The organism is Desulfobaculum bizertense DSM 18034 (genome assembly GCF_900167065.1).
Taxonomy (GTDB): Bacteria; Desulfobacterota; Desulfovibrionia; order Desulfovibrionales; family Desulfovibrionaceae; genus Desulfobaculum; species Desulfobaculum bizertense.
In genome coordinates this window covers 229,327-286,997 of the sequence record NZ_FUYA01000001.1, presented here as the reverse complement: position 1 = coordinate 286,997, position 57,671 = coordinate 229,327, and the positions used below count along the sequence as shown (strand labels likewise).

53 protein-coding genes and 1 tRNA gene (2 of these 54 only partly in view) are annotated in these 57,671 nt (G+C 53.0%); 34 read left to right on the top strand and 20 right to left on the bottom strand.

The window, feature by feature from the left end; all coding sequences use genetic code 11:
• From B5D23_RS01335 to B5D23_RS01315, 6 genes are all read right to left on the bottom strand, one after another.
• Positions 1-246 carry the 5' portion of a terminase small subunit gene (locus B5D23_RS01335; protein WP_078683588.1) on the bottom strand. It extends 189 nt beyond the left edge of the window, so 246 of the gene's 435 nt are visible here — the first part of the coding sequence; it begins with the start codon at positions 244-246; its stop codon lies beyond the left edge, outside the window.
• A gap of 257 nt (positions 247-503) precedes the next feature.
• Complete coding sequence (locus B5D23_RS01330; RefSeq protein WP_078683587.1) at positions 504-707, bottom strand: hypothetical protein; 204 nt, start codon at positions 705-707, stop codon at positions 504-506.
• The gene (locus tag B5D23_RS01325) at positions 685-1,215 is read right to left on the bottom strand and encodes a hypothetical protein (protein WP_078683586.1); all 531 of its coding nucleotides are present in this window, start codon (positions 1,213-1,215) and stop codon (positions 685-687) included. The genes B5D23_RS01330 and B5D23_RS01325 overlap by 23 nt, the downstream gene beginning before the upstream one ends.
• A 9-nt stretch (positions 1,216-1,224) precedes the next feature.
• On the bottom strand, positions 1,225-1,398 hold the full coding sequence (locus B5D23_RS14980; protein WP_159445868.1) for a hypothetical protein: 174 nt from the start codon (positions 1,396-1,398) through the stop codon (positions 1,225-1,227).
• On the bottom strand, positions 1,395-1,838 hold the full coding sequence (locus B5D23_RS01320) for a DUF5675 family protein (RefSeq protein ID WP_078683585.1): 444 nt from the start codon (positions 1,836-1,838) through the stop codon (positions 1,395-1,397). The genes B5D23_RS14980 and B5D23_RS01320 overlap by 4 nt, the downstream gene beginning before the upstream one ends.
• A gap of 21 nt (positions 1,839-1,859) precedes the next feature.
• Positions 1,860-2,339, bottom strand: a complete 480-nt coding sequence (locus B5D23_RS01315) for a hypothetical protein (protein ID WP_078683584.1) — start codon at positions 2,337-2,339, stop codon at positions 1,860-1,862.
• A gap of 109 nt (positions 2,340-2,448) precedes the next feature.
• Between B5D23_RS01315 and B5D23_RS01310 the strand changes: the two genes are divergently transcribed.
• Both B5D23_RS01310 and B5D23_RS01300 read left to right on the top strand, forming a co-directional pair.
• Positions 2,449-2,697, top strand: coding sequence for a hypothetical protein (locus B5D23_RS01310; protein WP_078683583.1), 249 nt, complete (start codon positions 2,449-2,451; stop codon positions 2,695-2,697).
• A gap of 1,092 nt (positions 2,698-3,789) precedes the next feature.
• Positions 3,790-6,165, top strand: coding sequence for a putative bifunctional diguanylate cyclase/phosphodiesterase (locus B5D23_RS01300; RefSeq protein WP_078683580.1), 2,376 nt, complete (start codon positions 3,790-3,792; stop codon positions 6,163-6,165).
• Here the strand turns inward: B5D23_RS01300 and B5D23_RS01295 are convergent.
• Positions 6,162-6,542: a winged helix-turn-helix transcriptional regulator gene (locus B5D23_RS01295; protein ID WP_078683579.1), complete on the bottom strand. Its 381-nt coding sequence runs from the start codon at positions 6,540-6,542 to the stop codon at positions 6,162-6,164. The genes B5D23_RS01300 and B5D23_RS01295 overlap by 4 nt on opposite strands.
• Positions 6,543-6,659: 117 nt before the next feature.
• Between B5D23_RS01295 and B5D23_RS01290 the strand changes: the two genes are divergently transcribed.
• Entirely contained in the window at positions 6,660-7,661 is a 1,002-nt protein-coding gene (locus B5D23_RS01290) for a zinc-binding alcohol dehydrogenase family protein (protein ID WP_078683578.1), read from the top strand.
• Positions 7,662-7,780: 119 nt separating this feature from the next.
• Here the strand turns inward: B5D23_RS01290 and B5D23_RS01285 are convergent.
• Positions 7,781-7,871 (bottom strand) — tRNA-Ser (locus B5D23_RS01285).
• A gap of 460 nt (positions 7,872-8,331) precedes the next feature.
• Between B5D23_RS01285 and B5D23_RS01280 the strand changes: the two genes are divergently transcribed.
• From B5D23_RS01280 to divK (B5D23_RS01215), 14 genes are all read left to right on the top strand, one after another.
• Entirely contained in the window at positions 8,332-9,141 is an 810-nt protein-coding gene (locus B5D23_RS01280; RefSeq protein WP_078683577.1) for an AMIN domain-containing protein, read from the top strand.
• A gap of 43 nt (positions 9,142-9,184) precedes the next feature.
• On the top strand, positions 9,185-9,523 hold the full coding sequence (locus tag B5D23_RS01275; protein ID WP_159445867.1) for a FeoA family protein: 339 nt from the start codon (positions 9,185-9,187) through the stop codon (positions 9,521-9,523).
• A gap of 174 nt (positions 9,524-9,697) precedes the next feature.
• Positions 9,698-9,937 carry a FeoA family protein gene (locus B5D23_RS01270; protein ID WP_078683575.1) on the top strand — a complete coding sequence of 80 codons (240 nt, stop codon included), beginning with the start codon at positions 9,698-9,700 and terminating at the stop codon, positions 9,935-9,937.
• Positions 9,938-9,940: 3 nt separating this feature from the next.
• Positions 9,941-12,130, top strand: coding sequence for a ferrous iron transport protein B (gene feoB / locus B5D23_RS01265; protein ID WP_078683574.1), 2,190 nt, complete (start codon positions 9,941-9,943; stop codon positions 12,128-12,130).
• 123 nt (positions 12,131-12,253) lie between these two features.
• Positions 12,254-14,545, top strand: a complete 2,292-nt coding sequence (locus tag B5D23_RS01260) for a PAS domain-containing protein (RefSeq protein WP_078683573.1) — start codon at positions 12,254-12,256, stop codon at positions 14,543-14,545.
• Between the two features lie 936 nt (positions 14,546-15,481).
• On the top strand, positions 15,482-17,098 hold the full coding sequence (hmcA, locus tag B5D23_RS01250) for a sulfate respiration complex hexadecaheme cytochrome HmcA (RefSeq protein ID WP_078683571.1): 1,617 nt from the start codon (positions 15,482-15,484) through the stop codon (positions 17,096-17,098).
• 33 nt (positions 17,099-17,131) lie between these two features.
• Positions 17,132-18,205 (top strand): sulfate respiration complex iron-sulfur protein HmcB, encoded by a 1,074-nt coding sequence (gene hmcB / locus B5D23_RS01245; RefSeq protein WP_078683887.1) that lies wholly within the window; start codon positions 17,132-17,134, stop codon positions 18,203-18,205.
• Positions 18,206-19,375 (top strand): sulfate respiration complex protein HmcC, encoded by a 1,170-nt coding sequence (hmcC, locus tag B5D23_RS01240; RefSeq protein WP_078683570.1) that lies wholly within the window; start codon positions 18,206-18,208, stop codon positions 19,373-19,375.
• Positions 19,376-19,392: 17 nt separating this feature from the next.
• Positions 19,393-19,536 (top strand): sulfate respiration complex protein HmcD, encoded by a 144-nt coding sequence (gene hmcD, locus B5D23_RS15115; RefSeq protein WP_200803610.1) that lies wholly within the window; start codon positions 19,393-19,395, stop codon positions 19,534-19,536.
• Between the two features lie 54 nt (positions 19,537-19,590).
• Positions 19,591-20,268 carry a sulfate respiration complex protein HmcE gene (gene hmcE, locus B5D23_RS01235; RefSeq protein ID WP_078683569.1) on the top strand — a complete coding sequence of 226 codons (678 nt, stop codon included), beginning with the start codon at positions 19,591-19,593 and terminating at the stop codon, positions 20,266-20,268.
• A gap of 26 nt (positions 20,269-20,294) precedes the next feature.
• Positions 20,295-21,683 (top strand): sulfate respiration complex iron-sulfur protein HmcF, encoded by a 1,389-nt coding sequence (gene hmcF / locus B5D23_RS01230; RefSeq protein ID WP_078683568.1) that lies wholly within the window; start codon positions 20,295-20,297, stop codon positions 21,681-21,683.
• 54 nt (positions 21,684-21,737) lie between these two features.
• Positions 21,738-22,658, top strand: coding sequence for a universal stress protein (locus B5D23_RS01225; RefSeq protein WP_078683567.1), 921 nt, complete (start codon positions 21,738-21,740; stop codon positions 22,656-22,658).
• A 53-nt stretch (positions 22,659-22,711) separates the two neighbouring features.
• Positions 22,712-23,068 (top strand): DVU0259 family response regulator domain-containing protein, encoded by a 357-nt coding sequence (divK, locus tag B5D23_RS01220; protein WP_078683566.1) that lies wholly within the window; start codon positions 22,712-22,714, stop codon positions 23,066-23,068.
• Between the two features lie 66 nt (positions 23,069-23,134).
• On the top strand, positions 23,135-23,503 hold the full coding sequence (gene divK / locus B5D23_RS01215) for a DVU0259 family response regulator domain-containing protein (protein WP_078683565.1): 369 nt from the start codon (positions 23,135-23,137) through the stop codon (positions 23,501-23,503).
• 138 nt (positions 23,504-23,641) lie between these two features.
• On the opposite strand, the gene B5D23_RS14975 is transcribed toward divK (B5D23_RS01215), so the two are convergent.
• Complete coding sequence (locus B5D23_RS14975) at positions 23,642-23,812, bottom strand: hypothetical protein (RefSeq protein WP_159445866.1); 171 nt, start codon at positions 23,810-23,812, stop codon at positions 23,642-23,644.
• 299 nt (positions 23,813-24,111) lie between these two features.
• Between B5D23_RS14975 and B5D23_RS01210 the strand changes: the two genes are divergently transcribed.
• On the top strand, positions 24,112-26,067 hold the full coding sequence (locus B5D23_RS01210) for a hybrid sensor histidine kinase/response regulator (RefSeq protein ID WP_348980880.1): 1,956 nt from the start codon (positions 24,112-24,114) through the stop codon (positions 26,065-26,067).
• A 50-nt stretch (positions 26,068-26,117) separates the two neighbouring features.
• Here the strand turns inward: B5D23_RS01210 and B5D23_RS01205 are convergent, their stop codons facing one another.
• A complete protein-coding gene (locus tag B5D23_RS01205; protein ID WP_078683564.1) occupies positions 26,118-26,579 on the bottom strand; it encodes a Fur family transcriptional regulator in 462 nt (153 codons plus the stop codon).
• A gap of 167 nt (positions 26,580-26,746) precedes the next feature.
• Positions 26,747-29,635, bottom strand: a complete 2,889-nt coding sequence (locus B5D23_RS01200; RefSeq protein WP_078683563.1) for an insulinase family protein — start codon at positions 29,633-29,635, stop codon at positions 26,747-26,749.
• Between the two features lie 83 nt (positions 29,636-29,718).
• On the opposite strand from B5D23_RS01200, the gene B5D23_RS01195 reads away from it, so the two are divergent.
• A complete protein-coding gene (locus B5D23_RS01195; RefSeq protein ID WP_078683885.1) occupies positions 29,719-30,498 on the top strand; it encodes an SDR family NAD(P)-dependent oxidoreductase in 780 nt (259 codons plus the stop codon).
• A gap of 85 nt (positions 30,499-30,583) precedes the next feature.
• Here B5D23_RS01195 and B5D23_RS01190 read toward each other — a convergent pair whose 3' ends face one another.
• Complete coding sequence (locus B5D23_RS01190; RefSeq protein ID WP_078683562.1) at positions 30,584-31,786, bottom strand: VgrG-related protein; 1,203 nt, start codon at positions 31,784-31,786, stop codon at positions 30,584-30,586.
• Positions 31,787-31,948: 162 nt separating this feature from the next.
• Here B5D23_RS01190 and B5D23_RS01185 point away from each other — a divergent pair, with 162 nt between their 5' ends.
• The 5 genes from B5D23_RS01185 (at position 31,949) to B5D23_RS01165 (ending at position 36,473) form a co-directional block, all read left to right on the top strand.
• Complete coding sequence (locus tag B5D23_RS01185) at positions 31,949-32,500, top strand: HD domain-containing protein (RefSeq protein ID WP_078683561.1); 552 nt, start codon at positions 31,949-31,951, stop codon at positions 32,498-32,500.
• A 35-nt stretch (positions 32,501-32,535) separates the two neighbouring features.
• The gene (locus tag B5D23_RS01180) at positions 32,536-33,882 is read left to right on the top strand and encodes a YhjD/YihY/BrkB family envelope integrity protein (protein WP_078683560.1); all 1,347 of its coding nucleotides are present in this window, start codon (positions 32,536-32,538) and stop codon (positions 33,880-33,882) included.
• Positions 33,882-34,169, top strand: coding sequence for a cysteine-rich small domain-containing protein (locus B5D23_RS01175; RefSeq protein ID WP_078683559.1), 288 nt, complete (start codon positions 33,882-33,884; stop codon positions 34,167-34,169). The genes B5D23_RS01180 and B5D23_RS01175 overlap by 1 nt, the downstream gene beginning before the upstream one ends.
• A gap of 124 nt (positions 34,170-34,293) precedes the next feature.
• Positions 34,294-35,298 carry a radical SAM protein gene (locus B5D23_RS01170; protein ID WP_078683558.1) on the top strand — a complete coding sequence of 335 codons (1,005 nt, stop codon included), beginning with the start codon at positions 34,294-34,296 and terminating at the stop codon, positions 35,296-35,298.
• Between the two features lie 29 nt (positions 35,299-35,327).
• Positions 35,328-36,473, top strand: coding sequence for a flagellar basal body-associated FliL family protein (locus tag B5D23_RS01165; protein ID WP_078683557.1), 1,146 nt, complete (start codon positions 35,328-35,330; stop codon positions 36,471-36,473).
• 210 nt (positions 36,474-36,683) lie between these two features.
• Here the strand turns inward: B5D23_RS01165 and B5D23_RS01160 are convergent, their stop codons facing one another.
• The 4 genes from B5D23_RS01160 to hflK form a co-directional block, all read right to left on the bottom strand.
• Positions 36,684-37,637 carry a hypothetical protein gene (locus tag B5D23_RS01160; RefSeq protein ID WP_078683556.1) on the bottom strand — a complete coding sequence of 318 codons (954 nt, stop codon included), beginning with the start codon at positions 37,635-37,637 and terminating at the stop codon, positions 36,684-36,686.
• A gap of 306 nt (positions 37,638-37,943) precedes the next feature.
• Positions 37,944-38,666, bottom strand: a complete 723-nt coding sequence (locus tag B5D23_RS01155; protein WP_078683555.1) for a LexA family transcriptional regulator — start codon at positions 38,664-38,666, stop codon at positions 37,944-37,946.
• 742 nt (positions 38,667-39,408) lie between these two features.
• Positions 39,409-40,260, bottom strand: a complete 852-nt coding sequence (gene hflC / locus B5D23_RS01145) for a protease modulator HflC (protein ID WP_078683553.1) — start codon at positions 40,258-40,260, stop codon at positions 39,409-39,411.
• 2 nt (positions 40,261-40,262) lie between these two features.
• Complete coding sequence (hflK, locus tag B5D23_RS01140; protein WP_078683884.1) at positions 40,263-41,336, bottom strand: FtsH protease activity modulator HflK; 1,074 nt, start codon at positions 41,334-41,336, stop codon at positions 40,263-40,265.
• A 201-nt stretch (positions 41,337-41,537) separates the two neighbouring features.
• On the opposite strand from hflK, the gene B5D23_RS01135 reads away from it, so the two are divergent.
• The 8 genes from B5D23_RS01135 to rnhA all read left to right on the top strand — a co-directional run bounded on the left by B5D23_RS01135 (position 41,538) and on the right by rnhA (position 49,384).
• Positions 41,538-42,905, top strand: coding sequence for a phosphomannomutase/phosphoglucomutase (locus B5D23_RS01135; protein WP_078683552.1), 1,368 nt, complete (start codon positions 41,538-41,540; stop codon positions 42,903-42,905).
• A 69-nt stretch (positions 42,906-42,974) separates the two neighbouring features.
• Positions 42,975-43,409, top strand: a complete 435-nt coding sequence (locus tag B5D23_RS01130; protein ID WP_078683551.1) for a 4Fe-4S binding protein — start codon at positions 42,975-42,977, stop codon at positions 43,407-43,409.
• Positions 43,406-45,154: an aldehyde ferredoxin oxidoreductase N-terminal domain-containing protein gene (locus B5D23_RS01125; protein ID WP_078683550.1), complete on the top strand. Its 1,749-nt coding sequence runs from the start codon at positions 43,406-43,408 to the stop codon at positions 45,152-45,154. The genes B5D23_RS01130 and B5D23_RS01125 overlap by 4 nt, the downstream gene beginning before the upstream one ends.
• A 4-nt stretch (positions 45,155-45,158) precedes the next feature.
• Positions 45,159-46,421 carry an efflux RND transporter periplasmic adaptor subunit gene (locus B5D23_RS01120; RefSeq protein WP_078683549.1) on the top strand — a complete coding sequence of 421 codons (1,263 nt, stop codon included), beginning with the start codon at positions 45,159-45,161 and terminating at the stop codon, positions 46,419-46,421.
• The gene (locus B5D23_RS01115; RefSeq protein ID WP_078683548.1) at positions 46,421-47,101 is read left to right on the top strand and encodes an ABC transporter ATP-binding protein; all 681 of its coding nucleotides are present in this window, start codon (positions 46,421-46,423) and stop codon (positions 47,099-47,101) included. Before B5D23_RS01120 ends, B5D23_RS01115 begins: the two co-directional genes overlap by 1 nt.
• Positions 47,052-48,323: an ABC transporter permease gene (locus B5D23_RS01110; RefSeq protein ID WP_233813592.1), complete on the top strand. Its 1,272-nt coding sequence runs from the start codon at positions 47,052-47,054 to the stop codon at positions 48,321-48,323. The genes B5D23_RS01115 and B5D23_RS01110 overlap by 50 nt, the downstream gene beginning before the upstream one ends.
• Before the next feature lie 87 nt (positions 48,324-48,410).
• Complete coding sequence (locus B5D23_RS01105) at positions 48,411-48,920, top strand: hypothetical protein (RefSeq protein ID WP_078683546.1); 510 nt, start codon at positions 48,411-48,413, stop codon at positions 48,918-48,920.
• A complete protein-coding gene (gene rnhA, locus B5D23_RS01100) occupies positions 48,917-49,384 on the top strand; it encodes a ribonuclease HI (RefSeq protein WP_078683545.1) in 468 nt (155 codons plus the stop codon). The genes B5D23_RS01105 and rnhA overlap by 4 nt, the downstream gene beginning before the upstream one ends.
• A gap of 579 nt (positions 49,385-49,963) precedes the next feature.
• On the opposite strand, the gene B5D23_RS01095 is transcribed toward rnhA, so the two are convergent.
• Entirely contained in the window at positions 49,964-51,934 is a 1,971-nt protein-coding gene (locus B5D23_RS01095) for a methyl-accepting chemotaxis protein (RefSeq protein ID WP_078683544.1), read from the bottom strand.
• A gap of 472 nt (positions 51,935-52,406) precedes the next feature.
• Positions 52,407-53,471 carry a phosphotransacetylase family protein gene (locus B5D23_RS01090; RefSeq protein ID WP_078683543.1) on the bottom strand — a complete coding sequence of 355 codons (1,065 nt, stop codon included), beginning with the start codon at positions 53,469-53,471 and terminating at the stop codon, positions 52,407-52,409.
• 708 nt (positions 53,472-54,179) lie between these two features.
• Between B5D23_RS01090 and B5D23_RS01085 the strand changes: the two genes are divergently transcribed.
• Together B5D23_RS01085 and B5D23_RS01080 are read left to right on the top strand one after the other, a co-directional pair.
• On the top strand, positions 54,180-54,887 hold the full coding sequence (locus tag B5D23_RS01085; protein WP_078683542.1) for a lysophospholipid acyltransferase family protein: 708 nt from the start codon (positions 54,180-54,182) through the stop codon (positions 54,885-54,887).
• A complete protein-coding gene (locus tag B5D23_RS01080; RefSeq protein ID WP_078683541.1) occupies positions 54,877-56,535 on the top strand; it encodes a ribonuclease J in 1,659 nt (552 codons plus the stop codon). Before B5D23_RS01085 ends, B5D23_RS01080 begins: the two co-directional genes overlap by 11 nt.
• A 61-nt stretch (positions 56,536-56,596) precedes the next feature.
• Here B5D23_RS01080 and B5D23_RS01075 read toward each other — a convergent pair whose 3' ends face one another.
• Both B5D23_RS01075 and B5D23_RS01070 read right to left on the bottom strand, forming a co-directional pair.
• On the bottom strand, positions 56,597-57,019 hold the full coding sequence (locus tag B5D23_RS01075; RefSeq protein ID WP_078683540.1) for a hypothetical protein: 423 nt from the start codon (positions 57,017-57,019) through the stop codon (positions 56,597-56,599).
• A gap of 18 nt (positions 57,020-57,037) precedes the next feature.
• Positions 57,038-57,671: the 3' portion of a UbiA family prenyltransferase gene (locus B5D23_RS01070; protein WP_078683539.1), read on the bottom strand. 191 nt of this gene lie beyond the right edge of the window; the window shows 634 of its 825 coding nt (coding positions 192-825); its start codon lies off the right edge, out of view; its stop codon occupies positions 57,038-57,040.

Here is a 57,671-nt window from a genome sequence, read left to right as displayed (position 1 = left end):
AACATCCTTGAGCCGGGCTATCACCCACTGGCGGGTCACGGCGTCATGGGCTGTGCTGTCATCCTGAAATGCAGCAACAGCTTTTTGAATCCGCTCATCCGCAAGCCACCGTTTTCCTGTCTGTTTTGCTGTTTTTTCGCTGTAGCCAGCGCGCAGGGCGGCTTCTTCCGCATCACCACTCACCGCATACTCTGCGGCAAATCGCTCCTGACGTGGCGTCATGCGCAAACCGTCCTTCTGAATCATCCCCAAATCCTCCGGTCAGAAAACACTATTCCCACGCTTCCCCCCTCTTGCCTTTTGCGCAAAAATGATTAACTCTAAAGGTGCCTGGAACATTGGCGAGATGAACTGATCTCGAGAATGAACACGACGAATACGCGATGTTTCCACCGAGCAGGCTCGGCCTGCCGGGGAGAGTACGCAGGGACGCAAGTCCCATTAAACAAAAATGCGTTCTTGTATTCCGTGCATCCGCGATGAACCGGGCTTTTTTTGTGCCCTCAGCACAGCGCCGAGTACACAGCTCGCACGAGCAGCCCAAGGGTTGCAGCCAGCACCCCGTACACAATCCGCTCCAGATTTTTCAGTTTTTCAGCATGCTCACGGCAATGCTGTTTTCCTTTAAGCTCCCCAATATCCTGCATGATGCGGCTTACCCGCTCATCAATCCGAGCCAAGAGTTCAGCCTGACTTGTTTCCTGCATGGTCCCTCCCCATGCGAAGGCGCACTGCCCCCTTGTCAAAAACCGAGCGGCCCAAAAAATAGTAGCCATAGACGCCAAACCCCAGATCGGTAAGCACAGACAGCTTTTGCGCCGGAATATCCGGCCCGAACACACCCCCAATCAGGGCAACGGTAAAAAGCAGAACACAAAGCGGACGGACATTTTTTGAGAGCCATGAGTCACTCTGCATGTCTGCTTCATGCCGCCGACTCAGCTCCCGCTCCATCTCCAGAGACAAACGAAGCTGCTCGCCCTGCCACTCCAGAAGCCGCGTTTGCTGCTCCTGCTCAAGGCTCCGCAACTGCAACAAAAGTTCTGGATTCCTGAGAGCCGAAGATACGGACTCCGGGCTTGGGTCACAGCCGACACAGGACGCCACCAGACTCCCTGCTGCCGAAGCAATGGCTCCAGCAGGCCCGCCAAGCACGGCACCCAAAACCGGGGCCACTCCTGCGACAATCTTTCCAATGTCTTTCCAGTCTGCCATCTGTCTTCCTCAGGGTTTGACGCTTTCCCGAAGCGGCTGCTCCAGCGACCGGGTTTCCACCCGCTCCACGCTCTGGAACATCCGCAGACACTCCGTGCAGCACCGAAAACGCAACACAGAACCATCCCGACGCTGGCGGGTGCGCATCACGTGGCTTTTGCCACCGCAAAAAGGACAAATCATGATGCAGCCTCCAGCTCTTCCCACAGGTTCACAATGCGAAGCGTCATCTGTCCGCAGTCTTTGAGCGCGGCGTCCAGTGCTCGCAAGGCATCACGGGACATCAACACGGCCCGCCGCCCAGACAAAATGCCAAGCCGAAGCCCCGGCAAAATGCAGCCCTGTGTATCCTGCGCAGTGTTCCCTGGATGAATGAGAATTTCCGTTCGATCCGGCACACCAGAAAGCGCAAAGCACTTTCCAAAACGTGGCGAAACATGTGCGGTCATGGCGTAGGTCCCTTCTGGAATGCAGGAAATAAGCACCCGGTTTTCACGCCAGCCCGGTTCCAGCGTCAGACAAAGAATCCGGCCATTTTTGCGCAAGACCCCAAAGCAGCCATCCGCGCCATTCTCCACCCGCAAAAGCTCCAGCACTGGCCGGGGTTCTGTATGAGTGTGCATCTCTCCTCCCCTCTTTTCTGTCTAAAAACCCAAGACGGGATCAGCACCCAATGCGCTTCCTTCCATCTGTCCGCTGGCCCACGGGCAGGTCCGCAGCCCAAAGTTCGCACTCTTGTGGAGCATCCGGGCAATGCTTTCCCGTTCCATGCGGTTCAGGCTCTGCCGCGATTCCCACAGATTCTGGTACCGAGCATTCAGCTGCTCCACGCAGGTGCAGACATCCCGAAACCACGCCCGGTTCACCCCAGAAAACGGTTTACCCAGAGCACGCAGGAGCTGACGAACAGAGATCTCTTTCTTCTTCCCCGCGGCACGTAGCGTGTAGAGAGGGCCGTGAATTCCATGCTCCCCAAAGTCTGGGCAGAGCCATGGACAGGGATTTTGGAGCATTGAATCCGCTCTGACCCGAACAAAACCCTGCCCGTTCACAAGGAAAAACTGCCGCATCCCCCGGACAGGGATTGGAACAAAAACACTGTGCTCAACATCCTGAGGATTCATGACTCTCCCCCTCCCTCTGCGCCTCTGAGCGCCAAGGATTTTCAGGTGAAACAAGCCTAGGTATTTTTAGCCTATTGCTTTGTAAAAAAAATCCTGTGAAAATCACGGCATGGAAGAAGCCACCCATTTTGTACATGCCTTTATGCAGGCCATTGAAGAAGCCCGACTTTCACAGGGCCGTAGCCATTCTGATATTGCACGAGCTGCATTCCCAGAACACAGAGATCCAGTTGGAGCGTATCGCAAGATTCGCAATTCAGGACAAAATCTGCGCATGGAAGATGCAGTTCGCCTTGCACGAGCTGTCCATGTGGATTTCCCTGCTTTGTGCTGGACAGCTCAGCAGTCTTTAAAATAGTTCGCCTTCTCTTTTCCTTTCTTGCATCAGGCACCCCCGCAAGTGAGACACCGCAAGGGTCTCACCTTCTTTTTCCGTACCCTCATATTCAAAAATTCTTTCATATCTTTATCGCGTAGCCTCTCTACGCTCTTTCTTTATGTGTGCAATTCATCAGCAATGCAATAGAGATGAATACTGCACACAATCCTCTAGCTCTTTAATCCACTCTTCTATATTCATGGAAGCACAACAAAAATAGAAAAACCATCTGCAATGCACTGTAGTAAAAATACGATAAATCTAAAATCGTATGAGACTGCATTTTGAAACACAAATATCTGTATTTACTACAAAATTTCAATATCTTACTGGACTGCATATCCTGTATAGTATATCCATTTTTTCCAGAGGAAGCATATCGAATGTTCGATGACACTTTGCTCTTACATATCGTCACCTGAACACCTACTGGAGGGACTATGTCGTATAACATTATGCAGAATGCTGCCCAGCCGGATCCTATATCCGAACTCTTTCGCGCTGCTTCCGCACTCCGATTCATCGAAGATGCTCTTAACTCGGCAGACTGTCTGCCTGCTCCAAGCCCAGAAGGACTCTCCTGTCTTTCCGGCCTCTTGGCACAGCAGCTGTCGACTCTTGCAACAGAGCTTTGGGAAACCGAAGACGCGCGACCTTTCTTCACTCCACCCTGCCCGCGACGATCACGACACAAGGCGTATGCTCGAATGCGCACCTGTAGAACTCGGCGCAGGCCCCTCGCGCACAGATCCGTCCCACCGCATCAATAAGCTCGTCCCCTTTGTGAGCCACGCTTTGACAGATAGGCCAATATCGCCTATTTGTCAAGGCGGTTTCACGAATTCGACCGCCCAGTCGGGTCTTTCTCCCGTCAATCACCCACTCGATATTTTTCTCTTTTTCTCGCAGGTTCTGCTACAGGCCAATATTCTACAATCACTCTTCTTTTGACTTTGAGAAAAAAAATCTTCGCCTTTCTCGGCTCACACACCGCGAGTCATGACACAGAGTGCTCCACATGTGCTATACTCGTAGCTCACCGTCATTGCCGCTTTTGGCTGGAGGGATTTCGTGATTCGGTTCTACGTTTACCGTACCCAAAACTTTGGGAAAACATTCGAAGCCCTTGGAGAGGGCGACTCGGAGATGTTTTATTCATCGCCCGTCCACATCCAGACACACGGCGGGCACCCTCAGCGCACGCTCTCCTTCCTGCACTGCCTCAAGCGGAGCTGGACCCAGCATCACCCACAAGACATCACGCTCTCCCTGCTCGGAAAAGAACTCTGCGGGCACCTCACCCCGCTTCCCCTCGACATGGTGCTTTTCTCCTGCTGGGACACGAACAAGCAGGACCTTAATCTCAATACAGACAACGCCTGCTCCATACTCAAGGACATACTTACAAACATTCCTATCCCCGGCCTTCTGCTTGGCAAAGACGGCACCTGCCTTTGCGGCAATCCAACCCTCTACAAAGAGTTTGGAATTCCCAAAGACGTCCACCTTCCAACCAAGCTCTTTAAAATTTACTCAGCGTCCCCTCAAAGCTACGAACGACTCCAAAAGGAAATTTCCGAAGCGAGTCCATACCGCTCGCACATTTTTTACTGGAAAACATCCAACATGCTACCGGGTGGACACACGGAGCTAGGGCTTCACCTTCATGCCCCATTCCAGGATCAGGACTTTGTCATCGCCCTTATTTCTGACACGCTTATTTCACCAGAAAAACAGCGTCTTCAGCTCTATGAACAGATTTTTAACAGTGCCATGGAAGGCATCGCCATCTTCCGGCATGACGGCCTCATTCAGGCTGCAAACCCCGCCTTCTGCGATCTGGTCGGCCTCCCCCGAGAACATGTCCTCGGTCTCCCTATCCATTCATTTTGCAGCAACAAACACCATGCGCAGGACTACGCAAAAATCATCCACGCCCTGCGCCGAAAAAGCACATGGTTTGGAGAACTCCAGGGCGCCCACAGCTGCGGCGAAGAATTCCCTCTTCAACTCAGCGTCTCAAAACTTCCGCTCAAGCTGGAGCATCATCAGATTTATCTCGCACTGTTGCACGACGTCACCAGCATCAAACAAAAAGAACACAAAATTGAAGAGCAGGCCTTTTATGACGCACTAACAGGCCTGCCAAACCGTCGATACCTCACCGAGACCCTCAGCTCGACAATCCAGTGCGCCCAGAAAAAAGGGCAGGAACTTGCCCTCTTCTTCATGGATCTCGACAACTTCAAGACGATCAATGACAGCCTTGGACATCCCACAGGAGACCGGCTCCTCCAGAACGTCGCGCAGCGCATGAAGGAAAGACTTCCCATAACGACTCACGTCTTCCGGCAGGGTGGCGATGAATTTATTGTGCTTGTTGAAAACGGAACAGGAAAGGATGACGCCCGAAAGATTTCACACCAGATACTGAAATCCTTTGAAGCGCCCTTTGAAATTGAGGGGCGAAGGCTCTACATAACCCCAAGCATTGGAATTAGCTTTTTTCCACATGACGCGCACAACTCTGCGGAGCTGATCCGCAATGCAGACCTCGCCATGTATCACGCAAAAAGCTGCGGGAAAAACACCTATCGTTTTTATTCACGGAAGCTGAACACCCGGGCGCAAAAACGCCTTGAGATCGAAAACGCCCTGCGTTCCGCAAACGTCGAAAAAGATTTTTACGTCCTGTACCAGCCAATACACGACGCCAAAACGCAGCGAATTTCTGGCTTTGAAGCCCTTATTCGCTGGAATCAGGAAGGCTCAGTCCCTATTGGGCCGGACCAGTTCATTCCTGTTGCCGAAGAAACCGGAATTATTTTTGCGCTTTCAGAGTTTGTTCTCCGGACCGCCTGCCGCGAAACCCAGTACCTGCTCAAGGAAGGACTTGGTCCACTTCGTGTTGCCGTTAATCTCTCTGCGCAACAGCTCTACCAAAAAGACTTTGCGGACCGCGTGCAACGAATGCTCCGGGAAACAGGCCTTCCTCCTGCGGCTCTTGAGCTGGAGCTCACAGAATCCACACTTATTCCAAACATCCGACAAACAGCCCGCGTTTTACAGCAGCTCAACAAAGAGGGAATCAGAATTGCCATTGACGACTTTGGCACTGGCTACTCCTCGCTCAACTACCTGCACAGGCTCCCTATCCAGACGCTCAAAATCGACAAAAGCTTTATTCAGGACGCGCCAGACTCAAAACTTGCAGGAAACCTTGTGGCAACCATGTCCATGCTTGCCCAGAATCTGGGCAAACGCATTGTGGCCGAAGGCGTAGAAAATCTAGAGCAGTTTGAGTTTGCTCTTGAGAAGCACTGTGATGAAATTCAGGGCTTTTACTTCAACTCACCGGTCAACCACGAGACCCTGTACAAACTCCTCAAGGAAGACAGAATACAGCACGGAGCCATGTCTCAGCTTCCGCCAGCACCCACATGCTAGCCTGCTGAGCAGTCTTCCTCTTTGCTTTTTTTCACATCCTGAGCAGGACCGTAGGTCTCTCCCCATTCCTTGAGCGCCAAAAGAACAGGTATCAGGGTTTTCCCCTTGTCACTCAGCGCATATTCCACACGTGGCGGCACAACAGGAAAAACTTCCCGCGTGACAAGGCCGTCCCGAATCATTTCCTTGAGCTGCCGGGTCATCACCGGACGGGTCACTGTATTCACGGCCTGCAAAAGTTCTCCAAACCGCAAAGGCTTTTGGGCATCCATCAAGTGATACAGCAAAATTCCTTTCCACTTTCCACCAATCATTTGCAATGTTGCTTCAACCGGACAGCCATGATGACAGCAAAAGCGCGTATGTTTCTTCTTCATGGTTTCCTTTTTGTTCCTGTGCTTCTTAAATGTTCGGTATTGCAAAGCGGTCAAGCCCTGCTACTGTAGAGACTCCATAACAGGATTTTTCACTGCACGACGATACAGGAGGTCATAATGAAAGTCATTATTTCTCAGGCAGGAAGCGCAGCAACGTCTCCTGATGCATTCCGGACAGAAAAGAGTGCACAGCCAAAGGCACAGGGGCGGGACCTGCTCATCAAAATTGCAGCAACAGGCATGAACCCCGTCGACACAAAAGTTCGGACCCGCATGGAGCAGGATACTGTTCTGGGCTGGGATGCAGTAGGGAGCGTCGAGGAAACAGGCTCCGAGGTCAGCAATTTTTCCGTTGGCGACCGAGTCTTTTATGCTGGAGACCTGACCCGCCCCGGAACCAACAGCGAATACCAGCTCGTCGACGAGCGTCTTGTTGCGCTGGCCCCCAAGACGCTGGATGATGCCCACGCAGCCGCAATGCCCCTGACCTCAATTACCGCATGGGAAGCACTGTTTACGCGCCTGCAATTCACCCCGGCCAAGGGTGCAAACGCGGGGAAATCCATACTCATCATTGGTGGCGCAGGCGGTGTTGGCTCCATTGCGACTCAGCTTGCACACTGGGCAGGACTCACTGTCTTCTCAACCGCATCCCGTCCAGATACCATAGACTGGGTCAAGGGACGTGGTGCGGACTTCATTCTGAATCACCGTCACAACCTTGCGAAGGAACTCCGTGCCACGGGTACAGAGCATGTGGATGCCATTTTCTGCACCACACAGATGGAACGCCACTGGAACGCTATGGCAGAATGCATTGCCCCACAGGGGAAAATCGCATTTATCGACGACCCGGAGAATCCACTGGACCTCACCGTTTTTAAGCCCAAAAGCGTAAGCCTTCACTGGGAATTCATGTACACACGCTCCATGTTCCAGACTGCAGACATGCACAAACAGGGCGAGCTACTGAGTAACGTGGCGCAGCTTTTGGACGAAAAAAAACTGCGCTCAACCTGCCGCCTGACCTATTCCGGACTGAATGCAGAAAACATTCGCAAAATGCACATTGAGCAGGAATCCGGAAAAATGATTGGAAAACAGGTACTTGTTTTCTAGGACGTCTTCCTCATACAACGACAAACGCCCCCATCCGCAATGCAGATGGGGGCGTCTTTTTTTCATAAGGGCAAAACACAAAAAAGGCCTACGACAATGTCGTAAGCCTTTATATTCTGTGGCGGAGAGGGAGAGATTCGAACTCTCGATAGGGTTCCCCCTATACACCCTTAGCAGGGGTGCGCCTTCAGCCAGCTCGGCCACCTCTCCAAGGTTTTAATAAACCATATTTTTCCCTGCATGTCGCTTCCGACGTGCGGGATGTAAGCAATAGAGTTTTTCGCGCCTCTTTGTCAAGCATGGATTTTTATTTTTTTCATTTTTTTCCCATGCTCCAGCTTCATTCCTTTTGTACGCCAGCTCTCAAAACAAAACAACTGTGTTTTGCTCTACAGAGAGCATATCACTCATGCACTCAGGGAGACGTGATTCATTCTCGCCAAACAAAGCCCCACAAAAAGACACATATTCCCCAAGTCATAGCACACGTATTTTCAAAAAATGTTCCTTGCAAATTCTCTGTTCCGCCCCAGAATAGGCCAATATTCATTTCACACTCCCGCATCAGAGAGGCTTTCCTTTTGCAATGGCCCATAAATACACGTATACTTCAAAGACGTGAATACACAAAAGCTGACACACTAACGCTCTTCCTGCCAAAAACCACGCCTTGCAGGCGTCTCTGGCAGATTCACCGGAGGACGTCATTCCGAATCTCATCATTCATAAACGACTATGGTGGGCCATTGCGGGCCTTATTTTTGCGTCACTGGCAATCTGGCTTCTGACGCCCTCCAAGCAGCCTGCAGAACAGGGCGTTGTTCGTGAGCACGTCTCCAGCTCTGCGGTTGCCCCCGAAAAACAGCTCCAGACAGAAATCAAAGTCAGCTCACGCCGTGGCGAGAGCTATCCGCCAAGCCAAAAGGACACCCCGCAGGACTACTCTCAAACCCTGCGCATGGCTCCTCGCCATGAAAAAGCTCAGGAACCTGCCCCAAGCACACCGCAGCCCAAAACACAAACGCTCCCGCAAAGTCCTTCTGACACCCACAAAATGGCACCAAAGCAGGACAGCCCGGCAAAGCCACGTCCAGATTCACCAGATCTTTCCCAAAGTATGGCCAGCCCTGATGCCTCCCAGACGGTCAGCTCACTGAGCAGTCAAAATATCCTGTTCCAGCCAGAAATTTCTGCACAGGGTGGACAGGTTCACAGCATCATCTTCCGCTCGACATCTCCCCTGCCCGAACTCCACACCTTCTCGCTCAAGACGCCCCCCCGTTTCATTATAGACATAGATGGGAGCTGGACATACCGGGGACGAAAGCACATTGCCATGCAGCAAGGCAACCTGCGTGCAATTCGCATGGGATACCATCCAGACAAAATTCGCATCGTCCTTGACCTTGTGAGCCACAGCCAGAAACTCCCTCTGGTAAACACAAGCGACAAGGGGCTTCACGTCCAGTTCAAAAAATAAACTAATGATATCAAGAGGGCGTTCAAATTCACAAAAAAAGCTGATGACGAAGCGCCCGAAGCACTTGACATTCATTCTCATTGAAATTAATTCTCAACGCATGTGGAAACGTAAATGTCATCGTCATTGCCGAAAGAGCCGCGCCCTTTGTGAATATCCCGGCGGCAGTCAGGTAGCCATTGCGGATATTCAGGGATGCCCCCGTCAGCGGTGCAGACTCCTTGCCATGGGTCTCACGCCTGGGACGCGCGCTGAAATTTGCAGGCACAATGCTGGCTCATGCTGCTTGCGAGTTCGCAACTGCGACCTTATCCTTGGTGAAGACATGGCCCAGTACGTTATGGCGACTCCAGTACAGGATCAGGATCGCCAAACTGCATAAGCAGACATTCCACCTCTTTTTTTGCCCCGAACTGGTCGATGCCTTTGGCTCGACCTTTTTTATTTGTCCCAGCGGCAGTTATGGCCTACAGTGCCCAGCTCAACCACCGTGGTTTCGCGTTATCGCCACCACGGTGCAGAGAACGCCGTGTTTTTATGCGCAAAAGGAGTCAAAATGGGCAAGGTTATGAATATGCGCCAGCTTCAGGTTGGACAAAAAGCCGTTATCAAAACCATCGGAGCGATGGGGGAACTTGGCCGTCGCATCCGCGACATGGGGCTTGTTCCCGGAACTGAACTTGTCGTTGTAGGACGCGCTCCGCTCAAAGATCCTGTTGCCTTGCGCATGAAAGGGTTTACCCTTTCTCTTCGAAACAACGAAGCAGATCACATCACAGTAGAAGTAGCGGAGTAACTCATGGCCGAGAGGATTTCGATGGCACTGGCGGGCAACCCCAATGCTGGAAAAACAACTCTTTTTAATGCCATCACTGGCGCTCGCCAGCATGTTGGCAACTATCCGGGCATCACCGTCGAAAAAAAAGAAGGCCGCGCCACCATCAATGGCTACGACTTTCACATCATTGACCTGCCCGGCACCTACTCCCTGACCGCATATACGCAGGAAGAAATCGTCTCCAGAAACGTGCTGGTTGACGAACGTCCCGACGTTGTTGTGGACGTCCTTAACGCCTCTGCCATTGAGCGCAACCTCTATCTTGCTGTTCAGATTATGGAAATGGGCATCCCGGTTGTTCTGGCCCTAAACATGATGGACGAAGCCCGTAGCCACGGCATGAGCATTGACGTCCCGGAGCTGAGCAAACGTCTTGGCATGCCTGTTGTTGAGACCGTTGGACGAACGGGCGAAGGCGTGCCCGAGCTGCTCACGCAGACCGCAGACTTTGCCGTTGAAAACCGGGGCAAAAACGAGCCACTCAATATTTCTTACGGTCCAGATCTCGATCCTGTCCTTCGAGAGATGACCGAGCTGATCGAGTCAGCGCACTTCATGGGGGACCGCTACCCCGCCCGCTGGCTGGCCCTCAAGTACCTTGAAAATGACGAAGAGATTTTGGCAAATGGCAATGCCGCAGACAGCGACTTTTCTACACGCCTGCTGCACCTTTCCGCAGACGTTGCCGATCACTGTCAAAAGACACTCAACACCTACCCAGAAGCCATTATTGCAGACTACCGTTATGGCTTTATCACCTCGCTTTTGAAGCACGGTGTTCTGGAGCGCCGCACAGATCAGGCCCGCGTCGACCTTTCCGACCGCCTTGACCATGTGCTGACCCACCGCTTCATGGGACCCATCGGCATGGTGCTGGTCCTTCTTGCGGTGTACAAAGTGACCTTCACTGTTGGTGAAATTCCAATGGGCTGGATGGAAAGCCTCTTTGGCTGGATGGGCGACATGGCTACAGCCATCATCCCGGACGGCCTGCTCCGCTCTATGGTCGTTTCAGGCATTATTGACGGTGTAGGTGGCGTTCTGAGCTTTGTTCCGCTTATTCTCCTAATTTTCCTTTTTATTTCTTTCCTCGAAGACTCAGGATACATGGCCCGCATTGCCTATATGCTGGACCGCGTTTTTCGCGTTTTTGGGCTGCATGGCTGCTCGGTCATGCCGTTCATTGTGTCCGGTGGCATCGCTGGTGGCTGTGCCGTTCCTGGAGTCATGGCCGCACGAACCCTGCGCAGCCGTCGCGAAAAGCTGGCAACACTCCTCACCGCGCCATTTATGACCTGTGGTGCAAAGCTGCCTGTCTTTATCCTGCTCATTGGGGTGTTCTTCCCAGAGCATCAGGCTCCCGCACTTTTTGCCATTACCATGCTGGGCTGGGCCGCAGCACTTTTTGTATCCAAGCTGCTCCGCTCAACAGTCATCAAGGGCCCCAGCACTCCTTTTGTCATGGAGCTTCCGCCCTACCGTTTCCCAACCGTACGCGGCATGCTTATCCACACATGGGAACGGACATGGCAGTACATCAAAAAGGCGGGCACAGTTATTCTGGCCATTTCCGTGTTGCTCTGGGCGCTTATGACCTTCCCCGGTCCCAGCGCAGAACAGCACGCAGCCTTTGATGCCAAGCTGGAGTCCGGCATTGCCGAAATTCAGCAAACCGTCCCGGCAGCAGAACAGGACAAGGCCATTGCCTCGCTCACAGCACAGATTGAGTCTGAACGCGGAGAAACCCGCCTGCGCAACTCCTTTGCTGGCCGCATTGGTACTGGTGTCGAGGGCATCTCTCAGCTCTCCGGCTTTGACTGGCGCACAAACATTGCCCTTATCGGCGGCGTCGCAGCCAAGGAAATTATTATTTCCACCCTTGGCACGGCTTACTCCCTTGGTGGAGACGCCGACACGGAAAGCTCTCTGGCAAGCCGCCTCAAGTCGAATCCGGACTGGAATCCGCTTCGGGCCGTTGCGCTGATTGTTTTTATTCTGCTCTACTCCCCATGCTTTGTAACTCTGGTCGCCATTCGTGGCGAAGCAGGCTCATGGAAATGGGCAATGTTCTCGCTGTTCTTCAACACAGCCTTTGCTTTTGCCCTGTCCACTCTGGTCTATCAGGGTGGCAAAGCTCTTGGGCTTGGCTAGTCGGCCCGGCAAAAGATATTCCACACACTCAGGCCCCACATTGTGGGGCCTTTTTTTACGCCTGCTTGTCAGACTCACAGCTCCCCGCTATGAAAATAAAGAACCCAAAGCACAGGAGCCACCATGAAACTGCAACACAGACTGCACAGCCTTCCCGGAAAAATCATCCTCGCGGTTGGTCTGACCCTCTTTTGCTGTGTCGCAGCATGGGCCTTTATGAGCATCCGCTTCCAAAGGGAACACAGTCTCCAGTCAGTCATAGAAAGTACAGACCGCCTCTCCGATACCACACGCCTTGCCCTGCACTATGCCATGCTCCACAACTCCCGCGACGACATCCGGCAAATTGTCCGCAACACCAGCCGTCAGCGAAGCGTTGAATCCGTCAAAATTTTCGATCATAGCGGCATAATTCAATACTCCAGCACCCCCAGTGAAGAACAGACCGTGGTCAAAAACAGCGCTCCAGCCTGTGCCCCCTGCCACCGTGCAGAGCCACCCCTGCGGACTCTGGACCTTACAGCCCGCTCCCGGCTCAGCACAGCCGACGATGGGATTCGCCGTATTCATATCCTGACACCAATTTTCAATGAAGCGAGCTGTTCCGGACCGCCCTGCCACGCCCACAGCCCAGACACACGCATTCTTGGCGCGCTCGACATGACAGTGTCCCTCGCAACAAGCGACGCCGCTTCTGCCAAGTTTGAGCGCAATACCCTTGGCATGGCCGCCTTTGCCTTTTTGAGTACCTCATGGATTATGATTCTTCTGGTGCTTGGCCTTGTCAAAGAGCCTCTTCGACGACTCATCGCTGGCACCCGGCTTCTCGCTGCCGGGAAAAGCATCCCTCTTGACCGCGTTGACCCTGACGATGAAATGGGAGAGCTGGTCATCGCCCTCAACCAGATGGGCAAGGACATCAGCACCAAACAGCAGGAGCTCAACGCCCAGCGCAATCTCTACCGCAATTTTTTCAACAATGTTCCCTGCCTGATTACTGTTGTTGACCGCAATTTTCGCATTCTGGATTACAACGACGAATTCGCCGAGCACTTTTGCCCGGTCGTTGGAGAACACTGCTTCAAAACATGGAAAGGGCGCGAAAAGAAATGCCAGAACTGCCCCGTGGAAAAAACCTTTCAGGATGGGCAGTCCCATTCCAGCGAAGAATCCGGAATTCACTCTGACGGTTCACCCGCGCACTGGATTGTAAGCACCCAGCCTCTGCGAAATGAAGACGGAGAGATATACGCTGCGCTGGAGATGTGCCTCAACATCAGCGCCCGCCGGGAGCTGGAAAAAAAGCTGGCCTTGTCCGAAAAGAAATATCACGACATTTTCAACCATATTCCCAATCCGGTCTTTGTGCTGGATGCCGAAAGTCTGGAAATTCAGGATGGCAATCAAGCCATTTTCAGTGTGTATGGCCGCCACGCAGAGCAGCTTGCAGGCAGCTCTTTTCTGGAGCTTTTTGTTCACGCCTCCCCCGAAGAGCTGGGACGCCGCCTCAGAATGCTGGAGCCAATCCATCAGGTGCAGCATCAGCGCGATGATGGAGAAATCCGCAGTCTAGACATCATGGCCTCCCCATCTCTATCAGATGGCCGCCCGGTGCTGCTGGTCATCACCAGAGACATCACAACCCGCCTCGAAACGGAACAGCAGCTCATTCAGGCCAGCAAAATGACCACACTCGGTGAGATGGCAACAGGCGTTGCCCATGAGCTGAACCAGCCACTTACCGTTATCCAGACCATCGGGGGACTCATGCGTCGCCGGGTCGAAAAAAATGCCGCGCTGGAACCCGAGCTTTTGCGAGAACTCTATGAAGGCATCTCCCATAACGTTGAACGCGCGACAGACATCATCACTCACCTGCGCGAATTTGGCCGCAAACCCGGTTCAAGCGAAATGGAAGCCGTTGACGGCAACACGGTCCTCCAGCGCGCCTACGCCATGTTTGACCGCCAGCTCACCGCCCACGGTTTTGAAACACAGTGGCAGCTTGCCCCCGATCTTCCGCAAGTCATGGCCAGAGCCAACCGTCTGGAACAAATCTTCATCAACCTGATCTTGAACGCCAGAGATGCCGTCAACAGCCGTCGCGAGCAGGAAGCAGATGCTCCCAGCCGCATAATCCTGTCGAGCAGCGTCAATACTGGGCGCGTTCTTTTCTCCATAGAAGACAGTGGGACAGGCTTTCCGCCAGCAATAGCCTCACGTCTTTTTGAACCGTTTTTTACCACAAAAGACGTGGGCAAAGGCACTGGTCTTGGCCTGTCCATCAGCTACAGCCTTATGCAAAGCTTTGGCGGAACAATTGAGGCCGCCAACAGCACGCGTCCAGACATGGGAGCACGCTTTACCCTTGTTTTTCCTGCCTCAGCACTCGCCCCACAGGGCAAACCGGACTAAAAAGATCAAGATAACTCCCTATAAACACACCCAATCTTTTTTATTTCAAATACCTATTGACGGGTGAGCATTGATACCATACCTTTTTAGTACGAATTCATTGTTTAATGCGGAATGCAGTGAATCCCCTGTGCTGACAAGGAAAAGGCCAGACCACATTCTTCCCTTTGCGCCATGCCCCGGCGCATTTGGCCACAACCCCACAGTCACACAGACGACCTGACCTCTTTCACTGGTCGACATGCCATCTACCCTGCATGCTCCTCGACCCGGTCAGGCCAAGAAAAATCTTTTGCTCATGGAAGCAGGACGCTTGTGATTTTGCAGCAGACGCAAAATCGGCCTCCGCTTTTTTGAAAAAAAGTTTTCCACATGCTTATTCTCAAGTTTTCCACAAGCTCGGAAGAGGTGTTTTCCCCCTCTTGTGCGAGCCGTATCGCCCGTGGTCAAAGACTTTCCTCCAAGGGCCTGTTCCTCCAAAAAATCCCCTCCTTATTTCCTTCCAAAACAGTAGGAATTATGTCGTTCCGCCGACAATTTCTTCGTCCTTTTTCTGACAAAATACTCACAATTGCCCCTCCCCAAAATCAGCCAAAAAAATCTGTGTTTTCCACAGCTTGATTTCCTTTACCCTACTTGACGGGTATAGATTCATTCTATACCTTTCTAGTATTATTAACAGTAGAAGCAGTATAACTGCTTGAAATAAAAGCACATTTCAGGAAATTGCACTGCATCTTTTTTCCTGTTTTTCCGCGTGCTTTTGGGCCTCTGGTCCTGTTATTCAAGCTCCTTTTTGCCCTCATTTCCCGGTGAGAAAAAAGGAACTTACCGTGTTTGGTCTGGCGCGACGGCCGCACGTCGCGCCCACAGATTCTCTAACGTTCAGCCGTGGTCATCCGTACATACGTCTGCCATTTTGATGAGGGGCAAACCATGATGAAGGGAAGAACCCTGTTGCACTGGGCGCTGGCTGTTGTTGTACTCTCTGCCATAAGCTTAACTGGCATTGAGGCAAGCGCAGTCTCCAAACAGGCGACACCAAAGGATTCGCGGGCCGGAATGCTGGTCATCGACACACTGTCTTCCTTTGGAAAACTGGATGAAAAGGCTGTCCCATTCTTTCACGACACACACACCAAGGCACTGGCGCAGCAGGGCAAAGACTGCTCCACCTGCCACGTGAAGAATGAGAAAGGCCTCCTGTCCACAACTTTTAAGGGCACTGATGGCGCGAACAAAAACGACGCCAAAGAGCAGTTCCACAAGAACTGTATCACCTGCCACTCCGAGCGTGCTTCTGCCGGTGAATCCACCGGACCGACCGAAGCCTCCTGCCGAAGCTGTCACCGCGATGCTCCAGCCCAGTCCGGCCGTGTTTCTGCCGGATTTGACCTGAAGCTTCACGCGACGCACGTCAACTCCAAAGCCATTCCTGCCGCCAGCGGCGAAAAAGAGAACTGTAGTTCCTGCCACCATGTCTACGACAAAAAGCAGGACAAGCTCGTTTACGCCAAGGGCGAGGAAGGCTCCTGCCGTTACTGCCACAAGGACACTGCTCAGGACAAAACTGTGTCCATGCAGCAGGCTTCACACACCGCATGTGTAAGCTGCCACCTTGAGAAGCAGGAACAGAAACTTGCGACCGGCCCTGTGACCTGTGAAGGCTGCCACGACAAAGCCATTCAGGACACACGCAAGGCAAAAACGGCAAAGACTCCGACTCCCCGCCTGATGCGCGGTCAGGACGATGCCATTCTGCTCACTGCCCCCGGCAAAAAAGCAGAAGCAGGCATGGGCGCTGTGGTCTTTAACCACAAGGCCCACGAAATGGTCGTCAAAGACTGCCGCACCTGCCACCACGAGAAAATCGAATCCTGCTCAAAGACCTGCCACACAGAAAAGGGCAACAAGGAAGGCGGATTTGTGACTCTGGACCAGGCCATGCACTCCAAGACCTCTTCTGCAAGCTGCGTTGGTTGCCACAACCAGCAGAAAAAGCAGAAGCAGTGTGCGGGATGTCACTCCATGATTCCTGAGAACAAGGCTGCTTCAGAGCAGAACTGTGCCACCTGCCACGAGCAGGACACCAAAAAAGCTGGCGCCATGCTCAAAATGCCCAAGGCTGAAAAGAAGGCTGCCATGCAGCAGGAAATCGCCACACGTGAGCAAAGCGGCGGCACCTATGATCTCAAGGACATCCCGGAAACCGTGAGCATCGACGTTCTGGCTGACCAGTACAACGCTGCCCAGTTCCCCCACCGCAAGATTGTCGCCTCCATGCTCAAGGGCATCGAAGGAAGCGAGCTGGCCAATGTGTTCCACACGGAAAAGGGAACCTTCTGCCAGGGCTGCCATCACAATAGCCCGGCATCCCTGAATCCCCCCCGCTGCGCAAGCTGCCACAAGGACGCTGTCAACAATTCCGCCTCTGCAAAGCCGGGGCTGAAGGCTGCGTACCACCGCCAGTGCATCGGCTGCCACGAGGCAATGGACATTCAGAAGCCTCAGGCAACCGCCTGCGCCGACTGTCACACGGAACGCAACAAGTAAGACCCGGAGTCGAGACGAGGTATTCACATGGCTATTGATCGCAGAAAATTCCTGGGCATGGTTGGTGCCGCTGGCCTCACGGTCACACTGGCAGATTCCGCCCACGCCGCAGGAAACATCCACTTTGAAGGCTACCCCGACAGCCTTGGTGTGCTCTTTGACGCCACCGAGTGCATCGGCTGCCGCAAATGCGAAGAAGCGTGCAACACGGTCAACAACATGCCTGCTCCCGAGCAGCCATTTTCTGACCTCAAGGTGCTTGATACCGAGCGCCGCCCCACGGAAAAGACCCTGACCGTGGTGAACAAATATCAGCCCAAGGGCTTGGAGCATCCGGTTTTCCGCAAACTCCAGTGCATGCACTGTAAGGAACCCGCCTGTGCTTCTGCCTGCTTTGTCAAGGCATTCAAAAAGACACCAGAAGGCGCTGTCGTCTATGACGCGTCCCTCTGCGTTGGCTGCCGCTACTGCATGATTGCCTGCCCCTTCAATGTCCCCGCATACGAGTATGACGAGCCACTGACCCCCCGGGTCATGAAGTGCACCATGTGTCATCCGCGCCTCAAGGAAGGCAAACTGCCCGGCTGCGTCGAAGCATGCCCCAAGCAGGCCCTGACTTTTGGCAAACGCGAAGACCTCATCAAGCTCGCCAGAAAACGCATTGAACAGTACCCGGACCGCTATGTGGACCACATTTATGGTGAAACCGAAATGGGTGGCACCAACTGGCTCTACATCTCCGGCGCACCGTTCAGTGAAATCGGCATGCGCGAAGACCTTGGCGTCACCAGCGCTCCAGAGCTGACCTCTGGCGCACTGGCACTGGTTCCGATGGTCACAGGCCTGTGGCCCGTTCTCCTCACTGGCGTGTACGCAATGAACAAGCGTCGCGACAAGATTGCAGAGGAAGAACAGAACGAGGCCGTTTCCTCCGCTTTGGCGCAGGCAGCAGAAAAGGCAGAAGCCGAGCTGAAAAAGCAGCTTGGGAATGCCGAAGTTGCCCACAAGCGCAAAATCGAAGTCGAAGTGAAAAAGGCTGTTGAAGAAGCCCTGGCCGAAAAAGACAAGGAACAGGCTCAGGACCAGAAAGACGAGGAGGAATCCTAAATGGGTGCTCAGGCAAAAGGCGCTGGCAAATCGGTTCTCACACCGTTTAATGTCATCGCTGGCATCATCGTCATCATCGGCCTCGTAATTGCTGGCACCCGCTTCTACAGCGGCATTGGCAGCGTAACGAACCTTGATAACAACTACCCATGGGGCATCTGGATCAGTTTTGACCTGCTCTGTGGTGTTGTGCTTGCTGCTGGTGGCTACACCACCTCTGCGGCCTGCTATATCTTTGGCATGAAACGCTATCACAGCGCAGTGCGCCCCGCACTGCTCACCGCGTTTCTGGGATACGCCCTCGTGGTTTTCGCCCTCATGTTCGACCTTGGTCGTCCGTGGCGTCTGCCCTACCCCCTCTTCTACTCGCACGGAACCTCTTCCCTGCTCTTTGAGGTGGGTCTCTGCGTTTTCCTGTATCTGAACGTTCTGTTTGTTGAATCCACGCCGGCATTCTTTGAACGGCTGGGTCTCAAGAAGCTGCGCCACTTTGTGCATAAGCTGACTCTGCCCCTGACCATTCTTGGCGTGGTGCTCTCCACCATGCATCAGAGCTCCCTTGGCGCGCTGTACCTCATTGCCCCGAGCAAGGTGCACCCGCTCTGGTACTCCATCTATCTGCCGCTGTTCTTCTTCATCAGCTCCATGTTTGCGGGCATGTCCATGGTTCTCTTTGAGTCCACACTCGCCCACAAAAAGTTCCACCATCTGATGGACGAAACCCACCTGCGCCAGAGTAACGGCGTGGCCTTTGGTTTTGCCAAGGCCTGCTCCTGGATCATGGCCGGATACTTCGTCATCAAGATTCTGGCACTGGCTGTAGAAAACAAGTGGAGCTACCTCCTGACAGGCTGGGGCCTGTGGTGGTGGATCGAAATGATCGGCTTTGTCGCCATGCCCTGCATTGCCTATGCAATCGGCGCCCGCGAAAAGAACCTGCCGCTCATCCGCCGCACCGCTCTCTGGACCGTTCTGGGCATCATACTGAACCGTTTCAATGTCTCTCTCGTGGCATACAACTGGTTCCTGCCCAGCTCCCAGAAGTACTTCCCCTCCATGTCCGAAATCGGCATTTCCCTGTTCGTCGTGACGCTTGGTGTTTTGGTCTACCGCTTCATCGTGACCCACATGCCAATCTTCTACGAACACCCTGAATACAAGGGCCATTAGGCCAAGGGAGAAAGACAATGGAACAGATGTTCTACACTCTGCATGATTTCATGGTGTATTCCAAAGGCTGGACCTACACCATCATGGGGCTGGGGCTGGTGTTTTACCTGCTCTTCTGGCTCTTTCTGACCGGTCGCGACGAGGCACCGAGGAAATACTAACGTTTCGCATCGGGTGCCCCGCACCCGATGAAGATATGTCAAGGAGACACTCAAATGTATGAGTTCCTGACAGGCCCCATGATGTGGATCACCTTCACGGTGCTGATCGTGGGCTGCCTTTACCGGGTCATCTGGTACTTCAAAGGTCTCGACTGGAAAGTCGACCGCGTTGCCTACCGCGCCCACATGGGCCTTGGTCTTCGCTGGGCCTGGAAATCCATCTACCACTGGCTGCTGCCCTTTGGCACCTTTGGCTGGAGAAGAAAGCCCGGCATGATGGCGCTGTTCTTCATTTTCCATATCGGCATTGTCTGTGTTCCCCTGTTTTTGGAAGCACACGCCGTTATCGTGACCCAGAAGCTCGGCATCAGCTGGCCAAGCATGCCCGGCTGGCTGGCCGACGGTCTGACCATCGCCATGCTCGGTGCTGGCATCATGCTGATTCTTCGCCGCATTGCGCTGGCCGAAGTTCGTATTCTCAGCACCTTTACTGACTATCTGGTTCTGTTTATTACCATGGCCCCCTTCGTGACCGGCATTCTGTGCCGCATGCACGTTCCCGGCTATGAAAACTGGCTGCTTGCTCACCTGATTTTTGGTCATCTCATGCTGCTGGCCATTCCGTTTACCAAGCTCTCCCACGTGGTGCTTTTCTTCTGCTCCCGTGCCCAGCTTGGAATGGATTTTGGCATCAAGCGCGGCGGTGAACGTGGCCGCGGTCAGGTCTGGTAAAACAAGCGATCCAAAGGAGCACGAGAATGCCAGAAGGTACCTTTTGCAATAAAACTCCGGTGCAGACCGAAGAGCAGCTGAAATCCCTGCTCTCTGACACCCGAGGCACCCAATATTACGAGGAAATGAAGTCTCTTGAGGTCGACAAGGATGCACTGTGGTCCCGCATCCAGAAGACCTGCAAGTCCAAGATGCGCACATGGCTCGACATCTGTGCACATTGTGGACTCTGCGCGGATTCCTGTTTTCTCTATCTTGTCAATGATCGTGACCCCAAGCAGGTCCCAAGCTACAAGATTCAGTCCATGCTGCGTACCCTCATTGAAAAGAAGGGTGACGTCAGCACTGAATTTATGATGGAATGCATGGAGACTGCGTGGTCCAAATGTACGTGCTGCTCGCGCTGCTCCCAATTCTGCCCCCACGGCATCGATATGGGGCAGATGAACAGCTACATTCGAGGCCTGCTCTTTTCTCAGGGTTTTGTTCCGTGGGAACTCAAGATCGGCTCCGGCATGCACCGCGTCTATCACGCCCAGATGGACGTGACGACTGTGGACTGGGTCGAGACCTGTGAATGGATGGCCGAAGAATACGAGGAAGAGTGGCCGGGGCTGACAATCCCCGTCGACAAGGAAGGCGCGGACATCATGTACACATGTAACGCCCGTGAGCCAAAGCATTATCCCGAGGATCTTGCTGAAGCTGCTATTCTCTTCCACCTCGCAGGTGAAAACTGGACCGTTCCGAGCGAAGGCTGGGAGCAGACCTCCCTCACCATGTTTGCCGGTGACTGGGAAGGCGCAACAATGCAGGTCAAGAATGTCTACTCTGCCATTGAACGCCTCAAGCCCAACCGTGTCATTGGCACCGAGTGTGGCCACGCGCACCGTGCAACTGTTATCGAAGGCCCGTACTGGGCCGGTCGCGAAGACGGCAAGCCCCCCCGCCCCTACATGCACTATGTAGAATGGGTGGCCGAAGCCCTTCGCACCGGCAAGCTGAAAATTGACCCTGCAAAGCGCATCAAGGTTCCCTGCACCTTGCAGGACTCCTGCAACTACGTCAGAAACTACGGTCTGGCCCAGACGACCCGCGAAATTCTTTCGTACATGGTCGAGCCGGGCTACCTGACCGAGATGACGCCCTGCAAGGAGTACAACTACTGCTGTGGCGGTGGCGGTGGCTTCAACGGCGTTGGCCGATACCGCGAGCAGCGAAACATTGCTCTTCAGACCAAGCGTGACCAGATTTTGGCAACCGGAGCACAGCTCGTTATTGCTCCCTGCCACAACTGCTGGGACGCTATCCGTGATCTGGAAGAGGAATACAGCATCGGCATCAAATGGTCGTTCCTCAAACCCCTGCTCATTAGCATGGTCGAGGTGCCAGAGCATCTGAAGCCGGAAGAATAAGCACTCTGGAGGGGGGCATCCCGCTCCCCTCTTTTTCAAAGCTAGAGAGGGCCTATGTTCAAGAAAATCCTGTTCGCGACCTCTGCTACTCCGGCCTGCGACCACGCCGCTCGCGTCGCCTTTGAGCTGGCAAAGCGTCATGGGGCCGAACTCACTGTCTTTCACGTGCTTGGCATCCCCACCCGAGCCTTTAGTCAGGTTGTGAAAGACGTCCGCACGGGCGAAGAAGTCACCCTTGATGACAACTATCTTGACTCCGTGAAAGATGAAATCTACAACTTTTACCTCAGACAGTTTGAGGCAAACCCCGAGGTCAAAATCCGGGTAACAACTGGCCTCCCGCATCGAGAAATCCTGCGGCAGGCAAGAGACACGTCCGCTGACCTCGTTATCATGGGCGCAAGTGCCCGTGAAGATTCACCCTACTACAGATACGGCATCCCCGGCAGTACTCTCCAGCGCGTGGCAAAAGCCGCCCGTTGCCCTGTTCTCACCGTGAGCCGACCCGCCGCCTCCTATTGGGGAGGCATCTCCAACATCGTTTTCGCAACCGACTTCTCTACCCCCGCTTCTCACGCCTTCCAATTTGCCGCCAGTGTCGCCAAAGACCTCGACTGCAAACTGAACCTTTTCCACGCGCTGGATATCTCCAACATCGCGGCAGGAAAAACCATGTCCCAGGACGAAATCGAAGACGCCCTCATGGATGCCCGCCGCAGAATGCACAGCGAGTATACATCGCAGCTCAAAGAGTTCCGGAACTGGAGCGTCGAAGCATGGGAAGGGGTTCCGTACGTTGAAATCGTGAAGTTTGCCCGCGAAAGGCAAGCCGACCTTATCGTCATGGCTCATCACAACCATGACAGCGACCCAGAGCAGGCACGCATTGGCAGCACAATGGAACATGTCATTGTTCGCGCAACCGCTCCCGTTGTCAGCGTGAACCGTCCAGATAAGGTACAAAGCCTCTCCTGAGGCATATAAATACGGAAAACATCCGTTTTCCGCCAAGCGAAGTGAGGTACTTCATGGCAAAAAAAATTCTCATCATCGATGATGATCCCAACATCGTCTCCTACATGTCAGACCTTTTCTCAGATAATGGGTATGACGTCTGTACTGCAGCAGATGGAGCAGAAGCCTACGACGTTGTCGAAAATGAACGCCCAGACCTCATCACCCTTGACCTGGAAATGCCCGAAGAATGGGGTCCCCGATTCTATCGGAAACTCTCGCAGAACCCAGAATTCGAATCAATCCCGGTCATCGTGGTCAGCGGACTCGCAGGGAATCGCTACGCCGTGCAAAAAGCCGTCGCCAGCTTTACCAAGCCCTTCGACCCCGAAGAACTGCTTCGCGCTATCCGCGAAACCATTGGAGAATAACTTAACCTTTACGTCCACAACGCCGTCCTTACCCTGCACGTAAGGACCCGATACAGGGGATTCTTAATGTCCAAGAAGATCATGATTGTCGACGACGATCCAAGCATCGTTGAATATCTGACCGACCTCTTCCACGATAACGGCTTCGCAACCTGCTCCGCTATCGACAGCTCCGACGCTCTCGACATCGTCACCAACGAAATGCCTGATCTCATTACCCTCGACATCGAAATGCCCGGTGAATGGGGTCCCCGATTCTATCGCAGAATCTCTCAGGACCCCGAACTCCGAGACATCCCCATTATCGTCGTCAGTGGACTCACTGGCGTCCAGCACGCTGTGAACCGCGCCGTCGCCGTCGTTCCAAAACCCTTTGACCCACAAAAACTCTTGTGTATCGTCAAAGAAACCCTCGGGGACAGCCCGGCACGCTAATTCACCAGTTCAGCGGTGTGCAGGCTCATCCTGTACACCGCTTTTTTGAAGCGCTCCCCATGAGGTGATGCGCGGAAGTGCTGGATGGGTGAAGATTGGGGGCCAGCCCCCAAGCCCCCGCGTAAGGGAATGATTCCCTTACGTATCCTCAGCGAGTTTGAATTCCATCCACGCTTCGCGTGAATGAAATTCAAACTTGGGTGAGAATGCGATAAGAAAGTCTTTCTCTTCTGCGAGTTCGCCACCATTTTCTTTCTGAACGCTCGCGTTCAGAAAGAAAGGGTTGGGGCGCAAAGAAAAAGAACGCACTGGGTGCCCATTAGCTGAAATATAAGGCTGATGGAGAGGAGAGCTTTGCTCTCATCCCACTCAGCCTTATATTCCAGCGAAAGCGGGATTCCCAAGGGCCTCGTCCTTGGGCGGGGTCAAGGGGCAGCGCCCCTTGCAGAGGTGCGGGGACAGAGTCCCCGCCCACCCTGGCGCCCCTTGCAGGGTTTGGGGCAGCGCCCCAATAAAACAAAACCCACCCGCCCGGCGCCCCTTGCAGAGCGCGAGACAAATTCTCGCACGCCCCCATGAACACTACTCATCCACTATGAAAACAGGACATGAACAAGATGAAAAAGACGATACTTCTTGTAGACGATGAGCAGGACATCCGGAAATTTCTTGGCATGAGCTTGGAGGAGCTGGGATATAGCGTACTCACGGCATCGACTGGCGCCGAGGCACTGGAGCTGTATACCAGAGAGCAGCCAGAAATCATTCTGACAGACGTCAAGATGCCGGGGATGAGCGGCGTCGACCTGCTGATTGCGCTGAAGGAGCAAAATCCTGACGCGGAAGTGGTTATGATTACAGGCCACGGCGATATGGATATGGCAATCCAAAGCCTGAAACATGAAGCGGCAGACTTCATCACCAAACCAATTCAGGATGAAATACTTGAAGCGACACTGAAACGCGTATCTGAAAAAATAGATATGCGCCGTAAGCTGAACGAGTATACGAATAATCTCGAACGGATGGTGGAAGAAAAGTCTGCGCAGGTCATCGAGCTGGAACGACAGGTTGCGGCCCGTCAAATGGTGGACGGCATCGCAAGCGCGCTGAGAAGCATTACCGACGACGTTGGAGGAAACGAGACCTTTAACGCCATGCCGTGCTTTATCTCGCTGCATAACGCTTACCTTGAAATCGTTGCGGTCAATCAGCTCTATAAAAAGAAATTTGGAAACATGATTGGGCATAACTCGTGGGACCTGTACGCAGACCCCAATGCCCGTGATGCAGGCTGCCCTGTAGGACGAACCTTTGCGACAGGCAAAGGTCAGCGCTACAGAAAAACACTGCGCACCTTCGACGGAGACCAGCTCCCTGTTATTGTCCATACCGCTCCAATCTTCGATCAGGAAGGCGAAGTCGATATGGTGCTGGAGTTTACCGTAGACATCACCGAGGTGAAACGCCTCCAGGATGAGCTGCGCGCAACCCGCGAAAAATACCAGGTCCTGTTCGACGAAATTCCCTGCTTCGTGTCAGTCATCGACAAAGACTTCAACACAACAGCCTCCAACAGACTCTATAACGAACTGTTTGGCGCTGAGCCGGGCGTGCCTTGCCACAAAGTGCTGGCCCACCGAGATACCCCGTGTACCAAATGCCCGGCAGCAAAGACCTTCGCCGATGGGAAAACCCACCAGCGGGAAACCATCATTACGGCCAAAGACGAACGAAAATATAATGTCCTCGTCTGGACCGCACCGCTTCGCGATGAAAATGGAGAAGTGACCGAAGTGATGGAGCTTGCCGCAGACATTACCCAAATCCGCGAACTTCAGGACCACCTCGCATCGCTCGGCCTGATGATCGGTTCCATGAGTCATGGCATCAAGGGAATGCTCACGGCACTGGACGGCGGTATTTACCGCGTTGAATCAGGCATGAAACGTGGTGATGAAGATCGCATGCAGGCGGGCTGGGACACAGTGAAAGACCTGACTCACCGCATCCGCTCAATGGTCATGCAAATGCTCCACTACGCGAAAAACCGCGAGCTGAACGTCGAAGAAATCGAGCTGAAAGACTTCTTTCAGGCAATCGTGAATATCATCGCTCCGCAGGCACACAAGGCCGGCGTGGAATTTGAATATGACCTGCACGGCACACCGGGTACCCTGACCGTGGACGCGCATGTGCTGAGCGCGGCACTGGTCAACTTTTTGGAAAACGCGGTGGATGCCTGCGCATCAGACAGCACACCAGACAAAAAGCATCGGGTCACCTTTGACGTGCACGCCACGGAAGAAATCCTGCGCATCCACATTGAAGATAACGGGACAGGCATGGATCAGGAAACGCGCGAAAAAATGTTTACGCTGTTCTTCTCCTCCAAGGGCTTCAAGGGCACGGGCCTTGGCCTGTTTGTCTCAGACAAGTCTATCCGCCAACACGGTGGCGTCATTGGCGTCAACTCCGCGCCGGGAGTCGGGACCGAGTTCGTGGTCCGGATTCCCCGCCGCATCCCAGAAGGCGAAATCACTATTACAGACGACTGCGAATAAAAAAACGCCGTCCCAAACGGGGCGGCGTTATTTTTTGTAAGAGAAAGACCCTAGTCCTCAGTATCAGCCTTGAGCTTTTTGTCTTTCTTGCGGCAGTCGGCGCAAATTCCGTAGAGATACATCTCATGCCCGGTGAGCACAAAGCCGTGCTCGGCAGCGAGACGCTCCTGCAACTGCTCAATCTTGTCATCAACGACAGCTATGGCTTTTCCGCATTCTTCGCAGATGATGTGATCGTGATGAGAAAATCCATACTGCTGTTCATACCGGGTTACCCCGTCACCAAAGTTGACCTCCTTGGCAAGGCCGGATTCGCACAGAAGTTTCAGAGTCCTGTAGACCGTAGCCTGTCCAATGGATTTGTCGGACTTTTTGACGATGTTGTAGAGATCCTCAGACGTATGATGCCCGGATTCTTTCAAAAAAATCTCCAGAATCAAACGGCGCTGCGGCGTCATTTTCAGATTCTTTCGAGCCAGATAATCGGTAAAGACCACCAGCGGTTCTTTCATCCTCATCATCCCCTTGGCTGACAGTTTGTCACAGTGTTCAGTGGGCGGGCCATCTGTCAAAAATGCGTTTCTTCGGACAAGGTGTATACTGTCCTTATCTTGCGGAACTGTCTGCTCAATAAAATTTAAATCCGGGGCCTGCAAGTTTGCATAGCCCCAGAACGGTTTTACAGGATATCAACGACCTGAAGCGACGCATCTGAAGCTTCGAGAGTTTCTTTGCCACCAAGAGCAACAAACTCTGCGTTCTGAGCAGCAGAAGCAACGAGTTTACCATATGCCGCAAAGTCTGCGGGACCAGCAGCAAGCAGTTCGTCGCGGTTCTTCTGGCGTTCTTCCACGGTTTCACCAACCAGCGCCCGAACCATTGCGGTGTAGCCCTGCGCATCTGGCAACAGATACGCATCCATTTCTCCAATGGCACCAACAATGCTCTTTACGCATTCGTCCTGACTCAGGTCCGCACTGGCAAAAAATTCACCAGTTCCGGCAAAGGTCTTGAGCGTGGCGTCGAGGTTCGGGTCACGGTACGATGCAAAAGCGAGAGAACCAGACAGGCGATCCAGCGAGCTGAATGCACCATAGGCTCCGCCCTGCACACGAACACGCTCCCACAGATACCCCATGCGGGTCAAACGATTCACAGCCAAATGTGCACCGCTAAAGGTGTAGCCAGCGCTCTTGAGGTCAAGAATTGCTCCCGCGTAATTGACCTGCGCCGGAATAGCAAGCCCTTCTGCTGTCGGGTAGCTTGCCGGGGTCCACTCGCAGGCAGTGAGTTCCTTCTCAGGAACAGCGGAAATAAAGGACTCAAGTGCAGGCCGGGCCGCAGCAATGTCCTCCGCAGTCGCCGAAAGGTTCAAAAGCAGATTGCCACGAGCCACAATGCGCTCGCGCACGCGCTCCAGACGGGCAAGAACAGCATTCCAATCTTCGTCAATGTCCTTGAGAAGCTGACGGTGCGCAAACAGGGCATCAATGCCGCCAAGCTGCTCGCTCAGATAGCCAGAAACGCCACAACGGGCACGAAGACGGCTCAGCACAACCATGTGCCCGGCAGGAACAATGCGCTGCTCCAGTCGAGCTTTTTCTTCCATGACAATCTGGCGGAAACGCTGGCGGTTGTCGAGCTTGGTGCTGCTCAAGACATCCCGGAGAATGTCGAGCATGTCACCCACGTTCTCAGACATCGCCTTGCCACGCAGGAAGAGATAACTCAGTGTTGCGTCGCCTTTCAGATTCTGCGTCACAAAGGTCTCAGGCTCAATGCCACCGGTCTTGCGCGCAATGCGCATTCCAAGGCTGGCAAAGTCTTCAAGCTCTGTTCCCATCTCAAAAAGAGCACGACCAAAAAGCGGAATCAGCGGCAGGTCATCCTGCTCCACAGCACGCAGATCAAAACCAGCATCAAGGTACACAATACCCTGTGCAGGTACATCGTGCAGCATGGTCCGTACCCCAGACAGCTCGGCCTCATCATGAGGAAGCGGGGTTTCGCTTTTCTCAAGATCTTCCAGACCAAGCATCGGAATGCTCTTGAGCGCTTCCGGATCGTCAGCCTTGCCCTGAAGTTCTTTAAGCGTGGCAGCGGTCTGCATGATCTCCTGCAACTCGGCTTCACTCATGCCGTCCTTGATCTTGGCCAGCTCGGCCTTTTCCTCATCGTCCTGCTTTTTGGCAAGGCCCTGCTCAGGCTTGAGCAAAACAGTGATGCGATGCGGATTCTCAAGAAGCTGCTCTTTAATAAGCGCCTGGAACACAGGAGCGCCCTGCTCCAGTTCACTCTTGAGCTTGGCAAGCGGCGCCTCAAAGGCCAGCGGGGTAAAGGGATCGCCATCATAAAGCCACGTGGTCAGAGACATAAGCATCAGAGAAAGACCACGCGGGAAACGTCCTGTGTTCTGCTCGCGCAGATCAAACTCAACGCTGTTCATCGCGGCTTCGATCATTTCCTGACTCGGGCCTTCCTCGACCAGCTCGGAAAGGACACGGTTCACGACCTCTTCGGCCTTTTCAAGGTCTTCTGCCTTCATGCCCTTGAGGCCAACACCAAAGCTCATCTGACGGAGTTCGTCACCAAAGCCGCTGGCGCAAAGATCTTCACCAAGACCAGACTCCATGAGAGCGCGGCGAAGCGGTGAGGACGGCAGACCAATCAGGATATGCTCCAGCACTTCCATGCGCAGGGCGCAGTCACGGTCTGCGGTCTCGGACAGAAGCCACTGGTGCGCAAACATGGCCTTGGCATCAGCACCACCATCATAGGGCTGTACCACGGTCCGGGGGGCGTCAAAGCTTGGCTGGAGACCAACAACAGAATCGACGTCCAGAGCGCTGTACCCTTCAAGAGCCTTGTCGACCAGCTCCAGACGGGTTGCTTCGTCATCATCACCATAGAACCAGAAACGGGCATTGGAGGGATGATAATAGGTCTCGTGGAAATTCTTAAATGCAGCATAGGTCAGGTCCGGGATATGCTTGGGAGCACCGCCGGAATCCAGACCATAGGTCATGTCTGGGTACAGGGCATGCTGCAGGGTTTCCTGCAGAATGCTTTCGGGAGAGCTGTACACGCCTTTCATCTCGTTAAAGACAACACCCTTTCTGGTCAGCGGAGCGTCCAGAGATTCCAGCTCGTAGTGCCAGCCTTCCTGACGGAAAATATTCTCGTCAATGCGGGGATGGAACACAGCGTCGATGTACACATCAATCAGATTATAAAAATCCTGCACATTGCAGCTTGCCACGGGGTAGCAGGTCTTGTCAGGATAGGTAAATGCATTGAGGAAGGTCTGGAGGGAACCTTTGAGCAGTTCAACAAAGGGTTCCTTGACCGGGTACTTGTCAGAGCCGCAAAGCACGGAGTGCTCCAGAATATGCGGGACTCCGGTGGAATCCTTGGGTGGAGTACGGAAGCTGACGCCAAAGACCTTGTTCCGGTCCGGGCAGCTCAGGCTCATCAGCTCAGCGCCAGTGCGCTCATGCTTGAAAAGTTTGGCTTTTGCCCCGATTTCCGGGATTTCCTTCTCAACAAGACAATTAAATCCATGTATCATGATGCTGTGTTCCTCCAGAAAGAGACTTTCTGTTGTGTGGGGTTAATTCAGCTTTTTTTCTTGGTAACGTCTACGAGGTGTACATGAGCTTTATCACAAATAAAACTGTTGTCCTTACGGGAGCCTCGTCTGGTGTTGGGCAGGCGCTGGCACTCCAGCTTGCCGAAGCTGGCGCCCATCTTCTGCTAAGTGGACGCTCTCGTCAAAAACTTGCGCAGACTTTACGCCTTTGCAACAAAAAAAGTGCAGAAGCTCAGTATGATGCACATCACAGCACAGTTGCCGGGTCTCTTGCCTGCGTCGACACAGCCTACCGCATTGGCCGACTGGCTCGCGAGCGAGGCAACCTTGGCGGCTTTATTCACTGTGCCGGGTATCTCGCCCCCGGCCCTGCAATCTGGGAAATTTCTCCCCGGGAATTTGGGCAGGTCATGGATGCCAGCCTCACTGGTGCGTGGCAGCTTATCCGCTTCCTTGTTCCCCTGCTGCTCGATAGAGATAGCACATTTGCAGCGTTTGTGGGGTCTGGCTCAGCAGAAATTGTTCAGCCGGGAATAGCGGCCTACTGCGTGGCAAAGGCAGGAGAGGAGCACCTCGCCAGACAGCTGGCAGGAGAAGCACCAAACATTATCAGCTTTGTGTACCGCCCCGGCATTGTCGACACCCCCATGCAGGCAGAAGCACGCAGTAGTACGGGACTCAAGGCAGACGAACTGCGCCCGGTCTTTGGTGGCTGGAAAGACAAAGGCCAGCTTATCAGTGCCGAAGACTCCGCGCGCGGGCTTATGCAGCTCCTCAATGCTCTTCGCCCAGAAATGAGCGGCAAGACCTTTGACGTTCGCTCTCTTCCTGATTTTTCATAACGCAGAAAAATAAAAGACGTGCAGCACGGACTTCCATACTGCACGTCTTTTACTGCCCTTTGCGGCAGTACGCTGTGGCTGCTGTTTAGGCCAGCGAACTATCTCCAAGCATATTCAGGGCAAGTTCCATCTCACGGCTGAAACGGTCCTGCACAGCGGCCTGCACACGCGGCGTGCTGGAGCTGAACTGCTTGCCACGGGTCTTGTAAATTTCCTTAATAAGCGACATGTCAAAATTCCCTGCGGATGCGCCCTTTATGGCATCCAGCGCCTCAGCAAAAATCCGTACGGAGCCAGAAGCTCCATGCTGCACGGCTGTGCTCCACAAGACCTGACCCAAAACGCCCCCCTCAGAGCGAAGATCAATGCCTGTCAGAGCTGCAAGCTTTTCTGCGGCTGGCATAAAGTGCGTCTGCCTGATGAATTCATGCTGCAAGTCAGAAAAATGCTGACCGTCGGCCTTGGCAATGCGTCGCCACACAGACGGCACTGGACCATACTTTGAACCGGTGTTGGCCCGGCCCGCTGCTCGCAGATCAGACGCCCATTCTGGCTCTCGATCAGAGAGGAACGTCAAAAAGCTGTCAAAAGTCCCAGCACGTGATGAAATTTGATACAGGCCATAGGACGTGCCGCCGTGACGATCGTAGCCAATCACACCGGGGTCACCATTGGACTCAAAACGGGCAGCAAGAAGTCCTGCCAAATCAGCGGCTTCTTTACTCCCAAAGCTCTTTTCAGCCAGAGTCTGCTCTGCGGCGTCGCGCAATGGTGAAGCTGTTGAGGATGCTACAGGCGGTGCCATTTCAGAAGAATCCTGTTCCACAGAATCCACTGTTTTCGCATCCCTGCTCTGCTGCATCTGCTCCTGTGACAGATTTTTGTCTGTCGCATGGGCGCCCTCAAGGGCACTTAGCATTGTGGCCAAAGTCTGCGCGCCCGCAGGCATACCGCCAATCATGCCACCCAAAAGGTCCGTAGGCTCATGCTCGCTTTTTTCACCAAGCAGGCTGTCCATCAGCATAGAGGCATCACTCAGGCGAGCCAGTTCCTGTGCTGTGTGCCCAGAAACATGATCCGCACTGTCGCCATCCATTGTGTTCAAAAACTGACCACCCAGCATCAACTGCGCCTGAATGCTCGAATAGGTGGACGCATCCCCACCTAAAATATTTCGCAAAAGCCCAGCAAACGCGCCACCAGAGGCGTGTCGTGCCGCATACTGGCGAATTTCTGCCAAACGCTCCTGCGCTGTGAGCTGCTGTGATACTCCAGAAACTTTACTCATGCTCTCTCCTTCACGAAAGAAGCGTCAAAATTCCTGACGCTCCTCTCTCCCGCAGAGAGTTTGAGCAAAAACGGTGCCAGCGCAATTTTGTTCAAGACTTGATTTTTACATCAGGAGTATTAGCACTACTCTTGAATCAAAAAATATTGCAGGAGATTCCCAATGATTTCACGAGACGAAGCATATCAGATGGTTAAGGAAAGCAATCCCCCCAGCCTGCTGCATCACGCTGAGCAGACCGAAGCTGTCATGCGCGCTCTTGCTAAGCACTTCAACGAAGATGTTGAACTCTGGGGCATTACTGGTCTTTTGCATGACCTTGACTATCCGCAGACAAAAGATGAACTCAAAGCACACGGCGCCAAAAGCCGGGAAATGCTCGAAGGCAAGCTGCCGGAAGACGCACTTTATGCTATTGTTGCTCACAACAGCGAATATACAGAAGTGGACCCCAAGAGCCATTTTGACTACGCCTTGCGCGCAGGTGAAACGGTGACGGGTCTTATTACTGCTGCGGCACTGGTACGCCCCAACCGTATGGAAGGGATGAAGCCCAAGAGCCTCAAGAAAAAAATGAAAGACAAGTCCTTTGCTGCCAGCGTCGACCGCGACCGCATTCGCGAGTGTGACAAGCTGGACATGGAGCTTGCCGAGTTCCTGCAGCTCTCCATTGATGCCATTACTGGAGTTGCTGCTGAAACTGGCCTTGTGTAATCACCCGCAGGGCCACAGCCCACGGGGAAGCGTTTATGCTCAGGTTACGCCAGTACATGGATGACGATGACCAGAACAGTGAACGAAGTTTTGCAGAAATTCAGGTCGCACGTCTGGTGCGCTGGATATACATGGTTGGGCACGGGTTTATTGCAGACCAGTGCCTCCTGCGCGCCTCTGCACTGGCATACACAACAGTGCTTTCACTTGTTCCCCTGCTGGCTGTTGCCTTCTCTATTTCCAAGGGCTTTGGCTTTCAGGATTCCGACTTTATTCGCAGCATACTTTTGCGTGCGACCACCGGAAACCCTGAAATCGTCGATGCCATAGTTGGCTATATCAACAACACCAATGTCGCCACCCTCGGCGTCATTGGTGTTTCCTTTTTGCTCTTTACGGTCATTTCGCTTCTGGGAAACATTGAGGCCAGCTTTAACAGCATCTTTGGCATCAAGGCCCAGCGCAGCATCTGGCGCAAGTTTTCAGACTACCTCACAGTCGTCCTCATTTGCCCCCTGCTCATTCTGGTTGCCATCAGCGCCACGGCATCCGTCCAAAACACAGGCTTTATCCAAAATATCCTGAGCTATTCTGTTTTTAGCACACTCTACATCATCACACTCAAGGCCCTGCCTTTCATCACAACCTGGTTCGCCCTACTCTTTATCTATATTTTTATCCCCAATACACGGGTGCGCTTCTGGCCTGCATTTGGCGGGGCATTTATCGCAGGAACACTGTGGCAGGTCACCCAAGTCCTGTATATCAAGTATCAGGTCACAAGTTCAAATTATAATGCTATTTATGGAAGCTTTGCCCAGGTCCCACTCTTTCTTATCTGGCTCTTTATCAGCTGGGTCATTGTGCTTCTTGGTGCAGAAATTTGTTTTGCACTCCAGTTTAGCGAAACCTATTACAGTGAAGCGAGACTGAACGACTACAGCTTTGACGACAGACAGCAGCTTGCTGTGCTTATGCTGGCATTGCTCACTCATGTTTTTATGCAAGGGAAAGAGACGCCAGACAATGAGACCATTGCCCACAGAATTAATGCACCGGTGAAGCTGGTGAATGATGTCATGTACATGCTTGCGCAATCCCGAATTGTGCAAAAGATTGACCATCCGGGCAGTGAAGCGTTTAGCTTGGCTCGTCCGCCAGAAAAAGTTCGGATTGTTGACATTTTGCGTGCGCTTTCTCATTTTCGGGCCAAGAGCGGTCGGCAACCCATTGAAATGCATTCAAAGCTGCTCTCCCCCGTATTTAGCGGCCTGATACAGGCAGCATACGAAAGCAACTCCAACCTGACCCTGACGGAATTCGCCCAGAAATGTTCATTTAGCGATTTCTGTCAGGACAAAACCGAAGACACGCAACTATAATGAAACATTCATTCAAATTTTTCGCGAACAAGGACTGCCGGTATTATCCCTGTCACAAAACAGCAGACCCTGAGCATTTCAACTGCCTGTTCTGCTTCTGCCCGCTGTACTTTCTTGACGACTGCGGGGGGAACTACAAGATGACACGAGGAGTCAAGGATTGTACGGACTGTACACTCCCCCACGACAAAGGCGGCTATGCGCATGTTCTGAAACGCCTCAAGACCGAGTTCACCGAGATGCGAAAAAATGCAGCCGAGGCAGACAAGCCTGACGAATCTGCATAAAGCCTCTTCACATCATTGATGTTTCTGATACCATAGCGCAAACTTTATGCTTCAACGCGGTGCGTGTCCTGTCTGCACATGCAGGACACGGCCTTCTGCCACTTTTATCCTTTAGGGAGCGCTTATGGCCTTCAGCATTCAGGACACGCTCAAACAGTCTCACGATGCCGTTCCGTTTTCCAAGCAACAGATTACAGACATGCTGGCCCTTCCACCTGATTCCGTAGAGAGCTACGCAATCATGGCCGAAGCCAAACGCATTTCCAAAAGTCTGACTCAGGACCGGGCCGAAGTTCATGGCCAGTTTGCCATTAACCTGTCCCCCTGCCCCAAAAACTGCAAATTCTGTTCTTTCGCAGTCTGCAACGGGATTTTCAAAAAAGCGTCACAGCTTTCTCCAGAAGAGGTGGTAGAACATGCCACCATGCTGGAATCACAGGGTGTTAATGCCATTTACATCATGGCGACAGCCAATTATCCTTTTGGCAAATTCTGTGAAGCAGTGCAGGAAACCAGAGCACAGCTCAAGCCAGAAACCATGCTCATTGGCAATGTTTCTGACCAGGAACTTGATGGCGCACAAAAGCTGGCAGACGCTGGCCTCAATGGTGTGTATCACGCCCTGCGCCTGCGCGAAGGCATCGACACCGGACTCCAGCCCGAAGCCCGCAAAAACAGCATCCGCTCTTTCAAGGATGCAGGGCTTGTTGTTGGCACCTGCGTCGAACCAGTCGGCCCAGAACACAGCAACGAAGAGCTTGCAGAAATGATTCTGTTCACCGCAAGCTTTGACCCTGCCTTTAGCGGTGCGGCACGCCGTATCGAAGTTCCCGGAACCGAAATTGCGGCCCGGGGCATGATTTCCGAACTCCGCATGGCTCAAATTGTGGCAGTCACCCGCCTTGCCATGCCGCGGAGTGTGACAGGCAACTGCACTCACGAGCCATATTCGCTGGGCGCTGCCGCAGGTGCGAACCTGTTTTGGGCAGAACTTGGCGCAAACCCGCGAGACATCAAGGAACACACGGAAGAAGGCCGTGGCTTCACGACCGGCAAATGCTCAGAACTCTTTCGGGATGCTGACTGCGGCATTCTGAAAGGCCCGTCGCAGTTCTTTCGAAAACACTGACAACTGACGATCACTCAGGACAGCAGATCATGAACAAATCGTATATCGCCTCACTGTTTGTGGTTCTGGTTCTGGCCATTGGTGGCGGGGTCTGGTTCTTCATGCACCAGACTCCAGAAACCACCCCAGTCACAGAGCAGGACACAGACAGCACCAACTCCAGCGTCTACACTCAAAAAATTCCTCAAACCTCCAGTCCTGAAAGCTCTGCTTCACAGGAAAAAACAACTCAGGACGCCCCTGCCGAGCCAGAGGCCAGCATGGAAGAGCGCAACGGCATGGAGCCCGAATCGCTTGCCAACAGCACAGACCCCGCAGAAAAGCCCGAGCCTCAAACCGACAGGCTGGTACGCCCTGCATTTATTCAGGACCTTGCCAGCATGTGCCTCAAGAGCTACCTGCCGCCTCACAGCATGGGGAACGCCACCCGCAGCCCGCTGAGCACACTCAGTTTCAAAAAGCTCAACATGCACTATGGCGTAGACATGACCGGGCTTGAGACAGGAACCCGTGACGTCATGAAGGCTCGGGACGCCGTCTTTTCTTACCTGCTGACGCCACGCATCATGAGCACGGTCTACAGCATTTATGCCGACAGCTTTGTTCAGGAACTGTCTGAGCAGGCAACGCACAGCTATTACGACTTCACTCCGGGTGGTGCCGCCATTGAAAGCCGTGTCATGAACGCCAAAGAATGCCAGCAGATGCGCGAATACTACGCAGAACTTGTGCGTGAGGTCGGAGCGACATTCACGACCCTCGGCTCTCACGAAGAGTTGCCTGAGACCATGCGTCGCTATCGCAAAGCCTCCAAACGAGTCACAGAGGCCTACATCGCCTTTGCTGATCTTGAAGCACAGGGAGCTTCCTCTAAACGCCTCGACAACCTCTCGCAGGAAATCAAGCAGGCACTGGGAGAACGCGAACACATGAAGAGTGTCATCCTGAGCATGGCTCCAGATGCAGACTCCCGAAGCCTGCTCGCACACAGTGACATTCTGGACATCGCCAACTGGATTGCCCGCCGCTTCAAGGGGACAACCAACGCCCTTCCCGCGATCCAGACTATTGGCACCCTGAGCCAGCAACTTGCTGGAAAACTGGAACAAAAACAGTCCATTCCCACTGTAGCGCAGCCACAAACCGCGCAAGAGACTGTTGCTCCAGCAGAATAGCTTCTCAAATTCTCCACAACACAAAGAAAGGCAGGTGTCTGAAACACCTGCCTTTTTGCATTTTTGTAAGCACGTACAAGCACGTCGTGCGTTTTACTTCAAAAAACTGCGTTTTTCCCCGTCTTTTACGGCAAAAACAGACTCTTTCCGCCTATCTTTCATGAATAAAGCTATACTTAGATATTTTCCATTGAGAAAATCGTAGAGTCTCTATCCCACAAAATAGTAAACCACTCCCACAAAAATAATAGAACACACGCGCAAGGTTTGGTTAGCGGCAATAAGTTTAAGAGCCTGCTTGGGGCGAAAAATGCCTGCGTAATAGGGAAACTGATGCCGGAGCGCCCGCATAGGGGAAGAAAGGACATTGCCCAGAAGCAGGGCCAAAACGATTTCCCGAACTCCCAGAGAGCCGCCCTGCAAAAGCGCACCAGCAGTCGCCAGACCAGCAGTAAACTCTGCGGCAACGTGAAAAACAACAATGGACAAGGCCTCGGCAGGAAGCCATGAAAAGATGGAGACATGCGCGCCCAGAAAGCCTTCCAGAGCCTCAAACGCCCCGTAACGCTTCAGGAAAAAGATCGCGACAAAGATCGGAATCGTGATGCGGGTAATCTTGCGGATACGTTTTTTGAAGCGCATCCACGTCTTGCGCAGCGCGGCATTCCAGTCCGTGCTGGCATGTTCCTCCAGACGGCAGGGCACACAGCCCGGCTCCAGCGGTGGCAGGGCAAGACGCCCCAGACCAATAATAAACAGCGTCCGCAAAAACGCGGCGCACAGGGTCAGCCCAACATACACCGCGGCCGCTTTCCCAATAAACGGCACCGTGATGAAGAACAGCGTTGGCATATGCAAAAAATACGTTGGCAAGCTGTTAAAAAGATTCGAGATCATCAGCTCTTTATCTGACAGCTTCCCCTGCTCATGCGCCTCGGCCAGCATCGTATTCGCAGTGACGCCCGAAAAAAACGCCATTGAAAAACTTGCGCCAGTAATATCCTTGAGGTGCGCAATGCGCGTAATTGGTTCTGCAACACGCGCCACAGCACGAGTCCAGTTCAAAGCCTCAATAAGGTTACCAATCAGCAGACCAAGAGAAATAAAAAACATGAGGCGGCACAGTGGCCAACCAAGGCCGTGCCAAAGGGTATTCCAATCCATGTGCTCATCCGAAAGTTAGAGTCATCATGCGTTTTCGCGCAACAAGGCACTGTACTGTATCGTGCCCTCACCCAAGAGTACAACCCAGGCGCCTCTTGCACTTACTGAAAAGTCCCTCACTTGCCAAACGCCCTCACGTTAAGCTTTAGCGAACAAGTCTTTAGAAATTCTGATTATAACAAATAAAGCTTTGTCTATTTCATATAGAAAATACAGCACAAAAAAGACGAGCCTTCCGTAAAGAAAGGCTCGTCCATACACAATTACTGCACGCGCAAAAGCTTGTGGGCAGGAATTCTTAACTGCTTACGCTTCCTGCATCATCCAGACCATGCGGCCAACAACTTTTTCACTGTAGTCTTCAATGGAAATGTGCTGGTCAACGTGATTCGGATTTTCTGCTTTCAGGACAAACAGGTTGGCCTGAGAGTCAAAGTAGATCCGGCGCAGGACCAATCCCTCAAAAGGTACCAGGACGCCGTAAATTTCTCCAGAAGTCACAGACTTCTGATCGCGATCCAGACCAATGATAGCCTTACGGCGAATCAGGGGTTCCATGCCGGAACCATCAACCTGAACAACCAGAAGGGAGTCACGGTTGAAGCTGGACGGAATAATGATTTTTCCTTTAGCGATGGGCTTCCACTGACCTTTTTCAGTCAGATCGCCAGACATGCCATAATAGGAAACAACCTGACCTGCAGCCATAGGATCGCCGTAGGACGTTCCTTCTTCGTGAAGCGTTTCAGAAAGCGCAGGCTGGTCAAAAGGCTGATAGCCTTCTTTGGTCTTGATGTACTTCGGTCCCCGGCCCATGGCCAGCCAGTCTGGATTAAGACCAAACTTGCGGAACAGGGTCAAAAACCAGTCAGCAGGCACAGAGTCGCGTCGCTTTGCATCAGAAATGCTGGACTGACGGATGCCCAGCACGTTTGCAAGCTCGACCTGGGTGCGGGTGGATGTCGCATCTTTAATGCGCTCCACAACCTGCACAAAGCCTTGCCCATACTTAGAACTAATCTTGCTCATTCGTCTTGTCCTCAGATCCCACTCTTCGTTCTTGACAAGCATATCTGCTAATCTATATAGTCCATCCCGAAGAGGGAATTTCATGCAAAAACAGTTAGGTAAAATCGTTGACCGTGCCCCCGCTAATCGTCAAGCAGCGCTTCGCGCTTGGTTAGCGTACCATGACGTACAAATGAAAGACCTTGCACACATGATTGGAGTCCACCCTTCCATGATGACACACATAGTGAAAGGGAACCGGTCTCCTGCCAAACGTATTGAACAGCTCGTTGCGCTGGGAGTGCCGCGACACCTTCTTCCCAGTCCGTCCCGACCGCCGGGAAGACCCCCACGCAAAGCTCAGTTTAGCGTAGACTAGCCGAACACATGGTCTTCCAACCTGTGGTCCAATATTCCGAGAGCGAGAGTGAAGAGGAAGAGAATCATGGGCACGGCTGACTAGAATCCGGAAATGTATCGACCATTCCGATTGATTGAGCCATAATCAATTTTTTTACTCATTGCGAGTGTGACTAATCATAGTAATTAAGTCTTCTTTGTCAATTACCCTATAGTGCAAGCTGACATTTTAGGCTCTAATTGTCTGTTTTTAATGATTATAAATATTAGACAGATCGGTATTCACACTATTGTCAAAAATAGACCCTCTCATTGGCCTATAGAGTAATATACCGGAAATAAATGCAAAAAAAAGAAAGGCACCCATTTTCATGGGTGCCTTTCAATTAATTGGTCAGACCAATTACTTCATATATTTTAAAAACTCATTATTCGGCGTCAGCACAACGCGAGTATTATTCTTGAAGCTCTTTTCGTATGCTTCAAGACTCTTGGCAAAAGAGTAAAACTCGGGAGATGTTTTCAGGGCATCTGCAAAAATACGAGTTGCTTCTGCCTCACCCTCGCCTCGCAGGACCTCGGCCTTTCTTTTGCCTTCGGCAACAAGCAGTGCCCGGTCACGGTCCGCTGCAGAACGAATCTTTGCAGCTTCCTCCTGCCCTTCCGAACGGTACTGCTTGGCCTGACGCTGACGTTCTGCCTGCATGCGGCCAAAAATAGCCCGTTCATTCTCGGACGGAAGATCCGTTCGCTTAATCCGCACGTCCACAATTTCAATGCCATATTCGCTGATGAGCTTGGATGCCCGTTCAGTGACTTCCTGCATAATCTGCGGGCGCTTTTGGTTCACGACCTCGACCAGTGTGTAACGGCCAAGAGAAACACGAAGCTGCGAATAAATGATGTCCTCAATACGAGACTTGGCGTTCTCTACCGTGCGCACGGTCTGATAGAATTCCAGAGGATCAACAATGCGCCACTTGGTGAAATTGTCCACCAGCATGTTTTTCTTGTCGAGCGTCAGAATTTCTTCTGGTCTGGCATCATGTTCCAGCACACGGGCATCAAACGGTAACACGACCTGAATAAACGGAATCTTGAAATGCAGGCCCGGAGCCTTCACGCCACCAACAGGCTTGCCCAGCTGGAGCACAATAGCAACCTGCGTCTGATCGACGGTGTAAAAGCTCTGCGTCCCAACAAGCAGGAGCACAGCAAGGCCAACAATAAGGGAAATCGCTTTACTGGAGGACATTTCTATTCCCCTCCTTTCAGAACTCGGGTTCCATGCCCAAGAGGACTGAGCGGCAGATACGGCACAGCTCCGCGCAGGGCATCACTCGACATCAGAATCTTTTCCATGTCCTTGGACGAGAAGATTTTTTCCATGGTCTCAAGATACATGCGGCGACGGGTAATATCCTTGGCCTTGGCATATTCCGTGTACACAGACAGGAAGCGGGCTGCTTCACCTTCTGCACGACGAATCTGCTGCTGCTTGTAGGCTTCGGCCTCATTCACCAGCACAGCCGCCTGACCACGGGCCTTGGGCAGGATGTCATTCTTGTAGGCCTCGGCTTCATTAATGAAACGGCTCTTGTCCTCACGGGCAGAAGCAACATCCTTAAATGCATCAATAACTTCTTTTGGAGGATGGACATTCTGGAGCTGGACCGCCACAATGCGAACCCCGAGCTTGTACTTGTCAGACATGTCCTGCATCAGGGTCTTGGCTTCGGTCTGAACCACAAGCTTGTCAGAGGTCAGAACTGAATCAATACGGCTCCGGCCAATGATTTCGCGCATTGCAGCTTCGGCGATGTTCTTGACGCTTTCTTCCTGATTTTTCACATTAAACAGGTAGTCCCGTGCATCCTTAATCAGGTACTGCACAATAAACTGCACGTCGACGATGTTTTCATCGCCAGTCAGCATGAGGGATTCCTGAGGAACATCCTGAAAGGATGCCTGCGAGAAGTTTCCAGAACGTCGCGTACTGCGAAGACCAACTTCGACCCGTCGAATCTGGGTCACCTTGGGTGTCTGGACCCGCTCAATCGGGAACGGAAGGTGATAATGTGGACCGGGACCACTTTCCCCGCTGTAGGCACCAAAGCGCTGAACAACGCCTATTTCGTCAGGACCAACAATGTAAATACCAGAGGCAAGCCAGCCAAGGACAATCAGGCCAAGCAGAAGACGCCACGCCGGAAAGCGAAAATTCCGGAAGCGATCCCAGTCAATGTTCACATCATTGAGCTGAGGACCACCACCGCCGCCACCGGGCTGAGTCTTCCGTTTTTCCTGGAGTTTTTCCCAATCCCAATTCATAATAACCCCATTATTTTCAGTAATGCATAGGCCAGAAACAGCCGTTCGTCTGGCCTCTTTGAGCTGCATAACACAGCTTTCGTAACACAGAAAAAAAACGTCGTGCTTGTAAATTTGGGAACCGAAGTTTAAGTCTAATATGGTAAAGCCCTGTTCCGCAATCTTTACTCACGACCTTGTGCGGACCAAATCGGAGGACACATGAAAGCAATTAACCAGGAAATATTTCGTGCCTACGACATTCGAGGCATTGTAGATCAGGATTTTGATCCTGAATGGGTCGAAACCCTCGGAAAAGCCTGCGGCACATATTTCCGCCGTCATGGGTACACACAGGCCGTGGTTGGCCACGACTGCCGCCATTCTTCACCTGTGTATCAGAAAAGCATGGTTAACGGACTGCTCTCAACGGGCGTTGATGTTGTTTTTCTGGATATGGTTGCCACACCGCTGTTCTACTTTGCCTGCAAAAAGCTCAAAAGAAAAGCAGGTGTTATGATTACTGCCAGCCACAACCCGCCGGAGTTCAACGGCTTTAAGGTGTGGGCAGGCGAAAGCACCATCCATTCCGAAGAGATTCAGGAAATTTACAAAATCATGGCAGCTGGTGAATTCGAAACTGGTTCTGGCCTTGCCAGCCAGCACGACATCACCCCAAGCTACCTTGAAGATCTGGCCTCCCAGACCACGCTCAAGAACCCCGTCAAGGTTGTTCTCGATGGTGGCAACGGCGCAGGTGGCGAAGTCTGCCGCGAACTGCTGACCCGCATTGGTGCAACAGTTATTGACCAGTACTGCGAACCTGATGGAGATTTCCCGAACCATCACCCCGATCCGATCGTCCCTAAATATATGACTGATCTTATTGAGCGCGTAAAGGCCGAAGGTGCAGACCTCGGCATCGGGCTTGATGGTGATGGCGACCGCATTGGCGTTATCGACGAACAGGGCAACATGATTTATGGCGACAAACTGCTTGCCATTTATGCCCGCGCCCTGCTGGAAAAGCACCCCGGTGCAACAGTCATTGGCGAAGTAAAATGCACCCATCTCATGTACACCGATATTGCCAACCACGGCGGCACCCCGATCATGGGCCAGACAGGGCACTCCCTAATCAAGGCCCGCATGCAAGAAACAGGAGCGCTTCTGGCTGGCGAAATGAGTGGACACATGTTCTTTGCTGACCGCTACTATGGCTTTGATGACGGATGCTACTCCGCACAGCGCATCGTAGAAATCATGAGCGAAAAGCACGGCCAGCCCATCAGCCAGTTCCTGAGCGACTGGCCCACCACATACAACACGCCAGAAATCCGCAAGGACTGCCCTGACAGCATTAAATTTGACGTTGTCAAACGTGCACAGGACTATTTCCGTGAACGTTATGATATAATCGACGTTGATGGCGTACGCATCACCTTTCCGGATGGATGGGGACTGCTTCGCGCCTCCAACACCCAGCCCGTGCTTGTTCTGCGCTTTGAGGCAGAATCCCCTGAACGGCTGGAAGAAATCCGCAAGGTCATTGAAGTCCCTCTGGCGGAGTGGATTCAGGAAATGTCCTAAAAACCAACCTTTTCGCGGAAAAAAAGGGGGAGCACAGACTCCCCCTTTTTTTCCGCAGGAGGCTGAGCCATGAAAATTTTGCGCGCCAGCCATATGGAACGCTGTATCGGCTGCCATAGTTGCTCTCTGGCCTGTGCCAGACTTGTCCACAAAACTCTTTCATGGGACCGCTGCGGCATACGCATTGCCTCTGCTGGCGGACTCACCACGGGCTTTGAAGCAAAAACCTGCCTCGCCTGCGACCCTGCTCCCTGCTCTCTTGCCTGCCCCACAGAAGCCATGCGCCAAAGAAAAGGCGGTGGCGTGACCTATCGCTCCAAGCTCTGCATTCACTGCGGGCAGTGCGCCAAAGCCTGCCCTGTTGACGCCATCTTTATGAGTCCCGATGAAAACGCACCCTATGTCTGCATACACTGCGGCCAGTGCGTGAACTTCTGCCCCCAAAACTGTCTGGAATTTACCGAAAAGCCCACACATCCCAAGCAGACAGGAGGCTCATCATGACCGATCGCGCCTTTCATATTTTGCACATGGACCTGAACACAGGCCGAGGCAAGCGTCAGGACTTTTCGTCTGTCGCAAAGCACCTCGGTGGTTCGTCCCTTGCCGCTGCACTGTTTGAACATTTTGGAAGCACCGAGCTTCCTGCTCACGATATTTCTCAGCCCCTCATCTTCACCATCGGCCCTCTCACGGGCTTTTTCCCCCTTATGAGCAAGGTCGTCTGTGCCTTCAAGTCCCCATACAACGAACAGTTTGCCGAATCACATGCAGGTGGCCGTCTGGCCCTGTCCATGCGCTTTGCAGGCTATGACGCCATTGTCATCACCGGACAGGCTCCAGAACTCAGCTTCCTGCGCATTGGCGGACGGCACATTGAGCTGGAACCCGTCCCCTACCTGCACAACTTTGACGTTTTTGCCGCAGGCAAATACCTTCGGAAACGATGCCCCACTGACGGGCATGGCAGCATCATTCGCATTGGGCCTGCTGGAGAACACAAAAACGCCTTTGCCTGCATCAATGTCGATTCCTTTCGACATTTTGGCCGCCTTGGCTCTGGCGCAGTTATGGGGAACAAAAATCTCAAAGGCATTGCGGTCCTCGGGGATGCAGAACAGGAACTGCCCCAGTCCAAGGAATACAAAGACCTGTTTGCGGACATCTACAAGGACGTGACCAAGCCCGGTATGATGAGCAAATACCACGATCTTGGTACCGCAGAGAATCTGCTGGCCCTAAACGAACTCAAGGCCCTGCCATGGGACAACCTCCGAAAGACCACCCGTCCGGAAATTGATGGCATCTCTGGCGAACGCTTTGCCAAGGAATTGCTTCTGCGCCAGACAGCCTGCGCAGGCTGCCCTGTCGGCTGCATTCACATAGGGCTTCTTCGCGAGCAGTTCGCCGACGAAAATGAATACCTGTACCGGCAGGTCTCCTATGACTATGAGCCAATCTTTGCCTGTGGCTCCATGCTCGGCCTGACGCAGGCCTCTGACGTGCTGGCAGTCATGGACGAGTGCGAGCGCGAAGGGCTGGACGTCATGAGTGCGGGCGTTGCCCTTGCCTGGGCAGCCGAGGCGCTCGACAAAAAGCTCATCAGCACCGCCGAAACCATTGTCGAGCTCAAAAGTGGCGACAAAACCGGATTTATTCAGGCCATGCCCCACCTTGCGCGCAGTACGAACGAATTTTACGCCGCACTTGCCAAGGGAGCACTGCACGCCGCCAGCATATTCGGTGGAGAGGACTTTGCCTGTGTTCTGGGGCAGGAAATGGCAGGATATGCCACAGGTGAAGTGTATTACGTGTCGCAGGCTTTGGGCTTTCGGCACTCTCACCTCGACAGCGGCGCCTACAGTTATGACCAAAAAATAGAACCGGGCGATCAGGACGCGGACGCAGCCGTAGACTACATGATCGACGATGAGCACAAGCGGGTTATGCTCACCTCTATGGTGGCCTGCCTGTTCTCGCGTAAGGTCTACACCCCGGAACGCCTTGCAGCCGCCCTCAGCTCTCTTGGTCTGAGTGATGCGGCAAAACGTCTTGATGCCGCAAGTCGAGAAGGTCAGCGTCTGCGCTGGCAACTTAAAATCGACAGTGGTTTTGCCCCGGAATCAGTCAAAATCCCAAAACGTTTTCTCGAAGTAGAGACCTGGAAAGGCCCCATTGATGGAGGCTACGTCGAACAGCTCAAGCAGCACTACGCCGCAGCGATTCGCGAACTGATACACAAGGAATAAGCGCATGCCCGTCAACAGCTCTGCTCTAAAGGATTTCGCCAGTACACACAAAAAACCTCTCGCCATATCCGGAGCACTTCTTTTTGCCCTGCTCGTGGCACTCTTTGTGTTTGGACGCGACTCTGATGCACCCCAAGTTTTGGAAACAGGCACCGTCAGCAAAGGAACCATTCAAAAAAGCCTCGACGCCACAGGAATCATCAAGGCGCAGGTTGGAGCCATCGTCAAAATTGGCGCACAGGCCACAGGGCGCATCACGTCCATGAATGTCCGGGTTGGGCAGCGGGTCAAAGAAGGCGACCTGATTGCGGTCATTGATGACCGTGAGCTGCGCGCCGACGAACGAGAGGCCCTTGCCCGTCTGGACCGCTCCCGCTCTGAGCTGGAGCGGGTCGAAGCGGTGTACCCTCTCCAGATTCTGGAAGCGACGGCCAACCTTGATGCGGCACGTGCGGAGTATGACTACAGCAAAGACAACCTGCGTCGTCAGAAGCGCCTCTTCAAGCAGGAACTCATTGCCAAAGACACGCTTGACGACGCCTTTCAGAACTCCAAGGTCAAAGGCAACATTTTTCGCGCCCGGCAGGCCGCAGAGAGTCGCCTGACAGCCGAGTTCAAAAAGGAAAAAGTCAAAGCCCAGAAAAGCATCATCGAAGCCGAGGCAAACCTTGCCAGCATCAGGACACAGCTTTCTTACACCCGCATCATGAGTCCTCTCACTGGCGTTGTAAGTCAGGTCACGGCGCAGGAAGGCGAAACCGTGGTCTCTGGCCTTCAGGTCACAAATCTAATTACGGTTCTCGACCCAACGCGTCTTGAGATGTGGATTTATGTCGACGAAACCGACATCGGGCAGGTTGAGCACGGAATGCCTGTTGAATTTCAGGTCGATGCCTACCCCAATGCCGTCTTTCACGGCACCATAGACCAGGTCTACCCAGAGCCTGAAATCCGGGACAACATTGTCTATTATCAGGCCCTTGTCATTGTGGACACCAACACGGCAAAGCAGCTGCGCCCAGAAATGACCACCCAGTGTCGCATCATTGTTTCGGCCAAGGACGATGTCCTGACCCTGCCCAATGCCGCACTCAAGTGGATTGATGGCACCCAGACGGTCTTTTTGGTCAATGGTCGCCGCGTCAGCAAGATTCATCCCAAGCTTGGGCTTGCTGGAGCCGAGCGCACTGAAATTCTCGAAGGACTTTCCGAAGGTGATTCCGTGGCGACCCGTCTCGTTCTTTCCGGCACAGGGGCAAAGAAATAATGACCGACACATCTCTCATCAGCCTCAAAGACATCACCCGGGAGTATGTGCAGGGCGACAACGTGACAAAGGTTCTTCGGGGCGTCACCCTCGACATCCTGCAAAACAGCTTTGTTGCCCTGACTGGCAGCTCCGGCTCAGGAAAATCCACGCTGCTCCACATTCTTGGTCTCCTCGACCGCCCCACGGCCGGGACATACACGCTCAACGGTTCTCTTGTGGGTACGATGGACGATGATGAACTCAGTGGATTGCGCAATGCCTCCTTTGGCTTTGTATTTCAGAGCTTTTATCTCGTCCCCTACATCTCCGCGCTGGAAAACGTTCTCCTCCCCGGTCTCTATGGTCCAGAGTCACGAAAGGCCCTCACCGAGCGTGCAGAAGACCTGCTCAACCGAGTGGGACTCGGCGACAGGTCAAGCTTTCGCCCTTCCCAGCTTTCTGGTGGGCAGCAGCAGCGCGTCGCCCTTGCCCGCGCGCTTATCAATCGCCCCAGCATCATCTTTGCGGATGAACCAACAGGGCAGCTCGACAGCAGCACCAGCACAGAAATAATGGAGCTTCTTTCCAAGATTCACGACGTCGGGAAAACCGTGGTCATCGTGACTCACGACGAGGACACCGCCGCCTATGCCTCCACCCACATTCACCTCACCGATGGCCGCATCGCCGATGTCTAGGCTCCTGCACGTTCGACGCGCCGCGCGTTTTGCCGCGCAGGCCGTACGGGCCTACCGTCTCCGCTCTCTCTTCGTCATATCCGCTATTGCTCTAGGCATTGCGGCCCTGACCATCATTGTCACGTCCATCGATGGTGCAGAACGTCGCACCAAGGAAATCATGTCGATGTTTGGCCCTGATGCTGCCTTTGTGCTTGGTGGCGACATCAAAAGCCGAGCTGTTGGGCAACGGAATCAGACGCTTTCGTGGTCGGATGTCCTCCGTTTGCGCCAGTCTCTCCCCGGAGCCTATCTTGTGGTTCCCATGCGCGGCATCAGCAACATCACGGCACGAGCTGGCAACAAAAACTTTGAGGTGCCCACCATTGTTGGAGCCACAGAAGGCTACGCCGAGGTCTGGAACTGGCCGCTTGCCGAAGGCCGCGATTTCACCCGCGAGGACGTCATGCGCGGCGCAAAAGTTGCGCTTCTTGGTTCCGCCGTTGCCGAGGAACTTTTCGGTAACGAAACACCCCTTGGCCGCACTATTTTTTTACAGAATCTTCCCGTACGTGTTGTCGGGCTTCTCACCCATCGCGGTTTTTCTGGCGGTGGCAACAACCTTGACGAACGCGTCATCATCCCCCTCACGACGCTCACCCAGCGCTTCAATCTTGATCGCAAATATTTTCGTGCCCTGCGCATCAAGTTTCGCGATGCCCAGAACATGCCGCAAAACGCCGAGAATTTACGTTCTCTTTTGCGTCACCTCCACAAGCTTGGCCCCGGCGATGACGACGACTTTACCATTCTCACTGCCGACGAAATCATCAAGTTTGTCGGGATGCTCAAGGGTGGCCTCGTTATTTTTCTCGGCGTCACAGCAGCCGTCGCCATGATTGTTGGCGGCTTCGTCCTTGCGAACCTGTTTTACATCAGCGTCAACGAGCGCACCGCAGAAATCGGTCTTCGCAAAGCCGTTGGCGCCAAGAGTTGGGAGCTGACGCTCCAGTTTTTATTTGAAGCCGTTATTTTAACCTGTCTTGGTGCCCTTCTCGGAATGATTCTCGGCATGGCTCTTGGGCAGACACTCAGCAGTCTCGGTATTTTGACCATTGAATTTTCTTTCAAGGTTTTTGCCCTCTCTCTCCTCTCTGCGGCGCTCATTGGTCTCATTTTTGGCATTCGCCCCGCCCGCAGCGCTGCACGAATGGCACCAGTCGACGCCCTCCGCGGCAAGTAAGCTTCGCTTGACGCAAAGCTCACCCGCTTTATACCCTATTTATGTTTTTTTCTGCCCACGGCTGACTTTCGCGTGCAAGGAGGCACCATGCGTTTTTCTCTGCTCCCGCCAGAATCCGGTTCCGGCGGCGTTCGTTTTCTCCGGCTCATGCTCCTTATCTGCGTCTTCATTGGCGTAGGCTGGCTCTACACAAAGCATTTTGACAACACTATCGAAGAAATTCAGGCCCGCGCGGATTTCAAAGACAGCACCGGGCAGCTCTCCCGGCAGCAGAAGAAGGACATTCGCGAACTCGCCCAGATGATCGAAAAAGAGTACGGCATCACCGTTCGCATTGATATTTCTGACAAGCCCGTCGACATCCCTCAAAAACTCGACAACAGAACACTCTACGTGGGTGTGAACACCGCGACGCAGGATGCCCGCTTTCTCTTCCCTCCGCTCATGGCTCGCGCCCTTGGCCCGGAATATCCCGCCAAGCTTGCGCAGCTCATGAAGGAGTATTTCGCCCGCGACAGCTGGCCCACTGGCATTCTCAAGGCCCTTGCAACCCTTTGGGAAGACCTTGCATCACTCAACACAACAGGACCACAATGAGCGATAAAACAATCATTCACACCGACGGCTCCGCCCTCGGAAACCCCGGCCCCGGCGGCTGGGGCGCCGTCCTTCGCTACAAGGACAACTACAAAGAAATTTCTGGCGGTTTTAAGAATACAACCAACAACCGTATGGAACTCACCGCCGTTATCGAAGCTCTCCAGGCCCTGACCCGGCCCTGCGACGTCGTCCTCTACTCTGACTCAAAGTATTTTCTCGACGCTATCCGGAAAGGATGGCTCAAGAACTGGCTCAAAAACGGCTGGAAAACCGCCGGTAAAAAGCCCGTTAAGAACAAAGACCTTTGGCAAAAAATTATCCCCCTCATCGAAAAGCACTCCATTCAATATGAGTGGGTCAAAGGGCACTCCGGGAACCCCGACAACGAGCGCTGCGACATCCTCGCAAAAGAAGCCGCTCAGCTCCCCGGACTCCCTAAGGACCCTGGATTTACTGAATAAGCGAGGATGGGTTGGCGGGGACTCTGTCCCCGCACCTCTGCAAGGGGCGCTTGGGTGGGCGGGGTTATTGGGACGCTGTCCCAAACCCTGCAAGGGGCGCTGCCCCTTGACCCCGCCCAAGGACGAGGCCCTTGGGAATCCCGCTATCGCCCAAAATTAAAGGGCCGGATGTGTGAAAGCCGTTGGCTTTCCCTTACATCCGGCCCTTTAATTTTGGCCTAGTGGCGTTTCCCGATTGCGTGTTCTTCTGCCTTTTTCTGCCGCACTTATTTTCTTTTTGAACGCTCGCGTTCAGAAAGAAAATGGTGGCGAACGCACGAGAAAGAGAAGAAGCCGCTTTAGGCAGCCCCAACAAGTTTAAAAACCGTCCAAGCGAAGCTTGAACGGTTTTTAAACTCGATGAGGATACGTAAGGGAATCATTCCCTTACGCGGGGGTTTGGGGGCTGGCCCCCAATTTCCCCCACCCACCCATCCAGCACTACCGCGCTGGGGCAGGCCCCCAAATCTTCCCTCACCCGCCCATCCAGCACTCACGTGCTGGGGCTGGCCCCAAATCCTCCCGCGCCCAATTGCTAAGCTACGCCATGCTGCGCAGCTCCTGAATCAAGCCTTGCAGTTCGTTAGCGCGATGAGCGATAGCGCGGATAGCGCTAGCAGACTCTTCGGCACCAGCGGCGGTCTCGTTGGAGACCTGATTAATTTCGTCAATGGAGTGATTAATCTGCTCAGAGGCAGCAGACTGCTCTTCTGCGGCAGCGGCGATACTCTGAGACATCTGCGCTGTTTCGTTAACTTTCTCAACAATACTGGTGAGCATGTCGCCAGCTTCGCGAGCGTGCTTTACCGTCGCGGCGAGGGCTTTCTCTGCAACGCGCCGCTTCTCGACAGAATTCTGAACAGAATCCTGAACTCCAGAAATAGCGTGCCCGACTTCCTGAGTGGCAGACATGGTCTTTTCTGCAAGCTTGCGCACCTCGTCAGCAACGACGGCAAAACCGCGTCCAGCCTCACCAGCGCGAGCGGCTTCAATGGCGGCGTTGAGGGCGAGAAGGTTTGTTTGATCTGCAATGTCAGCAATCACATCCATAACCTGCCCAATGGACTGAGCTTTTTCACTCAAATCATCCATAACGGCAGAAAGTTCATGCGTGCTGTCTTCAACATCAGCAATATCGGCGACAGTGTGGCCCACACGAGCCTGCCCTTCAATGGCGTCATTACGACTGTTCTCGGCATTCTGTGCTGCATGAGAAGAATTGCGGGCAACTTCCAAAACAGCGGCAGCCATCTGCTCCATTGCTGCGGCAGTTTCTGTGACTTGCGTCTGCTGAGAATCTGCGCCCTTGGAAGTCTGCTCAACCTCGGCAGCAAGCTGTGAAGAGGCAGTCGACAAGGAGTCAGCTATTTCAGAAGACTGCGCGGCAACGTCCTGAATCTTGGTCAAAATTCCGCGGACATGCTGCTCTTCCTTCTCTGCGTTGTGACGAGCTTCCTCAGCAAGCTTGGCCTGAGCCTCGGCCTCATCACTCTTCTGGTGTGCCTCTTCCATCGCCTTCTTGATGCTCTCAACCATGAGCTGAAGATCGTGCCGAAGCGCCTCAAACTCGCCAGCTAAAGTCACACGCGATACAGCGCGGAAATGCCCCTTGGTCACTTCTCGAGCACAGGTCTGGAGCTGCTCCAGCGGGTTGGTAATGGAACGAGCGACAAAGAAAACAAAAATAATCAGAAAAATTGTTGTGCCAATGCCAGCAGGCAAGGCCATCGCCAGAACACTGTGGGAGACATGCACTTCACGAAGCGCAGCAGCACTTGCAATGCTCTGAACAATAGGCTCAACCTTACGCGCCACAATAATATTTTCATTCAGGCTCGAATCCTTGAGCCGTACTTTCTGAACGAGCAGATCAAATGCAGCTTCATGCTCGCCCAACATCTCGTGAAGCTCGGAGTAACTGCGAGCATCGACCTTTGTAGACGCCCCCAGACCGGTTTTCACCGCATCCATTTCCTGCCGATACTTTGTCAGAGAAACATCGTCACTCCACAAAATGAAATTCTTTTCTGCACTTCTGGCTCGCATCAGCGTTGCATAAATGTCGTCTGCCTCAAGAATACGAAGCCGGTCCTGCATCTGCCTGAAATTTTTGCGAACCTTTCCGCGTAAACCTTCAAGGGCAGAAAGGCCAAGTTCCTGCTCTGTTGCAACAATCTTGGCCAAATTCGAATCATACTGGTTGACCAAGAGCAAAGCACTCTGGACCTGATCCGCCATAGAGCTATCCAACTCAGTAATCTTGGCGAGGTGCGCCTTCAGTTCTTCAACTTCTGTTTGCGCTTTTTTGTACCAGACAACATCTTTGCGCAGGAAAAAGTTCTTTTCCTGTCGCCGAGCCTGCAGCATAGAAATAAGCGCGTCAGAAGCCTCTGATTCAAGTCTTGAAGCGGCCTGCATATGATTGCCACCCAAGATACTAAGTGCAAGCAATGCCCCTAGCCCCATAACTGCGACAATGCTAATTATAACTAATTTTGTTTTTACCTTCATAGCCCCTTCCTCTGGTCTATTTAGATTTTCATCACGACGTGGTGTAAAACTTGACGTAATACAGACAGATTTCACTCCATCTTGTTCAACTCATCAATCGATACAACCGATAGAGTACAGAAATCAACAGTGTTTCACGCTCTGTATATACAAAACACAGACTACAAAATAAGATTTTCTATCCTTCAAAATTCGTTTTTTCCAAGCCTCATGGCACCCAAAACAAAAAATCCTATTGCCTTTCAAAAAAAATCTCTCTCTAAAAAAATTTCTCTCTTCATCTGTTTTTTTACAGAAAATACCCTCTCAACACTTCTTGCCTTCGCTTTTTCCCCACACAAGCAAAAGCGTTCACAGGAGCGAGCCACTGCACTCCTAGTACATCACTCCGGATTTTCTCAAAATTTTCTCCCTTTACAGGCACAAAAAAAGGGAGCCTCAGCTCCCTTTTACTCTCAAATTTTGATGTATTTTACCCTAGTCCAAGCGAGTTTTTCACATACGAGTAGTCTATGTTTGCGCTCAAAAGTTGTGCGCCCTGACGTATTTTTATTGTATCCCGAAGTTTATGCCGGGACAGAATAATCTCCATTTTTTTGGCGACCGAGTATGTGTCGGCCTGTGCCAGCACTACCGGAATTTCCAGCGCCTGCGCCCGCTCCAGAACAATTTCATTCGGACGCAGGTTTCCCGTCAGCACCAAGCACGGGCACCGACCTTCAAGCGCGACAAGTTGCACGTCCGAACGATCACCACCTACAATAACTGCCGCATTTCGGTTCCGGCGGAAGTGCGTCATAAAATTTTCCACCTGCATCGTTCCAATTAGGAAACTTTCAATCACTCGCTCAGACTTTTCCCGCGCGCAAATCAGCTCACCGTGCAGGCGTTCTGTCAATTCGCCAACCTGTATGGCCCCCATCAGCGGATCCTTGGGAATCACCCCCAAGACTTTGACCCCGCCCTTTTCCAGGCATGGACGAACCATGCTATCAACTTCGTCTCGCGCCGCACGTGGAACATCATTCAGAATTACACCAACCAGCGCGTCTCCCAGCGTCTCTTTCATCACCATCAGGTAATCGTATTTCAGCTCCTGCTGGAAACGATCTATTATCAAAGTTTTCAGCCCCAATGTCTGAATCACTGATATTGCGTCAACATTACAGTACTTTCCAGAGTACATACTTCCTGAGCCTGCAACCAGCGTCACATCCTTCCCCCGGTTCACCAGCTCGTAGCTGTCTCGTATCTTCGCCATCAAATCGCCGCACTGCCCTGTAAACGCCTTGAGCTTAAACTCTTTCGTGACCAGAACCGGCGTGATCGAATCCGGCTGTTCATTAAGCCCTAATAAATTTTGCACGCACAGCGCATCTTCATCCCATGCCGCACCCTCGTACTGCACCGGCATCGCACCAACTGGCTTCATATAACCAATGGTATACCCATCTTTTTGGAGCTTTAAACCAAGCCCCATTACAACCATGTTCTTCCCTGAAAAACCCGATGTAGATCCTATATATAAACCCGGCATCTCGCCTCCCTATCTCTGCTCTGAACATCATGCCCCTTTTACCATTCACTTTCTCCCCCTTGCATAGCACACCACATCCCTAACGCACAACGTAGCAGTACTGTTTGAACACTCACCCAAAGAAATCCGCGCGTGGGTGGGCGGGCGGGGACTCTGTCCCCGCACCTCTGCAAGGGGCGCTGCCCCTTGACTCCGCCCAAGGACGAGGCCCTTGGGAATCCCGCTATCGCCCGAAATAAAAGGGGACCGAAATGTGATGAGAGCTACGCTCTCCTCTCCATTTCGGTCCCCTTTTTTTCGGCCTAATTAACTAAACGTGCGTTCTTTTTCTTTGCGCTCCACTCCTTTCTTTCTGAACGCTCGCGTTCAGAAAGAAAATGGTGGCGAACGAACGGGAAAGAGAAGAAGCCGCTTTAGGCAGCCCCAACAAGTTTAAAAGCCGAGCAAGCGAAGCTTGAACGGCTTTTAAACTCGATGAGGATACGTAAGGGAATCATTCCCTTACGCGGGGGTTTGGGGGCTGGCCCCCAAATTCCCCTCCCGCCCATCCAGCCCTCACGGGCTGAGCAGGCCCCCAATATTCCCTCTCCTTCCAAAGCGCTGCTATTTGGGAATATGCTGTAACTTGTTGCCGGGGCGCATTTTCAGTACAGTGCGCGAGCCAGAGCACAGCTACAAACAAAATCTGGTGAATGAAGGAAGTTTTACATGTTCAGAACAGTGTTCTTTTATATTGCATTTTTCCCTGTTACACTTTTTTACGCACTTGCGATCAATCTTTTCCCAAAGACGGCAACGGCGAATTCTGTTCGTTGGTCGTCCTTTCTGTTCTGGGCTGCGGGCATCCGGATTGAAGCTGATTTAGAAAACATCCCAAAGAGCGGCCAATTCATTTTTATGGTGAATCACCTGAGCCAGCTTGATATTCCTGCACTGATGATCAAATTAGCTCAGTGGCAGGTTGGGTTTATTGCAAAAGAGTCTCTTTTTACCATCCCACTTTTTGGTCGATGCATGGAACACCAGGGGAGCATCCCGGTGGACCGCACCAATCCCCGCAAGGCGATGAAAAGCATTAATATTGCAGTCAAAAAGATCAAAGCGGGCCAAAATATTGTTATTTTCCCTGAGGGGACCCGTTCGACAGACTTTAGCCAGCTGCAACGGTTCAAAACAGGCGGCATGATACTCGCACTCAAGACAGGGCTTCCAGTTATTCCGATCGTCATAGACGGAACGGGTGAAGCGCTAGCCAAGGGGAGTATCCGTGTCAGCAACAAAAAGACAGTCCGCCTGCGAGCTTTGCCTCCCATTGAGACACAGGGACGCTACACACTGAAGGATAGAGAAGCCTTCGGACAAGACCTGCACGAAATAATGAGTGCGGCATATACGGAGCTACGTAATGGACGCTAAAAACGTAACCCTTACTCCTCTTGGGGGTATGGGACAAATAGGCATGAACTGCATGGTCATGGAGACAGACGACTCCATGGTCCTGATTGACTGCGGTCTCATGTTTCCGGAAGACACGCTGTTTGGAATCGACGTGGTCATTCCGCAGTTTGACTATATTATTGAACATAAGGACAAGCTGAAAGGCATCATCCTGACCCACGGTCACGAGGATCACATCGGTGCACTGCCGTGGTTGCTCCAGCACCTTTCAGCACCTGTTTTTGGTTCAGAATTTACTTTGGCACTGCTGGAAAGCAAACTGCTGGAGCGCGACCTTCTGGACAACGCAGAAATGCATGTCGTCGAAGGCCACGACCGAATCGCACTGGGTGACTTCACCGTCACGTTCTTCCCGGTGTGCCACTCAATCGTTGGGGGCTTTGGCCTTGGCATAGAAAGCCCGGCCGGACGCATCGTGCACACGGGTGACTTCAAAATTGACCGCTACCCACTGAACGGTGTGGCAACAGACCTTGATGGTTTCCGCCACTTCGCAGAGGAAGGCGATATTTCGCTGCTGCTTTCGGATTCGACCAATGTTGAGCGCGATGGTTTTGCGCTGACCGAGCGGGAAATCAAAAATTCCCTGCACGATATCATGGAAGATCATGAAGGCCGTATTCTGGTCACCCTGTTCTCCAGCCATATCCAGCGAATGCAGGAAGTCTTTGAGCTGGCCGAAAAATTCGGTCGTAAAGTCGCAGCCAATGGCCGAAGTCTCGTCAGAAACATTGAGCTTGCCCGTCGGCTTGGCTACCTGCGATTCAAGGAAAGCACCTATATTTCTCTGGACGATCTCCCGGCATATGAAGACTCGGAAGTACTGCTGCTGGTTACAGGCTCACAGGGCGAGCCACTGGCCTCACTGTCCCGTATTGCCAGTGGAGAACACCGCCAGCTCTCCATCCATGAGGGCGACCTCGTGCTGATGTCCTCCAGCTTTATTCCGGGGAATATTCTGGCAATCACCAAGGTCATCAATAACCTGTACCGGCTGGGCGCAGAAGTGCTGTACGAACGGGTGCAGGCAATCCACGCCTCTGGTCACGCCCATGTGGAAGAGCTGAAAATTATGCTGGAGACCATCCAGCCCAAATTCTTTGTGCCTGTGCACGGCGAATACCGACACCTCGTCAAACACTCACGCCTTGCAGTGGAATGCGGTGTTGCCCCAGAGCGAAGCTTTGTTCTGGAAAACGGCGACCCCATCACCCTGCTTGGAGAAGGTGGAGTCCGCCTTGAAGAGGCCGTTCAGGTCAACCAGATTCTGGTCGACGGCAAGGGTGTTGGCGACGTTGGACAGACCGTGCTGAAAGAGCGCCAGCTTCTGGGCGGCGAAGGCATGGTCATCGTGACGCTGGTCGTTGACGATGAGACAGGAGAAATCATCGTTGGTCCAGACATCTCGTCCAAAGGCTTTGTCTTTGAGCAGCAGTTTAGCCACCTGCTGGAAGATGCAAAATGCATCGTGCTGGACATCTTCGAAAACATCCCTCCGGGGGAAACCGACCGCCTGAAAGAGCGTATTCGTTCCTCACTGCGCCGCTTCTTCCGAAGAGTCATCGAACGCGACCCTGTGGTTGTTCCACTGGTCATGTCCGTCTAAAAACACAAAGCCCCTGCATTTCATGCAGGGGCTTTTTTCGCTAAATAACTGCGCTTGCACACTAGAGCAAAAAAAGCATAATCACGTCGTAACCAGTCCAAAGCTGCCAGCCAGCGCAGCCCATCAAAATCAAATTGTTGAGACCATGAAAAAGAGGAAGCACAATGCGCTTCTTTTTGCGGGTGTCCAAAATGTGCCCCGTAACGTAGCCGATGAGAAGAAACGGAAGCATCAGGAGAGCACCATAAAAATGCTTTTCTGTCAGACCGGAATAGCTCCAGAAAAACCGCGCCAGCCCCGCCCCGCCAAGCATTCCAAAAAACCAGATGCAGCAGGCAACCTTGCCCCAAAAGACATGGCGCCGCCACTGAAAACGAAGACGCATCTTTGCATGAAGCGCGAGACTGCGCTTTATCCCTTCCCATAAGACATACAGCCCGACGAGTGTTGCCAACGCCTGAAAAACAGGATGAAACCACAGCACGATGCTCCTCCAAAAATCTTAGGTCCCCAGCAAAATTGCCAAGAGGAACAGGGGGAGAGAAACATTAAGCCACCTGAACGCCAGCCCAAGCTGCCGCCAGACACCCGCACAACCAATCCCCACGCCACATAACACAGCAACGGCACTTATCCACGGCGCAGAGTTTGGCAAATGCAGCGCAAAGGGAAGCACTAAAGCCGCGACGAAATACCCCAATATCCACAGATGAATGAGCGACCGAAACTGCCTGCTCCCAAGCCGAAAATGCGGCAAAACAAACCCCGCCCGCTCGTAGTCTGCCCTGTTCTGCTCTGCCAAAAGCCAAAAATGCGGAACCTGCCACAAATAAAGCATCACCGTCAGCATCACGAGTGAGGGGTGAAAAAAAGCTCCGCCCCCCAAAATCCATCCCAGCGCCGGTGGTAAAGCTCCCGGAATGCCCCCCACAAGGAGCGCAAGTGCTGTCCGCTTTTTTAGTGGAGTATACAGCCCATTGTACAAAAGAGGGATGGCGAGACACAGCGGAACAACCCGAACTCCTCCAAGCAACAGGCTGAGACCAAGACCAAGAAAAAAAAGTCCACAGCCAAAGTATGTTCCGGCCATTGGGCAAAGCAAACCAGTGACCAGAGGACGCTCGGCGGTCCGCAGC

Coding starts and splice junctions, on each gene's coding strand:
- B5D23_RS01200 (WP_078683563.1), bottom strand. CDS start 29,635: ATGATACATGGATTTAATTGTCTTGTTGAGAAGGAAATCCCGGAAATC.
- rnhA (WP_078683545.1), top strand. CDS start 48,917: ATGAGCGATAAAACAATCATTCACACCGACGGCTCCGCCCTCGGAAAC.
- B5D23_RS01180 (WP_078683560.1), top strand. CDS start 32,536: ATGCTCAGGTTACGCCAGTACATGGATGACGATGACCAGAACAGTGAA.
- B5D23_RS01175 (WP_078683559.1), top strand. CDS start 33,882: ATGAAACATTCATTCAAATTTTTCGCGAACAAGGACTGCCGGTATTAT.
- B5D23_RS01330 (WP_078683587.1), bottom strand. CDS start 707: ATGCAGGAAACAAGTCAGGCTGAACTCTTGGCTCGGATTGATGAGCGG.
- B5D23_RS01210 (WP_348980880.1), top strand. CDS start 24,112: ATGAACAAGATGAAAAAGACGATACTTCTTGTAGACGATGAGCAGGAC.
- B5D23_RS01225 (WP_078683567.1), top strand. CDS start 21,738: ATGTTCAAGAAAATCCTGTTCGCGACCTCTGCTACTCCGGCCTGCGAC.
- B5D23_RS01270 (WP_078683575.1), top strand. CDS start 9,698: ATGGGCAAGGTTATGAATATGCGCCAGCTTCAGGTTGGACAAAAAGCC.
- B5D23_RS01170 (WP_078683558.1), top strand. CDS start 34,294: ATGGCCTTCAGCATTCAGGACACGCTCAAACAGTCTCACGATGCCGTT.
- divK (WP_078683566.1), top strand. CDS start 22,712: ATGGCAAAAAAAATTCTCATCATCGATGATGATCCCAACATCGTCTCC.
- B5D23_RS01110 (WP_233813592.1), top strand. CDS start 47,052: ATGCCTCCACCCACATTCACCTCACCGATGGCCGCATCGCCGATGTCT.
- B5D23_RS01085 (WP_078683542.1), top strand. CDS start 54,180: ATGTTCAGAACAGTGTTCTTTTATATTGCATTTTTCCCTGTTACACTT.
- B5D23_RS01190 (WP_078683562.1), bottom strand. CDS start 31,786: ATGAGTAAAGTTTCTGGAGTATCACAGCAGCTCACAGCGCAGGAGCGT.
- feoB (WP_078683574.1), top strand. CDS start 9,941: ATGGCCGAGAGGATTTCGATGGCACTGGCGGGCAACCCCAATGCTGGA.
- B5D23_RS14980 (WP_159445868.1), bottom strand. CDS start 1,398: ATGATTTGTCCTTTTTGCGGTGGCAAAAGCCACGTGATGCGCACCCGC.
- B5D23_RS01275 (WP_159445867.1), top strand. CDS start 9,185: ATGACGAAGCGCCCGAAGCACTTGACATTCATTCTCATTGAAATTAAT.
- B5D23_RS01080 (WP_078683541.1), top strand. CDS start 54,877: ATGGACGCTAAAAACGTAACCCTTACTCCTCTTGGGGGTATGGGACAA.
- hmcC (WP_078683570.1), top strand. CDS start 18,206: ATGGGTGCTCAGGCAAAAGGCGCTGGCAAATCGGTTCTCACACCGTTT.
- B5D23_RS01120 (WP_078683549.1), top strand. CDS start 45,159: ATGCCCGTCAACAGCTCTGCTCTAAAGGATTTCGCCAGTACACACAAA.
- B5D23_RS01155 (WP_078683555.1), bottom strand. CDS start 38,666: ATGAGCAAGATTAGTTCTAAGTATGGGCAAGGCTTTGTGCAGGTTGTG.
- B5D23_RS01195 (WP_078683885.1), top strand. CDS start 29,719: ATGAGCTTTATCACAAATAAAACTGTTGTCCTTACGGGAGCCTCGTCT.
- B5D23_RS01290 (WP_078683578.1), top strand. CDS start 6,660: ATGAAAGTCATTATTTCTCAGGCAGGAAGCGCAGCAACGTCTCCTGAT.
- B5D23_RS01295 (WP_078683579.1), bottom strand. CDS start 6,542: ATGAAGAAGAAACATACGCGCTTTTGCTGTCATCATGGCTGTCCGGTT.
- B5D23_RS01105 (WP_078683546.1), top strand. CDS start 48,411: ATGCGTTTTTCTCTGCTCCCGCCAGAATCCGGTTCCGGCGGCGTTCGT.
- B5D23_RS01260 (WP_078683573.1), top strand. CDS start 12,254: ATGAAACTGCAACACAGACTGCACAGCCTTCCCGGAAAAATCATCCTC.
- hflC (WP_078683553.1), bottom strand. CDS start 40,260: ATGTCCTCCAGTAAAGCGATTTCCCTTATTGTTGGCCTTGCTGTGCTC.
- B5D23_RS01095 (WP_078683544.1), bottom strand. CDS start 51,934: ATGAAGGTAAAAACAAAATTAGTTATAATTAGCATTGTCGCAGTTATG.
- hflK (WP_078683884.1), bottom strand. CDS start 41,336: ATGAATTGGGATTGGGAAAAACTCCAGGAAAAACGGAAGACTCAGCCC.
- B5D23_RS01165 (WP_078683557.1), top strand. CDS start 35,328: ATGAACAAATCGTATATCGCCTCACTGTTTGTGGTTCTGGTTCTGGCC.
- hmcE (WP_078683569.1), top strand. CDS start 19,591: ATGTATGAGTTCCTGACAGGCCCCATGATGTGGATCACCTTCACGGTG.
- B5D23_RS01325 (WP_078683586.1), bottom strand. CDS start 1,215: ATGGCAGACTGGAAAGACATTGGAAAGATTGTCGCAGGAGTGGCCCCG.
- hmcD (WP_200803610.1), top strand. CDS start 19,393: ATGGAACAGATGTTCTACACTCTGCATGATTTCATGGTGTATTCCAAA.
- B5D23_RS01125 (WP_078683550.1), top strand. CDS start 43,406: ATGACCGATCGCGCCTTTCATATTTTGCACATGGACCTGAACACAGGC.
- B5D23_RS01130 (WP_078683551.1), top strand. CDS start 42,975: ATGAAAATTTTGCGCGCCAGCCATATGGAACGCTGTATCGGCTGCCAT.
- B5D23_RS01115 (WP_078683548.1), top strand. CDS start 46,421: ATGACCGACACATCTCTCATCAGCCTCAAAGACATCACCCGGGAGTAT.
- B5D23_RS01320 (WP_078683585.1), bottom strand. CDS start 1,838: ATGCACACTCATACAGAACCCCGGCCAGTGCTGGAGCTTTTGCGGGTG.
- divK (WP_078683565.1), top strand. CDS start 23,135: ATGTCCAAGAAGATCATGATTGTCGACGACGATCCAAGCATCGTTGAA.
- B5D23_RS01160 (WP_078683556.1), bottom strand. CDS start 37,637: ATGGATTGGAATACCCTTTGGCACGGCCTTGGTTGGCCACTGTGCCGC.
- hmcF (WP_078683568.1), top strand. CDS start 20,295: ATGCCAGAAGGTACCTTTTGCAATAAAACTCCGGTGCAGACCGAAGAG.
- hmcA (WP_078683571.1), top strand. CDS start 15,482: ATGATGAAGGGAAGAACCCTGTTGCACTGGGCGCTGGCTGTTGTTGTA.
- B5D23_RS01135 (WP_078683552.1), top strand. CDS start 41,538: ATGAAAGCAATTAACCAGGAAATATTTCGTGCCTACGACATTCGAGGC.
- B5D23_RS01315 (WP_078683584.1), bottom strand. CDS start 2,339: ATGAATCCTCAGGATGTTGAGCACAGTGTTTTTGTTCCAATCCCTGTC.
- B5D23_RS01090 (WP_078683543.1), bottom strand. CDS start 53,471: ATGCCGGGTTTATATATAGGATCTACATCGGGTTTTTCAGGGAAGAAC.
- B5D23_RS01205 (WP_078683564.1), bottom strand. CDS start 26,579: ATGAAAGAACCGCTGGTGGTCTTTACCGATTATCTGGCTCGAAAGAAT.
- B5D23_RS01185 (WP_078683561.1), top strand. CDS start 31,949: ATGATTTCACGAGACGAAGCATATCAGATGGTTAAGGAAAGCAATCCC.
- B5D23_RS01310 (WP_078683583.1), top strand. CDS start 2,449: ATGGAAGAAGCCACCCATTTTGTACATGCCTTTATGCAGGCCATTGAA.